Genomic DNA, 57,171 nt, shown 5'->3' on the forward strand with positions numbered 1-57,171 from the left:
CAGTATCGATTTAACCGGCGCTTCGATTTGTCGACCATCTTGACGCGCCTCTTGTACGCTGCTGTCGCCACGGGCAACCGAACCGAAGCGTGGTGTCGGTTAGCTGAAGATCAGCGCTAATCACCTTGCTTTTTGAAACTCTGGTGCGACTCGCGTACGACGTGAGATTGATGATCCCTCTCAGATTTATGCGATTCGGCCCGAGGCTCAGGTTTCTTGCCCATAAATCACCTATGAATCAAGTTGCTGAAATGCTTCAGGTGCCCAATCAGAAATTTTTGAAATTGGGACTCCAACACAATTGAACTCTACGACAATATTTTCAATCTGCCTCGTTTCAGCCAGCATCGGCTTGGGCATTTCGGCCACCCACGAGTACCCGTCCGCGTGTATCGGACAGACATTCATCAATGTAATCGCCCCATTCGACTCTGGCTCTCTGCTGCTGTTGGCATTGTTTACCCGTCCGAGCCAACATGGCGGCACGTCGGCCTGGACAATCAGCTCTCCGTCACTTCTGGTTGCCTGTTGAGGCGCTTTCACCAGCAACGCGACTGATCTGGTTTGCTTTCCTTCAAAATACGCGCTTATACCTCGCAATCTTGGCAATGACCAAAGATTCAGTTCTTTGCGCGTTATAAGGAACTCAATTTTTCCATTGCCGTTTATAAAGTAATTCCACTGATCATTAGTGCAACTGTCGCGCAGGTGGACTACATGAGTGAAACTTTGATCATGCTGGGTTTTCAGAGCGTGCCAATGAATTAACTCTCGCACATAATTCTGAGCAATCGCGACAGAGTCAAGAGCACTGTCGGCGGCTCCGAGCCGGTGACGAATCACACCTCTGCCGAGTAGTTGACTGAGCCCCTTTTGCGCAGCTGAAATGCGGGATAGCGCAGAATTAAAATCCATCATCATCCTCCCCGCTATTATTTCTGTCTCATGACGCGGATCGAGAATATCTCCATTTGTCAGAACATGTTTGCGAGCGTTGTGTTGCACACGCGCGAGCTTGGTCTCCTCCACCCCTCGCATAAGCTCCTCAATTGCGGCCTCTGCCTCCCTTGCACTATTTTCAATACTCACCTTAAACTGCTGCAACGCCGCCGTGGCCCCGGCCTGATCTGCCGTGCCCTGCCATTTACGCACTGGATCAGCCGTATCAGCGAAAAGACGCCAGTTTTCGATTTGGGCTTTAAACTGCGCAATAATTTGGTCAGCATCACGTTTAATTAGCCGATTGCGCTCCGCATTCAAGGCTGCGTAAGCTATCGGCGCTTGCATTGGATCCCCACTTATCTTATACCGTCTCTCCTCGTTTTCGATATGAAGATTCACTGAATCAAATTGGAGCCTCATTTCAAAGTCGGTGGCCAAGAGCCCTAAAAGACTGGCTCGGTCATCATTTGCGCGATCAAGTAAATCTGCCGCACTATTTAGCAATCGTTCAAACTGCCAAAATGAAAATTCAGATTGAGCGCACGTATCTATTAAATTCCACTCCTTCTCAGTTAATGACCTAAATATCGAAGAAACGGTTTCTCCAAAATTTTCGAGCTTCAGCTCCTTAATTTCCGGCTTCATGGCTGCCCATCTCCTTAGTCGCGGCGAAAGGAAAACACTTTTAAAAATCCATTCAATTATGAAATTTCGTTTAGCAAAACCACGAATCGAAACATTCTATTGTGACTCGCCTCAAATTGGAGCCGGGTACGCAGATATTTATCTTGAAGTAATCGATGACGAAAAATACCAGTCTAGGCGGATGAAAAAATAGAATGGGCGACAAACAAGACTGAGCCAAAGCCCCAAGTTATCGTCGTGCTTGCAAGACGATTGTAACTTTTTGAGAGTGACCCTATTTTAATCCAAGCCCGCTCCCGCTTCACGACAGTATGAAGCTGCGTCGATCGACTTTCACAAGAAAATCACTTCGCACCCCATTGTCGATCACAAGTATATTGACATGCCATTTTCCAGCAATATTTATTATATAGCTGCCGCTATCAAATAAACCTAGCAATGCAACCAGGGTGACAATCTTTCGCACGTGGCTTTTAGATCAAGCGGGGATGAGATCTTTCAGTGGCGCTACTATATTGAAAGAGCGGGCCGACTTGCGGGGCCGCACAGTAGGCCGCCTCAAAATCATGGGCGACCGCGCCGCCGTGCTGTACAAAGCGCAGCGCCAGGAGCTGGTGTTGCGGCAGTTGCCTTTCGTGCTACATCAGGCGCCCATGCACCCGATGCTCAGCCGCGTCAGCACCACCGCCAACGACCTGGCGCGCATCAACGCACATTGGGCGGAAGGAGAAAAACGGTAGCCTGCAAGCGCCACGGTGCGCGCTAAGAGGCCAGCGCTCCACCTGTGCGGCGCACTACCGGGCTAGGCCCTCTTTTACGATACCAATAGGATAGATCGCATATACCTGCCGGCCCCAACCCCGACGATATCGAGCAGATACGCGCCTTGTTGCATCGGCACCTGAAGATAGTCGGCAAGTTCGGACAGCAGAAAAGACGGCGCAAATGTCAGTGATGGCCGTCGCCGCAGTCCGGCATCCTGGACCCTGATGCAGTAATTTTCCCCAGGCATTGCATATTCGGCCGAACCTCTATATAATTCGCCGCTCAGACGCGGGGTGGAGCAGTCTGGCAGCTCGTCGGGCTCATAACCCGAAGGTCACAGGTTCAAATCCTGTCCCCGCAACCAAACACATTTTGAACTGAGCCCGACTCTTCACACAGCCGGGCTTTTGTTTTTAGAAAGGGACTTGCTGCCTTCAAGCCAGTCCGCCGCGCTTCCCATGAGAGACAAAAAAGATAACGCGACCTTCGATCTGCCGGGGTTCGGCGCGGCTGCGCCGCTCGTTCATCCCCCTGCCGAAGCGCGCCGCGCCAGCGCGCCGCGCCCGCGCAAAGCGGCCCTGCGCCAGGAACAGCTCGAACTGCTCGACGAAACCGACGCCAGCGGCCTGCCAGTATGGCGGCGCGAAGACAATACCGACCTGACCGGCCTGCCCAACTGGGCTGCCGCGTAATTCCCCGCCATCCGCCCTCTCTCAGCTTGCCTGTTAGACTGGGCCCGTCCCCTTTTTGCCAGAGCACGCCATGAATCCAAACGCCTTCGCCACCCTGCCGCTGACCGCCACGTTCCTGGCCAACCTGGACTCGCTCGGCTACCGCGAGATGACCGACATCCAGACCAAGAGCCTGCCGCACGTGCTCGACGGGCGCGACCTGATCGCCCAGGCCAAGACCGGCAGCGGCAAGACCGCCGCCTTCGGCATCGGCATCCTGCATAAATTGAATCCGGCCTGGTTCGCGGTCCAGGGCCTGGTGCTGTGCCCGACGCGCGAACTGGCCGACCAGGTGGCCAACGAATTGCGCCGCCTGGCGCGCGGCGAAGGCAATATCAAGGTGCTGACCCTGACCGGCGGCGCGCCGATGCGCCCGCAGATCGCCTCGCTCGAACACGGCGCCCACATCGTGGTCGGCACGCCGGGCCGCATCCGCGACCACCTGGGACGCGGCAGCATCGACCTGTCCAAGGTGCAGACCCTGGTGCTGGACGAAGCGGACCGCATGACCGACATGGGCTTCTACGACGAAATCGCCGGCATCGTCAGCGCCTGCCCGTCGCGCCGCCAGACCCTGCTGTTTTCGGCAACCTACCCGGACGATATCCGGCGCGCCACCGAATCGTTCCTGCGCAACCCGGTGGAAGTAGTGGTCGAGGCCCAGCACAGCGGCGACCAGATCGAGCAGCGCTTCTATGAAGTCGGCTTCGACAACCGCGACCAGGCCGTGGGCCGCCTCTTGAAGCACTTCAAACCCGTTTCGGCGCTGGCCTTTTGCAACACCAAGGTGCATTGCCGCGAACTGGCCGACGAATTGCGCGCGCAGGGCTTTTCGGCGCTGGCGCTGTACGGTGAACTGGAGCAGCGCGAGCGCGACGAGATCCTGGTGTTGTTTTCCAACCGCAGTTGCTCGGTGCTGGTGGCCACCGACGTGGCCGCGCGCGGCCTCGACATCGCCAACCTGGGCGCGGTGATCAATGCCGACGTCTCGAAAGACACCGAAGTGCATATCCACCGCGTGGGCCGCACCGGCCGCGCCGGCGAATCGGGCCTGGCGCTGACCTTGTGCGCGCCCAACGAAAAAAAATGGGTCAAGCTGATCGAAGAGTACCAGCACGCGCCGGTCGCCTGGCATCCCTTGAGCGAACTGGCCGACGATGGCGAGCCGGCCGCGCCGGCACCGATGGTGACCCTGGTCATCATGGGCGGCAAGAAAGACAAGCTGCGCCCGGGCGACCTGCTGGGCGCGCTCACCGGCGACGCCGGGCTGACCAAGGAACAGGTCGGCAAGATCAATGTGTTCGAATTCATGACCTATGTGGCGCTCGACCGCCATGTGGCCGAGCACGCTTTCCAGCGCCTCAACGCGGGCAACAAACTGGGCCGCGACTTCGGCAACATCAAGGGCCGCAGCTTCAAGATGCGCTTTATCGACGCCTAGCAGTCTGCCAGGAAACATCTGGTAACGATTCTTTAATGCATTGTGTTGCGCATCCGACAAGCCGGGCTATGCGGCAAGGCACTTATGCAGCTACACTAAACGTGTCGCGCGTCCCGCTGCCCAGAAATGCAGCGCCAGGACGCGCGCATGACGCCAATGATGGCGCTCATGCCGGAAGATGCGGCAAATTGCGTTGTCATGAGGCAAAATGCATAAATTAGGTTCATCCGGGTGATGCGCTTAATCGTTAAATCTGGCATGATTGCTTGAGATAAACATCGACGCTTCCCTGCGGCCCCGCACCCATGAATAATAACGTCGTGCTTGATGACATTGAAACACTGAAGCAGGCTTTCCTGCGTGGCGCCGGCATTCCTGCCGATGCGCTCGGTTCCGGCCTGACGCCGGAGTTAATGGAGCTGATGGGCAAGCTGATGGCCAGCTCGCTGCAAGGGACGATCGACTTGCTGGCCCTGCGCTCGCTGGTCAAGCAAGAGGTCAAGGCCGATGTCACGATGGTGGTGATGCGCAACAACAATCCACTCAAATTCTTCCCGGACAGCCAGACCGTGCTGACCCAGATGCTGCGCAAGAAAATGCCCGGCTTCATGGAGCCGCTCGAGTCGCTCGACGATGCCTACAACGACTTGCGCAGCCACCAAAAAGGCATGGTCGCCGGCACCCGTGCCAGCATGGGCGCCATGATGGCGCGCCTGAAGCCGGAGCTGTTCGAGACCGAAGTGTCGGGCGGCGGCATGATGGGCACCCTGATTCCCTCGCGCCGCCAGGCCGAGAGCTGGAAGACTTACAAGCAGGCTTACCACACCGCCGAGGCGGAAACAAAAGACCAGTTCAAGTCGATTTTCGGGCCGGCTTTCCTGGCCGCCTATGAAAAGGAAGTCGAGCGCGCGAATGCCGGCACCAGCAATGGTTGAGCGCAATCCGATCCGGCTGGCCTGGACCCGCATCAGCGAAATCGGCATGCGCGCCAGTAACCAGGACGCTGTCGGCGAAGCCCAGCATGGCGATATCTCCTGCTTCATCATCGCCGACGGCGCCGGTGGGCATGAGGGCGGCGAAGTGGCCGCTCACATCGTGGTCGACGCCATGCTCGAGAAATTCGCCGCCGCGCCGGCCTTCGGGGCCCATGCCTTGCTGTCGTATACGGCCAACGCGATCGCCAGTGTGGCGAAAAACAAACAAACCCAGCCGCAGAACCACGACATGAGCGCCACCGTGGCCGCCCTGCTGGTCGACCAGGCCAATGCCCACGCTTTATGGGCGCACCTGGGCGACACCCGCGTCTACCTGTTCCGCGACGGCAGGCTGGTCAGCGTCACGCGCGACCACAGCCTGACCCAGCAACTGATCGACGCCGGGTATGCGCGCGCCGAGCAGCTGCGCACCCATCCGCAACGCAACATCCTGTTCGCGGCGGTCGGCGCCGAAGGCGAAACCCCGGTCGCGCTCGGCGACGGCCCGGTCCAGTTGCTCGACGGCGACGCCTTGCTGGTGTGCAGCGACGGCTTGTGGGAATGGGTACACGAAGACGAGATGGAACGCACCCTGGCCGAATCGGGCAACAGTGAGCAATGGCTGAGCGCCATGTGTGCGCTGGCCGAGGCGGCGCTGGAAGGCAGCGACAAGGTACGCGACAATTTCTCTGCGTACGCCATCCGTGTCGAGAGCGAGATCGTATGAACGCCCTCGCCCCCGGCTCCGAAAACTGCCTGCCGATCGGCACCCGGCTGGCCGACTTCGAAATCACCGGCGTGCTCGGTGAAGGCGGCTTCGGCATCGTCTACATGGCGTTCGACCATTCGCTGCAGCGCAGCGTGGCCCTGAAAGAATACATGCCGGGCGTGCTGGCCGCGCGCGCCAGCGACAACAGCATCATGGTGCGTGCCGAACGGCACCAGGAAACCTTCAATGTGGGGCTGAAAAGCTTTATCAACGAAGCGCGCTTCCTGGCCCAGTTCGACCACCCGTCGCTGGTCAAGGTCCACCGTTTCTGGGAACAGAACCGCACCGCCTACACGGCGATGCAGTATTACGATGGCCGCACGATCAAGGATATTGTCACGCATAGCCCGGAACTGGTGACCGAAGCCTGGTGTAAAAAGGTGATGAAGCAGATTCTCGACGCCCTCGAGATGCTGTACACCATGAAAATCCTGCACCGCGACGTTTCGCCGGACAATATCATCGTGCAGGAAAGCGGCGACGCCGTGCTGCTCGACTTCGGCTCGGCGCGCCAGATCATCGGCGACCGCACGCGCGGCCTGACCGTGATCCTGAAACCCGGCTATGCGCCGGTGGAACAGTACGCCGGCGACGCGTCGCTCGACCAGGGCCCGTACACCGATATCTACGCGCTGGCCGCGGTAATGTTTTTCGCCATCATCAAGGAACCGCCCGCGACCTCGATCGCGCGCATGGTGCGCGATCCGGTCAAGCCGCTGGCCGAACGCGGCCTGCCCGGCTACGGCCAGGCGTTTCTGGCAGCCATCGACAAGGGCCTGGCCGTGCTGGCGCAAGACCGCCCGCAAACCATCGACGCTTTCCGCGCCCTGCTGGGCATCGACACCAGCGGCGAAGCGCCGCGCGCCCGCCCCACCGGCCCGGCCCAGCGCTTCGCCACGATCGACCGCCTGCCGGACGCGAGCGCCAGCGCCACGACCGGTCCCGTGCCGGCCACTGGCGCCGAGGGCGCGCCGCCCAAGCCGAACCTGTCGAAGTCGCCCGGCTCGTCGTCGAAACAAGATCCGCTGGCCAAGTCCTCGCGCCGTCCGAAGCCGGAGGTGGCCGAGAAAGCCGCCAAACCGGCCAAGCCGGCCAAAAAGGGCTTGCCGGCCTGGACCGGCATTGCCGCATCCGGCGTGGTAATGGTCGCGGCGATCGGCGTGGGCCTGTATTCGCTGCTGTCCAAGCCGTCCGACACCATCATGGTGGCGCCGGCCCAGCCCCAGCCCGCCATGCCCGCCGCCGTCCTGCCGCCGCCGGCAGCCATCCCGGCGCCGGTGGCTGCGGCGACCCCGCCGGCCGAACCACCTGTGCCGGCCGAAGCCGTTGTCGCCGATGCGACCGTGCCGGCCGACGGTGTCGCCGCCGCCGATGTGCTGGCCGAGCCGGTGCCGGAAGCGGCGCCGGAATCGTTCAATTACAAGCTGTCGATCAAGCCCTGGGGCACCATCTATGTCGATGGCAAGGAAGCGGGCGTGACGCCGCCCCTGAAAAAACTGAGCCTGGCGGCCGGCAAGCACAAAATCCGGATCGCCAATCCCGGTTTCCAGGATTTTTCGGTCAATCTCGACACCAGTAAAAACAAGTCACGCACGATTGAACATGATTTCACAGCGCAGCCTAAATAAACGCATTAAGATCGAGGCATGAACCGATCCCAACACTTTCTGATGTACGCCGCACTGGCCGGCAGCCTCGCGCTGTCCGGCTGCGTCACCCCCGAAGCGCCGAACAAGCCGAGCGCGGCCGCCAAGCCGGGCACCCCGCGCACGCCCACGCCACGCCCGCCGACACCCGTGGTGCCGGCCACCCAGGCGCCCAGCAGCGACCAGGTGGCGCTCGGCGAAGGCATCGAGCTGTATAACCAGGGGGCGTACAACGACGCCATCAAGCGTCTCGGCGCGGCCGATGTGACGGGCGGCTCCAAGGCCAACCAGGTGATCGCGCACAAGTACATTGCGTTTAGCTACTGCGTGACCTCGCGTCCGGCGCCGTGCCGCCAGCATTTCGACAAGGCCTTCAAGCTCGATCCCTCGTTTGCGCTGGCGCCCGGCGAAAGCGGGCATCCGCTGTGGGGGCCGGTGTTCGCCAAGGCCAAAAAAGCCAAGTAAGCACCCGCTACCGACCAAAAAAAACGCTGCCCATGAGGCAGCGTTTCTTTTGGAGCAGCGGCGTGATCAGTTACGGACGACGCGCTTGTACTCGTTGGTGCGGGTGTCGATCTCGATGACGTCGTCGGTGCTGACGAACAGTGGCACCTGGACCGAGTGGCTGTGCGCTTCGATTGCGTTCTCAAGCTTGGCTTCTTTCAGGACGTTGCCCGACGTATTGCCTTTGACTGCTGGCTCGGAGTAAGCAACCTTGCGGGCGATCGTGGTTGGCAGCTCGACCGAGATGGCCTTGCCGTCGTAGAACACGGCTTCGCATTCCATGCCGTCTTTCAGGTAATGCAGCGCATCGCCCAGGTTTTCTTCTTCGATTTCGTACTGGTTGTATTCAGTATCCATGAAGACGAACAGCGGATCGGCGAAGTACGAGTACGTCACTGGCTTTTTGTCCAGCACGACGACGTCGAACTTGTCGTCGCCACGGAAAACGTTTTCCATCGGGCTGTTGTTCAGAAGATTTTTCATCTTCCATTTGTAGGTGAAGCCCGTGCGGCTCGAGCCGTTGACATCGGAACGCAACACGATCATAGGCTTGCTGTCAACCATAATGATGTTGCCAACACGAATTTCTTTTGCAGGTTTCATAAAGAGTGTACGTAAAAAGTGGGTTGCATAAAAATCATCTGTCGCCTGCTGGCATGACGCCGGAAGCTCACGTTTGATCGAGGTAAAAATACGTTAGAAATTAACCGAATATTGTACCTTATCCGGGCCGGGATGAGCTAAGCGAAGAGGCAAAGTTCAGCAAATTACTGGTGAGGTCGCCGTTTGCCAACATCCGGTGCCGCCATTCGCCGGCACGCGCATGCAGTTCGGGCAAAGCGGCGAAAAAGGCCGGCCACAGCGGCGCCGGATCGGGTGCGTCCGGGGTGGCGCCGTTCCAGCACAGCGAGAGCGCGGACAGGCTGTCGAGGCCGTTGGCGTAGCGCCCCAAAAAGGCGCGCAGCTTCTTGTGGTGCAAGTTCTCGTCTTGCGGGTAGATATGCCAGATGAACGGGCGCCCGGCCCATTGCGCCCGCACGAAGGAATCTTCGCCGCGCACGAAGTTCAGGTCGCATGCCCATAGCAGGCGGTCGTAGTCGGGCTGGGCGACAAAAGGCAGCACGCGCACGGTCAGCGCGCCGCGCGTGCGGGACGCGCCGGGGTCGGCAGGCGCTTGCAGAAAACTTTCTACCGCGCCTTTTGCGACGCCGTCGGGCACCAGGACGGTGACCGCTTGCGAGCCGCCCTGCCAGGCCGCGAACAGCTGCGCCAGCGGCGCGTGCGGATAGCAGAACAGCGAGATCCTGGTCGACGCCATTTCTTGCTGGGTGACGCCGAAGCGCGCCAGAAATCCGGCCATCGTGGCGGGATCGTCCTGGAACTGGCGGCGCTCCTCGTCGAGCGTCGCTTCGCGCATCAAGCCGCCGGTTTTGCCGGTGAAGCCAGGGAAGAAGAAGTGTTTTGTCAGCGACAGGCGCGGATGGGACGATGGCAAGGTGTGGCAGCCTTCGACCCACTCCTCGGCCGTCAAGCCTTCCAGGTTGAACCAGACCGGACGCGGTTCGCACTGCGCCATGGCGGTGATGTAAGCAGGCGGGATGTCGCAGGCGAAAAATTCGATGACGATGTCGGCGATGTCGCCAGGGGTGAAGCTGCCCTCCTGGTCGACCCAGTGGCACACTTCCACGCCAGCCACCCGCTGGAGCGCGGCGGCGGGGTCGATCCCGGGGCATATGCGATGAAAACTTTGCAGGTCGTCGACCCACAGGGTGACCGCGATGCCGTGTTCGCGCTGGAGTTGGCGAGCAAGTCGCCAGCAGATGCCGATATCGCCGTAATTGTCGACGACGCGGCAGAACAGGGCGAGGGTGAGTGCGGGTTCGTTGGCGAGAGGCATGTCGGTTGTCGGAATAGTTGGGTAACGCTGCTGCCGGTGGCGCCGTCGTCCCTGCGCGTGTACGACTTGCTTGATGCCGCATCAACGGATCGATCGCAGAATGCAAAAAGCCGCACAAGGCGGCTTCTCACACTGACTGGCGTCCCCAAGGGGATTCGAACCCCTGTACTCACCGTGAAAGGGTGATGTCCTAGGCCTCTAGACGATGGGGACCTGAACTGTTGTCAGGTAGCGGCAACTACCTGCAATGTACGACTACATCAAAACTTGGTGGAGGTAAGCGGGATCGAACCGCTGACCTCTTGCATGCCATGCAAGCGCTCTCCCAGCTGAGCTATACCCCCCATGTAACGCGAACTACTCTGCGCTGGAATAACAAAGAACCGTTTTCACGATCCTCTGGTAAAACTGGCGTCCCCAAGGGGATTCGAACCCCTGTACTCACCGTGAAAGGGTGATGTCCTAGGCCTCTAGACGATGGGGACCCGGTACTGCAATCAGGTAGTGGCATCTACCTGCAACCCATTACTACTGCTTCGATTAGTGGTGGAGGTAAGCGGGATCGAACCGCTGACCTCTTGCATGCCATGCAAGCGCTCTCCCAGCTGAGCTATACCCCCGTCCGTCGAAGAAGCAGAATTATATACTAGGGCTTGCAATATGCAAAGCCCCGGGCAGAACAATTTAAGCGGCAGCGTTCAGGCGCGACAGAACCAGTTCGCGACCGAGCAGCACCAGCACCGCATCGATGGCCGGCGTTTGCAACTGGCCAGTCAGCAAGAGGCGCAGCGGCATCGCCAGGACCGGCATCTTGATTGTATTAGCAGCAAGCACTTCCTTGATCATCGCGGCCAGCGCTTCGCGCGTCCACTCGACCGTGGCGCAACGCTCGGCAAACTGCGCCAGCGCCGGCTTGACCGCATCGCTCAGGTGCTGGGTCATCAGGGCGGCGTCCGGCTGCGGCGTGCGATAGAACAGCATGGCCGCGTCCGCCAGTTCGTTGACGGTATTGCTGCGGTCCTTCATCAGCGCCAGCGCCTCGGCCAGTTCCGGCGCGCCGTCGAACTGGGCGCCCTGCGCTTGCATGCGCGGACGCGCCAGCGCGGCCAGGCGGGTGTTGTCGGCTTGCTTGATATAGTGGTTGTTCAGCCAGGCCAGCTTTTCCAGGTCAAACTGGGCTGGCGACGCCGTCAGGTGATCGGTATTGAACCATTCGCAGAACTGGTCCATCGAAAACACTTCGTCGTCGCCATGACTCCAGCCCAGGCGCGCCAGGTAGTTCAGCAGCGCTTCCGGCAGATAGCCCATGTCGGGATACTCCTTGATGTTAACCGGAATTACTTTCTCGCCCTTATCGCGCTTGGAAATTTTCTTGCCATCCGGCCCGTGGATCATCGGCAAATGCCCGTACTGCGGCAGCGGTGCGCCGATGGCATTGAGGATATTGATCTGGCGTGGGGTGTTATTCACATGGTCGTCGCCGCGCAGCACGTGGGTGATCTGCATGTCCCAGTCATCGACCGCCACGCAGAAGTTATAGGTCGGCACCCCGCCCGGACGGGCGATCACGAGGTCGTCCAGTTCTTTATTGGCAATCGTGATCGGTCCCTTGACCACGTCATTCCACGTGACATCGCCGTCGAGCGGATTCTTGAAGCGCACCACGGGCTCGCGCTCGGCAGGTACCGGCGCCAAGGTCTTGCCCGGTTCCGGGCGCCAGGTGCCGTCGTAGCGCGGCTTTTCGCCGGCGGCCGTGAAGCGTTCGCGCATGGCGTCGACTTCTTCCCTGGAAGAATAGCAGTGGTAGGCGGTACCGGCTTCGAGCATCTGGGCCAGTACTTCGCGGTAACGGTCCATGCGCTGCATCTGGTAGAACGGGCCTTCGTCATGGCTCAAACCGAGCCACTGCATGCCCTCGATGATGGCCTGCACGGCTTCCGGCGTCGAACGCTCGACGTCGGTGTCTTCGATGCGCAGCACGAAGGTGCCGCCGAGATGGCGGGCGTATGCCCAGCTGTAGAGTGCGGTGCGGGCGCCGCCAAGGTGGAGGTAGCCGGTCGGGCTGGGGGCAAAACGGGTGCGGACGACGGTCATGGGATCGGTATGCTGAGATAAAGAGAAGTATTTTACAGCGTCGCCGCCGCGCCGTGCCAGAGAGGGACGACATCGACATCGCCGTGCGCTCGACGCCCTGCAGGCCCTCGCTCGACATTGCGGAAGCTGACACCTGAGCGACACTCGCCCGATGGCGCCGTTGCGCCCGCAAAACAAACTATCCCTCCAACAACATGCACGGCGCGTACGACGGAGCTGGCCCGTTCAGGGCAGCGCATCAACACTGACACCACTGCGGGTTCCCGCCTGAGTCACCGCAACACCCGGCCGGCGGCGGCGGGCTATCGTCCGCACGTATGCCCCTCACCGCAGCCCCCCCCTGCGGGCATCCCCGTGCTTCCCGGCCGGAAGCCATCTCACAGGGAACACACCATGAAACGACGCACCTTCCTGACGATCGGCGGCGCTGCCGCCATCGGCAATGCGCTGACGGCCTGCGGCGGCGGCTCCCACAACCCGCCTCCTTCGCAACCGCCACCGGAGCCGACCCAATCGGGCACGGTTACTGGCTGGAACAAGCAGGCGCTTGAGGCCGTGCGCGCCGTGCGCATGGCGCCGCCCATGGCCGCGCGTGCGGTCGCGATCGTTCACAGCGCCATGTACGAGGCCTGGGCCGCCTATGACGATGCCGCGCTCGGACAGTACCTGGGCGCACAATTGCGCAGGCCGGCTGCGGAGCGCACGACGGCCAACAAAGCGAAGGCCATGAGCTTTGCCGCCTATGCCGCCCTGCTCGATCAGTTTCCTGACCAGCAAGCCGCTTTCACCGCTTACCTTGCCACGCTCGGCAGCCGCCCGATCGACGCCTACAACAACACGGCCCCGGCCCCACGCCTTGGCACCATTGCAGCCCAAGCGGTGCTCGACAAGCGCCGCGACGACGGCGCCAACCAGGGCGGCACAATGGCGCCGGGCGGCAGCCCGTTCGCCGACTACAGCGGCTACGTGGCACGCAATCCTCCTCTGCTGGTCATCCAGCCCACGCCACGCAGCAACATCGTGGCCCCCGACCGCTGGCAACCGCTCTCGTTCAACGATGCCGCCGGCGTACGCCGCACCCAGAGCTTTCTTGCGCCGTTCTGGGGCTCGGTGCGCCCGTTTGCGCTCACCTCGGGCAGCCAGTTCCGCCCACCCCCACCTGCCGCCTTCGGCACCCAGGAATTTGTCGACCAGGCGACCGAGATCGTGCAAATCCAGGCCGTCCTGAGCGAGCGCCAGAAGGTCATGGTCGACTTCTGGGCCGGCGGCCCCAGCGGCGAATTGCCCGGTTCTTACTGGTGCCGCTTTGCCCAGTTGATTTCAGCGCGCAAAAACTACACCGATGACGACGACGTGAAACTGTTTTTCGCACTCACCAACGCGGTACTCGATGCCAGCATTGCCGCCTGGGACGCCAAGCGCGCCTACGATTCCGCGCGCCCGATTAGCGCGATCCGCTACCTGTTCAACGGGCGCACCGTCCAGAGCTATGGCCCCGCAGGCCCGGCCGGCGGACTGCGCCCGGTCCCCGGCGAGGCCTGGATGCCCTTCTATCCGCCGAGCGCGCCGACGCCCGCCTTCCCTGACCATGTTTCCGGACACAGCACCTTCAGCGCGGCCTCGGCCGACGTGCTGCGCCGCTTTACCGGCAGCGACCTGTTCAGGCATGCGGTCACCCTCCAGGCACGCTCCCTGCTGATCGATCCGGGCCTGCCTACTGCGCCCGTCACCCTTGCCTGGGAGACCTTCAGCGACGCCGTCATCGAGGCCAGCGCCTCGCGCGTCTACGCCGGCATTCACTTCAAGCGCGCCAGCGACGACGGCCGCACGCTCGGCACCCAGGTGGGCGCCACCGCGTTCGCACGCGCCCGCGCACTCTGGAGCGGCAACGCCTGACGCGCCGCCACGTACCGCCAGGCCGGAGGCGGCCGGCCTGGCAGCGGACGCTTGACCTGGCCACAGCGGATGCGCCCGCCCGGACGCGACGCGACCTGGCCTGGCGCGGCCCGGCCTGGCGCGGCCCGGCCTGGCGCCTCCAGATTGATGTCAGCCGCTTATCACCACCCCCCCTCCCCCCCTTCTTCACGTCGCCACGTAGCAACACACAGCCGCCCGTCGCCTGGAGCGACATCCCGCAATCGACCACCAGCGCCACGTCCACCGCATCGGGCGCCGGCACGGCTGACCCGCCCAATCGGCAAAAAGGACTTCCCAAAACGGCCACCAACGGTTAACTTACTAACTTTAATCATTTGCCAACGGTCTTTGGCCGCGGGCATTGTCCCTCTCCATGACTTTGAACGCCGATCAAATCCTCGCACTGGCGCCCGATGCGAGTTCCGCCAAAGCCGGCAGCGAGCTGGCCGGACCCGCCAAGTGGGGCAACCTGGGCCGGACCGACAGCGCCGTGTGGGGCGAGTGCCAGGGCAGCGGCAAGGTTCCCTACCGCACCCAGATCGACCTCGGCGAACCGGCCTTCAAGTGCTCCTGCCCGAGTCGCAAGTTTCCCTGCAAGCATGGCATCGGCCTGTACCTGCTACTAGCCGGCAACGGCCCGCTGTTTGCGGCCGCCGCGCCGCCGCAGTGGGTCAGCGACTGGCTCGACAGCCGCCAGCAGCGCACCGAGAAAAAACTCCAGGGCGCCGCCGACAAAGCCGCCGCCACCACGCCCGAGCAAGCCGCCACGCAAGCGGCCGCCGCGCAAAAGCGCGAGGAAAAGCGCGACAACAAGGTCGCAGCCGGCATCGTCGAGCTGCAAACCTGGCTGGAAGACCTGGCGCGCGAGGGCTTGTCGACCCTGCGCGCGCGCGGCCCGTCGTTCTGGAACGACATTGCCGCCCGCATGGTCGACGCCCAGGCCGGCGGCCTGGCTGCGCGCCTGCGCCGCGCCAGCGGCATGTGCTTCGATACCAATCTGCCCGACTGGGAAACCCGGCTGGCGCGCGAACTGGCGTCGATCTACCTGCTCGGCAGCGCCTGGCGTCGCCTGCCGGAACTGGCGCCGGCACTGCAAAGCGACGTGCGCGCCCTGGTCGGCTGGAACGTCAGCCAGGACGACGTACTGGCCCAGGCCGGCGTACAGGACCGCTGGCAGGTGCTGGCCCAGCACACCAGCGACAACGACCGCGTGCATGCACGCACAAGCTGGCTGCGCGGGCAAGCAAGCGGGCGCTGGGCGATGATCTTGCAATACGCCGCCGGCAGCGCGGGCTACGACAAGGTGCTCGCACCCGGCACCCAGTTCGACGGCGAACTGTGTTTCTACCATAGCGCTTACCCGCTGCGCGCCCTGATCAAGCAGCAGGATGCCTTTGGCACGCTCGACACAACGCTGGCGAGCGCCCCCACCCTGGACGCCTCGCTGGCCGCCTGTGCCGACGCCCTGGCGCGCAACCCCTTCCTCGAGCGCTTTCCATTGTTGCTCGACGCCGTGGTGCCGCACGCGGGCCAGGCGCCCCATCTTGCGTGCGCCGATGGCCGCATTCTGCCGCTGCACGCGCTGTTTCGCCACCTGTGGCCGCTGCTCGCGCTCAGCGGCGGCCACCCGGTCACGGTGATGGGCGAGTGGGACGGCTACGGCATCGTCCCGCTTGCCGTCTTCGCCGAAGGCCGCTTGCATCATTTTGACAACGAGACCGTAGCATGAGTTCCCCGCTCCCGATAAAAATCCATCAAACCCTGCAGATCGGCACCTCGCGCGCCGCCCCCGGTTTCGACGAGGACTTGCCGCTGGCCCTGCGCGACAGCGTGTACGGCCGTCCCGGCGCGAACGCCGCGCCGAAAGAGGAAAACCTGTGGCTCTCGCTGGCCGCGCATGCCCTGTGGCAGCGTGCCGGCTACCAGCCCGACAGCGCCGGGCCAGGCGCGCCGCTGACGCCGTCGGGCGACAGCGATGCCTTGCGGCCCTGCCCGGCGCAAGCCGAAAAGGCACTGGCGCTGTTGCTGCTCGATGAATATCCGCAAGTGCGCCCCGAATGGCTGCGCCTGGCCAACGCCCACCGCTGCCGCCTGCCGCCGCGCTTGCTGCCGGGCGTGCTGGACCTGGGCACCTCGCAGCGCCCCCTGCGCACGCCGATCGAAGGCGTGCTGGGCGCCCGCGGGCACTGGCTGGCGCAGCAGAATCCCGACTGGAACTGGGTCGGCGCCGACTCCAGTGATGTTCAGGCATTGTGGGAAAACGGCAATATCGAACAGCGCGCGCAGGCCCTGCGCGACATGCGTGTAAGCGAAGCCGGCGCCGCCCTGCTGGCCCTGCAAGCAACCTGGACCAGCGAAACCCCGGAGCACCGCGCCACCCTGCTCGGCTGCCTGTCGGTCGGCCTGAGCCTGGCCGATGAAACTTTCCTGGAAAGCGCGCTCGACGACAAGCGCAAGGAAGTGCGCACCGTGGCGCAGCGCCTGCTGGCCGGCCTGCCCGGCGCGCAACTGGCAAGGCGCATGCGCGAGCGCGCCATGCCGCTGCTGCGCGTCGAACGCAACGGCGGCACGCCCCACCTGCTGGTCGAGGTGCCGCAAGAGCGCGACAAAAGCATGCAGCGCGACGGCGTCGGCGCCGGCCTGTATCCCGCCATGGGTGAAAAATCGGGCTGGCTGGTCGATATCCTGGCCGCCGTGCCGCCGACGCACTGGTCGAACACCTTCGATGCCTCGCCACGCACCTGCCTGGCACTGGCCATGGCCAGCGAGTTCAAACATACTTTGCTGCTGGGCTGGTCGAGCGCGCTGCAGCGCAGCCTGCAAGCCGGCTACGATGCCGGCCTGCACGCATGGTTCACCGCCTTCCTCGACCTGTACCTGAAATCGACCGGCATCCATACCCACATGCCGCGCGACTTCTTCAGCCTGTTCGGCGCCCTGCCGCCGGACGCCGCCGACGACTTGCTGCGCACCCTGGTCGAGGCCACCCCGGCCGCCTGGATGCGCGCCCATTCGAGCCTGATCGACCTGCTCGACGATGCCGCCAAGAATGCCAATCGCAACTGGCCGCTGGCCTTGTCCAAGGCGGTGGTCGGCCGCATCCAGGCCGGTTGCGCGGCCAACACGCTGCAAAGCTGGTCGCTCAGCTACACCATGGCCACGCTGGCGCTGGTACTCGACCCGCTTGGCATCGAGGACTACGAAAACGGCTGGCCGAAAGACATCCCCGAATTTGCGCAGTGGGAAGAGACGGTCGACAAATTCCTGCGCACCCTGCGTTTCCGACACGATATGTACTTACCTTTTCAGGAGCACTCTGCATGACCGCCATTTCTACCATCCTGCGCCAGCACGCCGAAACGCAGTACGCCGAGGAACTCGCAGCGCTGGCTGCGGCCGATACGCGCCAGCGCCCGCCGCGCTGGAAGCTGTCGCCCTGGGCCGTGTCCAAGTACTTGCTGGGCGGCACACTCGAGAATGGCGTGGAAATCAGCGCTAAATATATCGGTAATGCGCGCATCATCGAGATCGCCGTCGCCACCCTGGCGACCGACCGCGCCCTGCTGCTGCTCGGCGTGCCGGGCACGGCCAAGTCGTGGGTGTCGGAACACCTCGCTGCCGCCATCAGCGGCGATTCGACCATGATCGTGCAGGGAACCGCCGGCACCAGCGAGGAAGCGGTGCGATTCGGCTGGAACTACGCGCAGTTGCTGGCCAAGGGGCCGTCGATGGAAGCGGTGGTGCCGAGCCCGATCATGCGCGCCATGCGCGACGGCAAAATCGCCCGGGTGGAAGAATTGACCCGCATCCCGAGCGAAGTGCAGGACAGCCTGATCACCATCCTGTCGGAAAAAATGCTGCCGATCGCCGAACTCGACGACGAAGTGCTGGCGCAAAAAGGCTTCAATATCATCGCCACCGCGAACGACCGCGACCGTGGCGTGAATGAACTGTCGAGTGCGCTCAAGCGCCGCTTCAACACCGTGGTGCTGCCGCCCCCGGCCACCGCCGACGAGGAAGTGCGCATCGTCGAAACCCGCGTGGCCAGCCTCGGCCGCGCGCTGGAGTTGCCGGGCGAAGTGCCGGCGCTGGAAGAAATCCGCCGCGTCGTCACGGTGTTTCGCGAATTGCGCGCCGGCCTCACCACGGACGGCAAGCGCAAGATCAAGGCGCCCAGCGCCAGCATGAGCACGGCCGAAGCGATTTCGGTCATTACCAACGGCATGTCGCTGGCCGCCCACTTCGGCGACGGCACCATGCGCGGCGCCGACGTGGCCGCCGGCATGATCGGCGCCATCGTCAAGGACCCGGTCCAGGACCGCGTGGTCATGCTGGAATACCTCGAAACCGTGGTCAAGGAACGCGAAGGCTGGAAAGACCTGTACCGGGCCTGCCGCGACGTGATGAATTGACTGGCCGATGAGCGTTCATTTATTCGGCATCCGCCACCACGGTCCGGGCTGCGCGCGCAGCCTGGCGCAAGCCCTGCAGGCGCTGCAACCGGACTGCATCCTGATCGAAGGCCCGCCCGAGGCCGACGAGCTGATCGCCTTTGCCGCCGATCCGGCCCTCAAGCCGCCGGTCGCGCTGCTGGTCTACGTGCCGGCCACGCCGCAGCGCGCCGTGTTTTACCCGTTCGCCGAGTTCTCGCCGGAATGGCAAGCCATGCGCTACGCCACCGCCAACGGCGTGCCGGTGCGCTTTTGCGACTTGCCGCAGACGCATCGTCTGGCCGAAGAGGAAGTTGCCGAGGCTGCTCCAGCCGGGACCGGCGAGGATGAGGACAAGGACGAGGGCGCGGACCAGGACGCCGCCGTGCAAGCGCCGCCCGGGACCGGGACCGACACCGAGGCGCTGCACCAGGACCCGCTGCACTGGCTCGCCCACGCCGCCGGTTTCTCGGACACCGACACCTGGTGGGAGCACCTGGTCGAGCAGCGCGCCGACAGCCTCGACCTGTTCGCCGCCATCGCCGAAATGATGAGCACGGTGCGTACCGACATCGCCGCCCCTCCCGATCTGCGCGAGCAGCAGCGCGAAGCATGGATGCGCAACGCCATCCGCCTGGCCGAAAAACAAGGTCACCAGCGCATCGCCGTGGTCTGCGGCGCCTACCACGTGCCGGCCCTGGCCAGCATGCCGTCCGCCAAGAGCGACAACGACTTGCTCAAGGGCTTGCCCAAGGTAAAACTGGCCGCGACCTGGACCCCGTGGAGCTACGGCCGCCTGGCGTTTCGCAGCGGCTACGGAGCGGGGGTCAGCGCGCCCGGCTGGTACCATCATCTGTGGAATCACCCGGCCCAGGCCAGCCTGTACTGGCTGACCGACGTCGCCATGTTGCTGCGCAAGCACGACCTTGATGCATCCTCGGCCAGCATCATCGAAGCGGTGCGCCTGGCCGACACGCTGGCGGCGATGCGCGAACGGCCCCGTGCGGGCCTGAGCGAATTGCAGGAAGCGGTACGCGCCGTATTTTGCTACGACAGCGACGCCCCGCTGCGCCTGATCCACGACGCCCTGCTGATCAACGACCGTCTCGGCGAGGTGCCCGAAGGCGTGCCGACCCTGCCGCTGTCGCAGGATGTGCAGACCCAGCAAAAACGGCTGCGCCTGCCGGTCAAGGCCGATCACAGCCAGCTCGAACTCGACCTGCGCCAGCCGGCGCACCTGGAAAAAAGCGTGTTGCTGCACCGCCTGGCGCTGCTCGGAGTCGAATGGGGCCGCGCCGAAAGGGTAACCGGCAAGTCCGGCACCTTCCACGAATGGTGGCGCCTGGCGTGGGAGCCGGAATTTGCAATTCGCCTGATCGAAGCGAACGTCTGGGGCGGCACCGTGGAAGCGGCCGCCACCGGCAAGGCGGTCAGCCAGGCCAATGAAGCGACCACCCTGCCCGAGCTGACCGCCCTGATCGAACAGGTGCTGCTGGCCGACCTGCCGCGCGCGGTCGACTTGCTGATGCGGCGCATCCAGGAAGTGGGCGCGTTGACGCCCGATGTCGGCTTCATGCTGGCGGCCTTGCCGCCGCTGGCCGGCGTACTGCGCTACGGCAGCGTGCGCGGCACCGATACCAGCGCCATCGGCCAGGTGGTGGACGGCCTCGTCACGCGCGCCTGCATCGCCCTGCCCTTCGGCGTGCTGGGCATGGCCGACGAGCCGGCGGCGGTGCTGGTCAAGCAGCTCATCGCCGCCGATCGCGCGATCCGCCTGATCCAGGACAACGCACTGCTGGAGGCATGGTTCGACGCGCTCGACCAGGTGGCGGGCAATGAACTGTCGCATCCGCTGATCAGCGGGCGCTGCGCCCGCATCTTGTCGGAGCAAGGGCACTGGGACCAGGAGCGCACCGCGCGCGCCCTGGCCTTGCGCTGCTCGCACGCCAGCGCGCCGCTGGCCAGCGGCAACTGGCTGGAAGGCTTTTTGCAGGGCAGCGCGGCCTTGCTGCTGCACAACGACAGCCTGTGGACCCTGGTCAATACCTGGATCAACGGCCTCGATGCGGACAGCTTCGTCGAACTGCTGCCGCTGCTGCGCCGCACCTTTGGCGCGTTCGAGGCGCCGGAACGGCGTCAACTGAGCGAACGCGCCGGCAGCGCCGGGGGCGCGGTCGGCATCGCCGCATCAGGCGGCAACATCGATGAAGCGCGCGCCAGGCTGGTGCTGCCCGTGCTCGGGATGATCCTCGGCGCCAGCGCAGTGACACCGGCATCGACAACGCAGGCCCATCATGGCGCATGACATCACCCCGCAGGAACAAACGCGCCGCTGGCGCATGGTATTGGGCAGCGAGCCGGGCCAGCCGGAAGTCTCGCTCGGCGTGGACGACCTGGCCATGGACCGGGCGCTGTCGGCCCTGTACAACCCGCCATCGGGACGCGGCGCCGGGCTCGGCGCGTCGGCGCCGAACGTATCGCGCTGGCTGGGCGACATCCGCCAGTATTTTCCATCGAGCGTGGTGCAGGTGATGCAGAAAGACGCGCTGGAGCGGCTGGGACTGGAGCAAATGCTGCTGGAACCCGAGATGCTCAAGGCGGTCGAGCCGGACGTACACCTGGTCGCCACCCTGCTCAGTTTGAACAAGGTGATGCCGAACAAGACCAAGGAAACGGCGCGCATGGTGGTGCGGCAAGTGGTGGAAAAACTCGAACGCAGGCTGGCCAGTCCGTTCCGGCAAGCGGTGACGGGGAGTTTGAACCGGGCCACGCGCAACCGCCGCCCGCGCCATCACGAAATCGACTGGCTGCGCACGATCCGCGCCAATTTGCGGCATTACCAGCCCGAGTACCGGACCATTATTCCGGAAACGCGGATCGGGTTCGGGCGCAAGGGGCAATCGCTGCGCGATATCGTGCTGTGCATCGACCAGAGCGGATCGATGGCGCCGTCGGTGGTGTACGCCAGCGTGTTCGCGGCGGTGCTGGCCACGATCAAGGCGGTCAGTACGCAGGTGGTGGTGTTCGATACGGCGGTGATCGACCTGACGCCGCTGCTGGCCGATCCGGTCGATGTGCTGTTCGGTACGCAGTTGGGCGGCGGGACGGATATCAATCGGGCGCTCGGGTATTGCCAGGGTTTGATCTCACGGCCGACCGATACCATTTTCGTGCTGATCAGCGATTTGTACGAGGGCGGGAATAACAACGAAATGCGCAGGCGCGCGGCGGCGCTGGTGGCGGCCGGGGTGCAGGTCATTGTGCTGCTGGCGCTCGACGATAACGGGGCGCCCAGTTATGACCACGCGAATGCGGCGTATTTTGCCGCGCTGGGTGCGCCGTGTTTTGCGTGTACGCCCGATTTGTTCCCGGAGTTGATGGCGGCGGCGATCAAGCGCAGCGATCTGGGACAGTGGGCGGCGGAAGTGGGGATTGTGGGAGTGAAGCCGTAATCGTCGTTCCCGCGCAGGCGGGAACGACGGATTGATAGCTAACAAAAGAACGACGGAGCGCGGGTTGGCGTCTACGGCGCGATCGAATTCGCCTCATACGCCCCGATATCGAGCGCGCCGGTTACCGGGCGGCCGATCCAGAACGCCACATGCTTGTACTGCGCCACTGGTTTTAGCACATACCCAGTGGCCGACACGCCCGGATCGGTTCCCGCATTGACCACCAGCGGCGATGGCGTCGGCCGCAAATCATACGTGGCGCGGTTCACAAACCCCGGCGCCACCGAGCGGTAATTGGTCTTGGCCACCGTACTGACCTGCGAGCTCAAGGTCCCGATCCCCGAAAAGATATTATTCTGCAGCAGAACCGGCTTGGTCACGCCCCCGCCCACCATCACGAACACGCCGCGCGCGGTATCGTCGTTGAGGAAGGTGTTATTGACCACATACAGATCATGTCCGGCGTTCGACGCCCCCTCTTCCCCATACGCCAGCATGGCCCCGTTTTGATTGGCCGCCGGCTGCTCGATCACATTCCCGATCACGTACGAGGTACCGGCATTCGGCAAGTCGATCTCGTAACTCGGCTGGCCGGCCGCGGTCGAACCGGTTTCGCCCGGGCGCAAGCTGGAAAAGCGGTTATACAGGATATAGTTGGTCAGCGCGCGCGACTTGAGGTTATGCCCGACGTTGGCGTCATGCGAAAAATTGCGGCGGAACATCAGGCTGCGTACCGTGCCGATATACAGATTGTGGGTCTGTCCCGTGCCGTAACCATTGCGCCCGAATTCGGTGCCTTCGATAACGACATCGCTGGCCGCATTCGCGCCGCTGAGAATGCCATTCTCGTTATCGTGCAGGAAGCTGTTGAGCAAGGTGAAGCCGGCGCCCTCCAGGCGCAAGGCTGCGCCATTGCGGTCAGGCACCTTGGCCCCATACATTTCCACGTTGGCGATCAGCACGTTGTTGCCGACCACCACCCAGATTGCTTTCCCCATCGCATTCTTGCCTGCGGCATCGATTTTCGGACGACCATGTACGCCCCGGATGGTGAAGTTGCTGGCATAAATGCCGCACACGTCGCCACTGTAGACCACGCCACCTTCGATCTCGACGGTGTCGCCATTCTTCGCTGCGGCAATCGCGGCGCAGGGTTTGGCGTAGGTCTTGCCCGGCCCGACCGACAGCAGCGCCGCCGAGGCGCACGCCTGCACGCCGAATACCGCCACCGCCGACACGCAAGCAGTGCGCAGAATAGTTTTGCTCATCATTTTTTTGTCTCCTGGGAGCAGGTGGACGCACCAAGGCATCTCCTGCGAAAAATCAACTGGGAATATGACCGTTGTCAATGCGTCATGCGGCGTATGGTAACCGCAAGCCGTCGATTCTACGAGGATATGAGCGGGGCGAGCGCGCCCCAGCGCCGCTCAGGGCACCTGGACGTTGTAGCGCTTGCCGAGCTTGCGCAGTTCGCCGCTGTCGACATAGGCATTGAAGGCGCGGTCGAAGCGACCACGCATGACGTCGTATTCGGGACGCTTGGGGAAGGCAAAGAAGCCGCGCTGCAGGGAAATGGTGCGCCCGACCGGCAACACTTTGCCTTCCAGCGCCAGCAGTGGAATGACCGGCTCGGTATTGCGCACATTGCTGGCGAATAAATCCACGCGCCCGTGCGAGAGCATGGTCAGCGCCGACTCGACCGAATTGGTCACGCTGACCGTCAATTGCTCTCGCGCGGCATTGAATTCATCCCCGTAAGCCCAGCCGTTGATGATCACGATGCGCTTCTCGCGCAAGGAGGCGTAGCTGCCGTCCCAGGCAAACGGCGCATTGCTGCGCGAGAAGAACACCATCTGGTCCTGGTAAAACGGACGTTCGGAAAACGCAAACGCGGCCAGGCGTTCAGGCGATTTGTAGGGGCCGACGAGAATATCGGCCTGGCCCTGCGCCACCATCGACTGCGCGCGCGCCCACGGGTACAGCTCGAAATACACCGGTTGCCCGAGTTCGCCGGCAATGGCGCGGATGATCTCCACCGCCATGCCCGAGAATTCGCCGTTGGCGCGCTCGTACACGCGCGCGAAATGGGCGCCGACGACCAGCAACTCGCGCGGACCGGAACGGGCGGTGGCGACCGGCATGGCGAGCGCCGCCGCCGCACCAAGCATCAGGGCGCGCCGGACAAGATCGACAGGGGAATCGGAGCGTTTCATGGCAGCCATTGTGTAGACGATAAAACAATTGTACTGCCGCCAACGCTCCCGGGGGAATTACTTGACGGTCACTTTAATCGACTTGCTCATCGGCGTGCCGTAGGACTGGTGCGCACCGTTGGCGAACTGCATGGTCAGGGTGTATTCGCCGGGCGCCAGCTTGACCTCGGTCTCGGTCTGCCCTTTGCCGAAGTGCAAGTGCTTGTCGTCGAAGGGAATCGACTCGCCTTCCTTGATGGCGCCGCCGTTGATGACCAGGTGGTGGTGGCCGGAATTGGCGACAGGGGCGCCGGCCGGCTTGACATCCATGCCATCGACGGCGAACTTGACCTTGAACGGGCTTTTGACGGTCGCGCCGTCCGCCGGCTCGACGAAGGAGACCGATTGCGCCGACGCGGCGGCGGCGACCAGCAGGGAGGCGGAAAAGACGAGGTGCTTGATGAACGATTTCAAGTGGATTCCTTTGCGGTTGGTAAGAGGCTTGTTGGCGTGGCGCAGGCCGATACTTGCCTATTCTGCACGACAGCGCCACGAAAGCGCCACACCCTGGTGCCTATCTCAACAGATAGGCCTAGTCGTTTTTAATGACGATGTTGGGGAACTTGCTGCTCATGTCTTTCGCCTTCTCGGCGATCTTGATGGCAACCTTGCGCGCGATCTCCTTGTAGATCTGGGCCACCGGGCCATTCGGCTCGGCCACCACGGTCGGGCGGCCCGAATCGGTCTGCTCGCGGATCGACATGGTCAGCGGCAATGCGCCCAGGAACTCCACCCCGAAGTCGGCGCACATTTTGGCGCCGCCGCCGTGACCGAAAATGGCTTCCGTGTGGCCACAGTTCGAGCAGATGTGCGTGCTCATGTTTTCCACCACGCCAAGGATCGGAATGCCGACTTTTTCGAACATTTTCAAGCCCTTGCGCGCGTCGAGCAAGGCGATATCCTGCGGCGTGGTGACAATCACCGCGCCCGTGACCGGCACTTTTTGCGACAGGGTCAGCTGGATGTCGCCGGTGCCTGGCGGCATGTCGACGATCAGGTAATCGAGGTCGCGCCAGTTGGTTTGCTCAAGCAACTGTTGCAAGGCTTGCGTGACCATCGGGCCGCGCCACACCATCGGCTCGTCCGGATCGATCATGAAGCCGATCGACGACACCTGCAAGCCGTGGTTCTCCAGCGGCTCCATGGTCTTGCCGTCCGAGGTTTCCGGGCGGCCGCTGATGCCGAGCATCATCGGTTGCGAGGGGCCATAAATGTCCGCATCGAGCACGCCCACGCTGGCGCCCTCGGCCGCCAGGGCCAGTGCCAGGTTGACCGCCGTGGTCGACTTGCCCACGCCGCCCTTGCCGGACGCCACCGCGATGATGTTCTTCACGTTCGGCATGATTTTCAGGCCTCGCTGCACCGTGTGCGAAATAATCTTGACATACACGTTCGGATTGACCCGTCCCGCGCCCGGCAGCGCCTGCAAGGCGGCCACTATGGCGCTGCGGATGCCGTCGATCTGGCTTTTGGCCGGATAGCCGAGTTCAACGTCGAGCGCGATGTCGTTGCCGTCGAGCTTGATATTCTTGATCGCCTTGGAAGAAACGAAATCTTTCTGCGTGTTCGGATCGATAACCGCCGTCAGTGCCTGCTTGACGTCTTCTACTGTGATGCTCATGTAAATCTCCAAGGAATATGATGCCGAAACATGCAGAAGTTTAGCGCAATTCGCCCTGCCCGGCCTTGCCTGAATGGCAAATCCGGGCAAAGCCCCGTGCGCAGTCGGGTCATCCGCTGGTAAAATGCTCCTCTGTATTTCCTAATAAACTTATTAAAAAGCGCATCTTAACCATGACTCGCAAGCTGTTCGTCACCACCGCCCTGCCTTACGCCAACGGAGCTTTTCATATCGGCCACATGATGGAATACATCCAGGCCGATATCTGGGTACGCTTCCAGCGAATGCAACGCGACGCCGACGGCCAGCGTGGCGACGCCCGGCGCGAAGTTCACTTCGTCTGCGCCGACGACACCCACGGCACGCCGATCATGATCGCGGCCGAAAAGGAAGGCATTACGCCCCAGGAATTCGTGGCCAGGATCGCCGCCGACCGCCCGCAATACCTGGACGGCTTCCACATTGCATTCGATAACTGGTACTCGACCGATTCGCCGGAAAACGTGGAGCTGTCGCAAGGCATCTATCGCAAACTGCGCGATACCGGCCTGATCGTCACCAAGACGGTCGACCGCTTCTTCGACCCGGTCAAGGGCATGTTCCTGGCCGACCGCAACATCAAGGGCGAATGCCCGAAATGCGGCGCCAAGGACCAATACGGCGACAATTGCGAAGTGTGCGGCGTGGCTTACCAGCCGACCGAACTGGTGAACCCGTTCTCGGTGTTTACTGGCTCGACCCCGATCCTGAAACCGTCGGAACAGTATTTCTTCGCCCTGTCCGACCCGCGCTGCTACACCTTCCTCAAGGAATGGCTGAACACGCCTGGCCGTTTGCAGCCGGAAATGGTCAATAAAGTGTCCGAGTGGCTCGGCGAAGCCGGCGAGAAGCTGGCGGACTGGGATATTTCGCGCGACGCGCCCTACTTCGGTATCCCGATTCCCGATGCGCCGGGCAAGTTTTTCTATGTCTGGCTGGACGCGCCGGTCGGCTACCTGGCCAGCCTGAAAAACTACTGCAGCAAGAAAGGGATCGATTTCGACGCCTTGCTCAATGATCCGGACACCGAGCAAGTCCACTTCATCGGCAAGGATATCGTGTCCTTCCACCTGCTGTTCTGGCCCGCGATGCTCAACTTCGCCGGGCACCCGGTGATCGACAAGCTCAAGGTCAACGTACACGGCCACCTGACCCTGAACGGCGAAAAGATGGCCAAGTCGCGCGGCACCGGCATTTCGCCGCTGCGCTACCTGGACCTGAAGATGAACCCGGAATGGCTGCGCTACTACATCGCCTGCAAGCTCAATGCCAAGGTAGAAGACCTCGACTTCAACGGCGACGATTTCATGGCCCGCGTGAATAGCGACCTGATCGGTAAATACGTCAACATCGCCAGCCGCTGCGCCGGCTTCATCACCAAGCACTTCGACGGCAAGCTGGTGTCCACCTTGTCGCCCGATGCACAGCAATTGATCGGACGCGCGCTGACGGTCGACGGCAAGGAACGCCAGGCGAGCATCGCCGCCAACTTCGAAAACCGCGAATACGGCAAGGCGCTGCGCGAAATCATGGAAATCGCGGCCATCACCAACCAGTACATCGACGACAACAAGCCATGGCTGCTGGCCAAGGATCCGGAAAAAATGGCGCAGCTGCATGATGTGTGCAGCACGTCCCTGATCCTGTTCCGCCAGATTACGATCATGCTCGCGCCGGTGCTGCCGCAGGTGGCCGCCAAGGTCGCCGCCTACTTGCGCGACGATCAATGGAGCTGGAGCGATACGACGGGCGCCGCCGTGTACGAAACCATGCTCGGCCGTGAAATCGGCGTGTACGACCACCTGATGACCCGCATCGACCCGAAAATGGTGGAAGCGCTGATCGACAAGCCGCCCGTGGCGGCTGCCCCCGCAGCGGCGCCAGTTGCGGTTGCGCCAGTGCTGGAAGCGCCCGTCGCCGGCGACATCGACGCCATCGCACCGACGATCGAGTTCGACGATTTTGTAAAAATCGACATGCGCATCGCCAGAATCGTCCACTGCGAAGCGGTGGACGGCTCCGAGCGGCTGCTGCGCCTGACCCTGGACGTGGGCGAAGGCCGCCATCGCAACGTGCTGTCCGGCATCAAGTCGGCCTACACGCCCGAGCAACTGATCGGCAAGCTGACGGTGATGGTGGCCAACCTGGCACCGCGCAAGATCGGCAAGTTCGGCAGTTCCGAAGGCATGGTCCTGTGCGCCTCGGCAGCCGACGAGAAAGCCAACCCTGGCTTATACGTCCTGGAACCATTTCCGGGCGCGCAGCCGGGCATGCGCATCGGCTAAGGACGCGCATGAACCTGGTGGTGCGCCCGGCGGACGACGACGACGCCCAACTGATCGCCGACCTGACCCGGGCTTCCTGGGCCGGGACGGTGACGGTGACCTCGAGCGGCCACCGCGAAACCGCCCAGCGCGTGACCGAACAGCTGCGCGCCGGCGGCGCCTTCATCCTGCTGCAGGACGACGCCCCGGTCGGCTCGGTGCGCTGGGCGCCGCACGAGTTCGAACCGGACGTGTGGGAAATCCGGCGCATGGGCGTGCTGCCGCGCTGCCGCGGCGCCAACCTGTCGCAACACCTGCTCGAAGCGGTCATCCACCAGGGCCTGGCCAGTGGCGTGCAGGAACTGCGGCTGGCCGTGCGCGACGACCAGCCCAGGCTGCTCGACCTGTACGCCGCTTACGCATTCGAACTGGCCGACGAACTCGACTATTCGCACGCCAACGCGGCCGAACCGCCGCCGCGCGTGATGCGGCGCGTGCTGCGCCACTAAAAATCCATCCTTGCAACGAATGAGCGCGTCAATACCGGAACGCCGAGCGCCAGCGCCCCAAGCGGGAGACTATAATGTCGCGCTTGACGAGAAAAACAACATGCCTCGCGAATTGGCCGCCAGCACCACGGCGCCGGAGCGGGGTGGTGGGCCAGGCGCCCGAACCTTCTTACTTTTGAGTGGTATCTATGAGCGAATTGACTTCCTTGAGGCACATCCCGCACGCCAACCTGTTCCGCAAAGGCGACGTGTTCGTACTGTTCGGCGAGCTGTTCGGCCGCGGCTATGCTAACGGCCTGATCGATGAGGCACGCAAGGCCGGCATGACCATCGTCGGCATCACCGTCGGCCGGCGCGACGAAAACAACGCGCTGCGCGCACTCAACGAAGAAGAACTGGCCGAAGCCGAAGCCAAGCTGGGCGGGCGCATCATCAACGTGCCGCTGATGGCCGGCTTCGACCTCGACGCACCCGAAGGCGAACAGAACCCGACCGAGATGCTGGCCGGCATCACCCTCAAGGGTTGGCAGGAAGAAAAACTGGACTGGGCCGCGGTCGAACGCTGCCGCGACGTCGGCGTGCGCCGCTTCGCCAGCTCCGCCGCGCAAGCCATGGCCGAGATCGACAAGCTGATCCCGGACGGCAGCAATGTCTTCTTCGCCCACACCATGGCCGGCGGGATTCCCAAGATCAAGGCTTTCCTGGCGATCGCCAACCGCATCTACAAGGGCCGCGGCGAGCGCTTCATGTCCTCGCGAGAACTGCTCGACAGCGACCTCGGCAAGCTGATCTTGATGAACTTCGACGAAGTCACCGCCAACACCCTGCAACACCTGATTACCGCCAGCGCCGCTATCCGCGAGCGCATCACCGCCAAGGGCGGCCAGGTGCGCTACACGGCGTACGGCTACCACGGCAGCGAAATCCTGATCGACGCCACATACCAGTGGCAAACCTACACCAATTACACCCAGGGCTACGCCAAAATGCGCCTGGAGAGCGTGGCGCAGGCTGCCTGGGCGCAAGGGATCGCCGCAACGGTGTTCAACTGCCCTGAAATCCGTACCAATTCATCCGATATTTTTGCCGGCGTCGAGCTGTCGCTGTTCCCCTTGCTGAGCGCGCTCAAACGCGAAGGCGGCGCCGCCTGGGTCGAACAGCAATGGGCCGTCTGCCAGGAGTTGCTCAACGACGGCGTCTCGCTGCAAAACCTGATCGACCAGATCGAGGCCTACAACAACGACCCGGTCAGCGCCAGCTTCCGCAACTTCGACGCCTGGCCGATGGACAACACCCCGGCCCTGGCCGAGGTGATGATCGGCACCTCGGACGCGATGACCAAGCTGCACAGGGACCGCAAGGCCCTGATCACCGACCACCTGAGCGCGCTGGTGCTGGAAAGCGCCGGCCCGCTGATGTTTTACGGCGCCGCCGAGAAAATCGCCCCGGTGGTGTGGCTCAATCACGACATCATCGCCAAGCAACTGAACGCACTGCACCCGTAAGCGTCCGCAACGCCCGGTCGTCGGGCTGCCAGTGGCGCCCGACGAATTCCCCCTGCCGCCTTGCTCGCGGTAAAATAGCATTGTCGCTACCCATGTCGCTACCCGCGTACCATTATGAAACTGACCAAACAATTCCAGCTCTACGAATCCGACCACACCAAGTTCATCCGCGAGCTCAAGGCCAAGCATCCCGAGATGGAAGCCGGCCAGATCGCCGGCCGCGCGCTGCTGTGGGACAAGGCGCCGATCACCCTGGCCGACCAGGATAAAACCAAGGAATCGCGCGTCCAGCAGCAAGCTTACGTGTACCAGAATAAACTCTGACGGTTCAGGGCGAGACCATGTTGCCAGAAGAGGCGGCGACGGAAGAACTCGCCACCGAGCCGGATGGCTCGCTCAGCGACGCGCCCGCCGCCCCGGCCGAACTGCCGGCGGTACTTGAGACGCCGCCCGAGATGCCCGCGTTTGCCCGCCTGTACGGCGAACCGCTGCTGCGCATGCCGACCGACCTGTTCATCCCGCCGGACGCGCTCGAGATCTTCCTGGACGCCTTCGAAGGTCCGCTCGACCTGCTGCTCTACCTGATCCGCAAGCAAAACTTCAACATCCTCGATATTCCGATGGCGCAGGTCACCCTGCAATACCTGAAATATGTCGACCAGATCCGCCTGCACAACCTGGAACTGGCCGCCGAATACTTGCTGATGGCCGCCATGCTGATCGAAATCAAGTCGCGCATGCTGCTGCCGCAGCGGGTCGCCGACGACGACCTGCTCGACACCTACGACCCGCGCGCCGACCTGGTGCGGCGCCTGCTCGACTACGAGCAGATCAAGCTGGCAGCGTACGAAATCAACGCCATACCCCAGCTCGACCGCGACTTCACCCGGCCCTCCCTGTTCGTCGAACAAAGCAACATTCCGACCTGGCCCGAGGTGGACCCGCTCGACCTGCAGCGCGCCTGGCTGGACGTGCTCAAGCGCGCCAAGCTGACCCAGCACCACCGCATCAGCCGCCAGGAACTGTCGGTGCGCGAGCACATGACCTCGATCCTGCGGCAACTGCAAACGGCCCGCTTCGTCGAGTTCGCCGACTTGTTCCAGGGCCAGGGCGGCGTGCCGATCGTGGTCGTCCACTTCGTGGCCATGCTGGAACTGGCCAAGGAAACCCTGATCGAAATTACCCAGGCCGAGCCGTTCGCGCCGATCTACGTGCGCCTCGCCTACTCCCCGGCATAAGCCGATTCATTTGATACCCGTTTGAGGAAAGCCCCATGAAAATCATCTCTTCCGTTGAAGAACTGCGCGACCAGCTCAGCGGCCAGCTGCGCACGGCCTTCGTGCCGACAATGGGCAACCTGCACGAAGGGCATCTCTCGCTGATGCGCCTTGCGCGCAAGCATGGCGACCCGGTGGTGGCCTCGATCTTCGTGAACCGCCTGCAATTCGGCCCGAACGAAGACTTCGACAAATACCCGCGCACTTTCCAGGCGGATGTGGAAAAACTGGAAAAGGAAGGCGTCTACGTGCTGTTTGCGCCGACCGAAAAGGACTTGTACCCGGAGCCGCAGGAATTTCGGGTCAGCCCGCCGCAAGACCTCGGCAACACCCTGGAAGGGGAATTCCGCCCGGGGTTTTTCACTGGCGTGACCACCATCGTGCTGAAACTGTTTTCGTGCGTGCAACCGAAGGTCGCCGTCTTCGGCAAAAAGGATTACCAGCAGCTCATGATGGTGCGCAACATGAGTCGTCAATTCGCCTTGCCGACGCAAATCATCGCCGCCGAGACCTGGCGTGCGGACGACGGCCTGGCGCTATCGTCGCGCAATATGTACCTGTCGGCGGCGGAGCGGGCTGAAGCGCCGGCGCTGTACCAGAGCCTCAATGCCGTGGCAAACGAAGTCCGATCGGGCCACCTGGACATCTTCCAGCTCGAACATAAAGCGATGGAAGAACTGGCGCGGCGCGGCTGGAAGCCGGACTACATCTCGATCCGCAAGCAAAACGACCTGCAACCGCCGAGCGCCGGCGACCTGGCGCAAGGCGCGCCGCTGGTGGTGCTGGCGGCGGCCAAGCTCGGCACCACCCGCCTGATCGACAACCTCGAAATCTGACCCATTGCAAAACCGGCGGCCGGCGCACCACCGGGGTCAGCGCTCTGACTCTCAATTTTGTTAAATTTCGCCACACTTAGCTAATGCCGACACCTTTTGTCGGCATTAGCTAAGTCAGTCCACGATATCGTCGCGTCGTCGCCACATCCGCCAACCGGGGTCAGAGCTTTAATGAGAAATCTTTCTAATTAAAGCTCTGACCCCGGTTGGCGAACTGGTTCATGATGGAACACCGAGCGGGTTCAGAACCTGCCCTTGAACTTGCAGTTGCCGACGCCGCGCTTGCGCGACTGGCAGCGCACCACGCGGACCTTGCCGTTGGCGTCGCTGGCAATGTCCACCGCGAACAGGCGTCCGTCCACACAGCGCGCACTCCACTGCGCCGTGCCGCCCTCGTCACTACCCTGGTAGATCGCGCGCTTGATGCCGATGCATCGGATACCCGCTTGCTTGACCATCTCGCCCAAGGCCGCCTGGCGCTTGCTTTGGGTCATCTTGGCAATGCTGAGGTGGACCGGATTGGCACAGGCTGCGCCAGACAGCGCAGCGATCAGGACGCCCGCAAGCAAGCGCGATATCAGTTGTTTTCCCACAAAACTTCCTTCATGCGTCGCGCACACAATCAGGCGCCCCCACGTAAGCAAAAGACAGTTGTTTCATATGATTGCCGCAGGAGAGACATGCGGATTCACATTAATTGCCCTAATTATATCTTTTGGAAAGTAACATTGGGCAAAATAATCAGCGGGCAACTCAATGATGAACGGGGGCGATCAGAACGCCTGCGGCCAGGCGTGAAATCCGCCTTTCCCCAACAACACTTGCTTCACGCGCCCCCGCGCCGGCCGGCATACGCGTCGATGGCGCGGATACCCGCCTCCATCTTGATGCGCGCCGAGGCGTTGGCCGAATGCACCCGCATCGACGGCGGCTGAAAACCGGCCGTCATGACCTTTTCTTCGATCCACAGCACCACGTCGTAACCCGTGCCGCGCGCGTCATCGCCCAGATCATGGTCCAGGCTGATGTGCGTGACCGTCCCGGCCGCCAACAAGGCAATTGCCTCGTCCGGCCAGTACACGCGCACCCAGCCGTCGGGCGTGGCGCGCTCATCGTCCAGATAGACCTTCATGCACCCTCCGCCTCGGGCATTGTCCCTGCCGATCAAGACAACGCAAAATGGTAGGACGTGCCGATCCACACCTTCACCGGCACGCCTTGCAGCGTGGCAGGCCCAAACCAGCACTTGAGCAGCGCGCGGATGGCAGCCTGGTCCAAGGCAGCGAATCCACTCGACTTCATGACTCTTGCGTCGATCACCTGGCCCGTTTCCGCAATCAGAAACGACGCCTTGACCACGCCTTCTTCGTTGTTGCGCAATGAACTCTTCGGATACTCAGGCCCGGCGCAATGTTGGAACGGTGACCAGTTCTGCACAATCGGAAGCTGCGGCTGATCGGGAGCGACACGCCATACAGGCAGCTTGCCGCTTGCCGGCGCGACCGCTTTCTCGGCCTCCCAGCCGGTCGCCTCCTGCCCCTGCGCAGCGGCGCACCAGGCCAGCAAAGCCGCGAGCAGCACGGGGCGTGCGAGCCGGGTGGGAAATCGGGATGTTGTGGTATTCATGCGTGTGCTTTAGCAATGAAACCGGGCTCGGATTTCTAATCAGGAATATTTCTGATCAGAACTCCGAGCCCGGTGGGGAGAGGAAGAAAGCCAGCGGCGGACTCAGGTGGTCAGGTTCTGGGCCCAGGCCAGCGCCGACAAATGGGCCTTGTTGACATCCACCGGCGCAATGTTGATCGACTTGGCCAGCGAGGCCACCAGCTGCGAGTTGAGCTCGCACGCTTCGGCCAGCGCCAGGTACGGTCCGTAGGCGCCGCCACGGGTGAGCAAGGCGCGCACCACTTCATCGGGCAGCTGGATGGTCTCGAGCACTTCTTTCATCGATAAACCAAGCAGGCGATCGAGCAAGGAGAACATGCCGGCCATGAACAGGTTTTCGCTCTCGCTGCGTGGCAAGCCCTTGTTGCCGAGCAGTTCGGTCAGGCGGCCGCGCACCACGGCCGTTTCCATCAGCACCGGCGAGTAGCCGCTGGTGCTGGCGGTGGCCAGCAGCAGCGTCAGCCAGCGGTACATCGGCGAATAGCCAAGCATGGTGATGGCCTGGCGCAAGGATTGAATCTCGCGCCCGACCCCGAAACCAGCCGAGTTGATGAAACGCAGCAGTTTGTAGGAGAGTGCCGGATCGCGCTTGAGCACGCTTTCGATCTTGGGAATGTCTTCGTTCTTTTGCACCATCTGCATCAGTTGCAGGATGATGGTCTGGGCCGGGTTCATGCCCTTGACCGGAATCCCGGGACGCGGGGTCAGGTGCAGCTTGCCGACAAAGGCGTCCAGGCCGAGCGCGGCGCAGGCGTCGAAGTCGGCCCAGGTGGTGACCGGGCGGCCGACCATGCGCACCGACGATTGCTTGGCGGCGGCGTAGGTACGGGCCTGGGCCGCCACGTCGGCGCCCGAAAAGCGCACTTCGATGTAGGAGGCGCTCATGCCGAGGTTCTTGCCCAGGTGGGCCAGGTCGCCGTCGCGCACCGAAATGCCGACGCCGCCGGCGCGCAAGCCCTGCACCGCCGCCAGGGTGTCGGGGTCGGCCAGGTCGGACGCCTTCATGGTCAGCACGGTGCGCTCGGGCGGCATGGCGAACAGGGCGTCGGTCGAGAGCATGTCCGGGACCGCGTCGAGGAACAGGATCTTGTCCTTGAGCAGCCAGCCGTGCTCTTCGTCGTTGACGTTCTCGGCGACGAAGCCGATCAGGGCTTCGAGCTCCTCGTCGGTGACGGCTTGCCCCTCATGGTGCTGCCAGGATAGTTCATAACCGATCACGCGCTGCTTGGGATCGAGCAGGGGTTCGCGGACGATAAAGTTTGATTCGTGCATTGTATGGGTCGTGTAGGTGATGCCATGCGAAAGCGGGGCAATGCGCCCCGCCGCAGGCTGAAATTCTCAGCCCGCTTAAAAGCCCAGACTGTCCAGCAGATCGTCGACCTGGCCCTGGTTCGAGACCACGTCGTGCCGGGTCGGGTCGATCTGCGGGCCATTGAGCAGCCCGTTGTCGTATTCGCGCTTGACCTCGGCCGGCGCAAAATCGACCAGCATCTGCACCAGTTGCTGTTCCAGGTTGCGGGTAATGGTGGTCACCTTGGTGATCACTTGCCCGGTCAGGTCCTGGAAATCCTGGGCCATCATGATGTCCATCAGGTAGCCCTTGGTGGCGCTGCTGGCCGTGCGCGCCTGGCTCATGGCCGCCACGCTGCGCTCGGCCAGCGCGCGCCATTCGGCGTCGCTGGTGGCGGGCGCGTCGAGCAGCGCTTGCCACGAGGCGCCCAGGGCGCTGGCGCCGCTGTCGATCTGGTCCTGCAGCGGGCCGGCCGCTTCGGTTGCGTTGAGTACCTTTTGCGCAGCCTGTTCCGACAGGCGCGCCACATAGTCGAGGCGGTCGCGCGCGTCAGGAATGTCGCTGGCGGCTTTTTCGATCAGCTTGTCCAGGCCCAGGCCGCGCAGGCTGTCGTGCAGCGCGCGCGTCATGTGTCCGATCCGGCTGAGGAACTCGTCATGCACGCCCGGCTCGTCCGACTGGCCTGCGCCTGCGCCTGCGCTGAGGTGCTCGCTCATGGTCACGCTCCGCTTTTTTCGAGCTTCTCGAAAATCTTGTTCAGCTTTTCATCGAGCGTGGCCGCCGTGAACGGCTTGACCACGTAGCCGTTCGCGCCCGCCTGGGCGGCGGCGATGATGTTCTCTTTTTTGGCTTCGGCCGTGACCATCAGCACCGGCAGCTTGGCCAGCGCCGGGTCGGCGCGGATGTTCTGCAGCATGGTCAGGCCATCCATATTCGGCATGTTCCAGTCCGAGACCACGAAGTCGAATGTTTCGCTACGCAGCTTGGCCAGCGCCATGACGCCGTCTTCCGCCTCGTCGACGTTGGCATAACCCAGTTCTTTCAACAGATTACGCACAATGCGACGCATCGTGGAGAAATCGTCAACAACTAAAAAACGCATCTTTGGATCGGCCATTAAATTACTCCGTTGATTCTCTTACTCTGGTTATTGACAGACTTCCCCACCTGCGGAAGCAGACTAAAGGATAGCAGTTTTGTTGCTGTGAAGCGAATAAACGAGCAGCAAAAAGACAGTAATTCGGCTCAAATCGGATCAAACGCGCAACGCGCGGCTGCCATGCGTTGCCAGATAGCCAAGGACCATGCCCGGCAGCGCGTTCAAGGGGCCCACTTCGTGGGTTCCGCCCATCGCGATCGCTTCGCGCGGCATGCCGAAAACCACGCACGATGCCTCGTCCTGGGCGAAATTGTAGGCGCCCGCCGTTTTCATTTCGAGCATGCCGGCCGCGCCATCCTTGCCCATGCCGGTCAGGATCACGCCGACCGCGTTTTTACCGGCCGCCTGGGCCGCCGAGCGGAACAGCACGTCGACCGAGGGCCGGTGCCGGTTAACCGGGTCGGTCTGCTCGATGCGGGTGACGTAGTTGGCGCCCGAACGCACCAGCAGCAGGTGCGAGTGGCCGGGGGCGATGTAGGCGTGCCCGGGCAGCACGCGCTCGTCGCCCGCCGCTTCGCGCACGCTGATCTTGCACAGGGTGTCGAGGCGGCGCGCGAACGAGGTGGTGAACCCTTCCGGCATATGCTGGGCGATCAGGATGCCGGGGCAGTCGGACGGCATCTGCATCAGGAATTCGCGGATCGCTTCGGTGCCGCCGGTGGAGGCGCCGATGATGATCAGCTTTTCCGACGAGGTGAGCGGATTGCGCAGGGCCGGCAGCGCGCCGCTCGGCTTTTCGGCGGTGACGGTGCGCGGCTTGATGCGCGCCTTGGAGGCCGCGCGGATCTTGTCCGAGATCAGTTCCGTGTATTCGCGCATGCCGCTCTGGATCGAGATCTTCGGCTTGGTCACGAAATCGACCGCGCCCAGTTCCAGCGCGCGCATCGTGATCTCCGAGCCGCGCTCGGTCAGCGAGGACACCATCACCACCGGCATCGGGCGCAGGCGCATGAGTTTTTCGAGGAAGTCGAGGCCGTCCATCTTGGGCATCTCGACGTCGAGCGTGAGCACGTCCGGGTTGGTCTGCTTGATCAGCTCACGCGCCACCAGCGGATCGGGGGCCACGCCCACCACTTCCATGTCGGGCTGGCTCGAGATAATCTCGCTCATGACGCTGCGGATCAGCGCCGAGTCGTCCACGATCAGTACTTTGATCTTCATAGAGTGCTTTCAGTGTGTCGGTCAGGACGGTCAGAACAGGTCGATTTCGCCGCCGACCGGCTGCACCTTGAGGCGGCTGGCGTAATCGAGTTCGCGCCGCGCCAGGGTATCGTTATGGGTTTGCATCAGCTTCTTGACCAGCACCTTGCCGGTCCGCGGGAAAAAGTACACCTTGCGCGGCCAGATATCGTTCAGGTCTTCGGCCACCACGCGCATTTTTTCGGTCTTGAGAAAGCTCATCACGAACGCCGCGTTGCGCTCGCCGACGTTGATCGCGGTAAAACCGCGCAGCACCGCGCCGCCGCCGAACACTTTCGCTTCCATGTTCTCGCGCCGCGCGCCGGCCTTGAGCAGGTCGTTGATCAGCACCTCCATCGCGTACGTCCCGTAGCGCATCGAGGCCGAGATCGGGCTGTTCGGATCACTGCCGCCGTCCGGCAGCATGAAGTGGTTCATGCCGCCCAGGCCGGTGACCTTGTCGCGGATGCAGGCCGACACGCAGGAACCGAGCACCGTCACGATCAACATGTCCTTGGGCGTGTAGTAGTACTCGCCCGGCAGGATCTTGGCCGCGTCGCAGTCGAAAGTGCGGTCGTAATACACGTTGGTTGCGAATTGTTCTTTGATTTCGATAGCCATGTTCAATTCTCAGTTCGGTGCGGGTCGCATCAAGGCCGGCGACCATCGAGTTCGTACACGGTTTTGCCACGCAGTTTGAGCGACTCCGACACATACAGGAAATTCTCGGAGTGGCCGGCAAACAGCAGTGCATCGGGCTTCATCAAGGGCACGAAGCGCGCCAAGATCTTGCGCTGGGTCGCCTTGTCGAAGTAGATCATCACGTTACGGCAAAAAATCACATCGAACGGGCCTTTCAAGGGCCAGCCATCGCCCAGCAAATTGAGCTGCTTGAAGGTGATCAGCTGGCGCAGTTCGGGGCGCACCCGCACCATGCCTTCCTGCTCGCCCTTGCCGCGCAAGAAAAAGCGCCTGGCCCGCTCGGGCTCCAGTTTTTCGATGCGGTCGATTCCGTACACCCCTTGCGCCCCGGTGGCCAGCACATTGGTGTCGATGTCGGTGGCGATGATCTGCACCGGCGGCGTGAGCGTGTTGAACGCTTCGCACACGGTCATGGCGATCGAATACGGCTCTTCGCCGGTGGACGCCGCCGAGCACCAGATCTGGATCGGATGGTCGCGCAGCTTCTTCACATGCTCGGCCAGCAGCGGGAAGTGGTGCGCCTCGCGGAAAAACGAGGTCAGGTTGGTGGTCAGGGCGTTGGTGAACGACTCCCACTCCTCGCCCAGGCGCCCCGCTTCCAGGTCGTCCAGGTAGCGCCCGAACGACACAATGCCGGTGGCGCGCAGGCGCCGCGCCAGGCGGCTGTAGACCATTTCCTGCTTGCTGTCGGCCAGCGAGATGCCGGCGCGCTGGTAAATCAGCGCGCGCACGCGCTCAAAATCACTTTTGGTGAAGTTGAATTCCTTGACGGTGTCGGTTTTCGTTTGCGTCACTGCTTCACCCTGTTTTCGTGTTCACTGCGCGTGCTGCCAAGTGGCCGGACCGTTCAAAATTCTTCCCAGTCGTCGCCCGGGGTCGCGGCGGCCAGCTTGCGCGGCTTGGCCGCCGGCGCCGGACGCGCCACCGTCGCTACCGCGCGCGCGACCGGCCGGGCGCTCGCCGGGGCCGCGCGCAGCGGCGCCGCCGTCACGGCCTTGCGATCGTCGCCATTGAGCTTGAAGATGCTCACGGCGGCGGCCAGCAACTGGGCCTGTTCCTGCATGCTTTCGGCGGCGGCGGCGGCTTCCTCGACCAGGGCCGCGTTCTGCTGCGTCATTTCGTCCATCTGGGTGATGGCCTGGTTGACTTCTTCGATGCCGTTGCTCTGTTCCTGGGTGGCCGCGGTGATCTCGCCCATGATGTCGGCCACCTGCTTGATCGAGGTCACGATCAGGTCCATGGTCTGCCCCGCTTCGTCCACCAACTTGCTGCCGGCATCGACCTTGTCGACCGAATCGCCGATCAGCGCCTTGATTTCCTTGGCCGCACCGGCCGAGCGCTGCGCCAGGTTGCGCACTTCGGACGCCACCACCGCGAAACCGCGTCCCTGTTCGCCGGCGCGCGCCGCTTCCACCGCAGCGTTGAGCGCCAGGATATTGGTCTGGAACGCGATGCCGTCGATGACGCCGATGATGTCGACGATCTTGCGCGAGCTTTCCTTGATCGAGCCCATGGTGTCGACTACCTGCGACACCACGGCGCCGCCCTTGACCGCGACCGACGACGCCGACACGGCCAACTGGTTGGCCTGGCGCGCATTGTCGGCATTTTGCTTGACGGTGGAGGTCAGTTCTTCCATCGAACTGGCGGTTTCTTCGAGCGAGCTCGCTTGCGACTCGGTGCGCGAGGACAGGTCGGCGTTACCGGAAGCGATTTCCTGCGAAGCGACCGTGATCATCTCGGTCCCGGAGCGCACGTCGCCCACGGTTTTCGACAGGCTGTCGTTCATGTCCTTGAGCGCCTGCAGCAGTTCGCTCGTCTCGTCCTTGCCCGCGACCCGGATTTCCGAAGTCAGTTCGCCGGCGGCGACCTTCTTGGCCACGCGCACGGCGCCCAGCAGGGGCAAGGCGATCGAACGGGTGGTGACCAGTGCGCACACCACGCCCAGCGCCACGGCCAGCGCGCACACCACGAACATGATCATGCCCACGCGCTGGTCGGCTTCCACCGATTTTTTCAGGAAGTCGTCGGCTTCGACCTGCTGCTTGTCGACCAGTTTGTTCAGCACTTCCAGGGTCTTCTGGTTAAGCGGGTCGATGCGCGTGGCGATCACCTTGGCCGCGCCCTCGCTGTTAAACGCCAGCACCTGGCCGATGGCTTCCTTGAAGGCGGCGTCGACTTCCTTGTCGAGCGCGGCGACATCGGCCAGCAGCTTGGTTTCGGCTTCGTCCAGGCCGGTGGCCTGCAGGCGCGTGCGCGCCTCTTCGTAGCGCTTGCTCTGGACCTTGACCTTGTCCTGTTCCTTCTGCATCAGCGCAACGTCGGACTGCAGGCCGATATTGCGCATGGCGATGCCGGTTTCCAGCATCGCGCTCTTCATGCTGGCCGCATGCAGGTTCTGGGCGCTGGAACTGGCCAGGCCCGTCATCAGGCTGTTCTTGTTGCGCGAGTTAAGTACGCTCGCCATCAACGCCATCGCGACCAGGATCAGCAAAATACTGCCGAATCCGAACGCCAGGCGCGTACCAATCTTATAATCGCGCAGATTCATGTTTTCTCTCCTCGATACGTCGTGTGGACAGGGACGGCGGCTTCTGGCGAGCCGCTCGCTCCGGCGTTGCTGTCAATGCGTCAATGGCCGTCGTCTTACGCGGCCAGTTTTTCGATCAGACCCATTTCGCCCGACGACATCAGCTTGTCGATGTCGATCAGGATCAGCATGCGCTGGTCCACGGTGCCCAGGCCGACCAGGTAATCGGAGCCGAAGGCGGTGCCCATTTCCGGGGCCGGCTTGATCTGCTCGGGAGTGAGCGTGGTCACGTCGGAGACGCTGTCGACCACCACGCCCATGATGCGGCCACCGATGTTGAGGATGATGACGACCGTGAACTGGTCATACACCGGGGTGCCCAGGTTGAACTTGATGCGCATGTCCACCACCGGGATGATGATGCCGCGCAGGTTGATCACGCCCTTGATGAAGTCGGGCGCGTTGGCGATCCGGGTGACCGCTTCGTAGCCGCGGATTTCCTGCACTTTCAGGATGTCGATCCCGTATTCTTCCGAGCCGAGCGTAAAGGCCAGGAATTCGCTGCCTGCGCCGTCTTTGGCTTCGCCGTTCTTGGAGGAGGTTGAGGTCATGGACATGATAAATTCCTATCTGGTTTGTTGTACGTTAAGAGAAGATGGCGTCGTCGGCAAGCTGGCGCGAGGAGCGCATCAGGGCCGTGACGTCGAGGATCAGCGACACGCCGCCATCGCCGAGGATGGTGGCGCCGGAAATCCCGGTCACCTTGCGATAATTCGATTCGAGGTTCTTGACCACGACCTGCTGCTGGCCGACCAGGTCGTCGACGAACAGGCCGGCCTTGCGCCCGTCCGACTCGAGGATCACGACGATGCCTTCGCACGGATTGGTAAAGCGCGGCGTGATGTCGAACATCTGGTGCAGCGGAATCAGGGGCAGGTATTCGCCGCGCACCTTGATCACCGGGCCGCGGCCCGAGATTTCCTTGATGTCTTCCGGGGACGGTTGCAGCGATTCGACCACGAAGCCGAGCGGCAGGATATACACTTCCTCGCCGCAGCGGATCGACATGCCGTCCAAAATGGCCAGCGTCAGCGGCAGCGAGATCGAGATCGTGGTGCCGAATCCCTTGGCCGAGCGGATGTCGACCGAGCCGCCCATGGCCATGATGTTGCGCTTGACGACATCCATGCCCACGCCGCGCCCGGACACGTCGGTCACCGTTTCGGCGGTCGAGAAGCCCGGCGCGAAGATGAGCTGCCAGACATCGGCGTCGCTCATGCTGTCATTGACCGGCAGTCCGTTCTGGGCCGCCTTGGCCAGGATCCGTTCGCGGTTCAAACCACCGCCGTCGTCGGACACTTCGATCACGATATTGCCGCCCTGGTGGCCGGCCGAGAGGAACAGGCGCCCCGCTTCGGTCTTGCCGGCGGCGGCGCGCGCTTCCGGCATTTCGATGCCGTGGTCGATACTGTTGCGCACCAGGTGGGTGAGCGGATCGACGATGCGTTCGATCAGGCCCTTGTCCAATTCGGTGGCGGCGCCGTGGGTGATGAAATCGACCTTCTTGCCCAGTTTCGCGGCCAGGTCGCGCACCATGCGCGGAAAGCGCGAGAACACGAAATCCATCGGCATCATGCGGATCGACATAACCGCTTCCTGCAGGTCGCGCGTGTTGCGCGTGAGCTGGCTGACGCTGTTCAAGAGCCGTTCGTGCAGCATCGGGTCGAGCGCGTCGCTGCGCTGCTCGATCATGGCCTGGGTGATCACCAGTTCGCCGATCAGGTTGATCAACTGGTCGACCTTTTCGATCGACACGCGGATCGACGACGATTCGGCGGCGGCGTGCTTGTCGTCTTTTTTGGCGACGGCTTTTTTCTCGGCCGGCTCGCCGATCTCGAGCGGCTCGGCGCGCGCGCCCGGCGGCGTTGCGGCGCTGGCCGCGCTGTTGCCCGCCGGAGCGGCAATGCCGGCCGTGGCGCGGATATGCTCGATCGGCTGGAAAAAGCCGTAACCGCGTTCCTCGTCGGTCTGGGCCTGGGTCGGGGCGTCGATCGGGTCGAAAAAGCCGTAACCCATGTCGTCTTCGATCTTGGCCCGTTCGCGGTCTTCGATGATCTGCTGCTCGGGCGTGAGCGCCGGCGCCTCGAAAATTTTCAGGTCGTCGGGGTTGAGCACGAACGAGCAGATCGCAATGATGTCTTCCAGCGACTCGTGCGTGGTGACGGTGATCGCATGCCGGTCGTCCGGCAGCGGCATGACCGACACGCGCCCGAGCAGGCCCAGTTCGGCCGTGAGCGCATTCACATCGCGCTGCTCCACATGCGGCATCTCGATGCGAAAGCGGCGCCCGCCGGTGCTCACGTTGGCCTTGATCGAACTCTGGATGAACGAGGGCGCCGGCGGCGCGGCCACCGGCACCACGTCCTGCGAGAGCTCCTGCAGCATCATGCGCACATTGGCCACGGCGTCCTGGTCGACGTGGGCGCCGTTGCGATGGCCGTCGAGCTGCATCTTGAGGATGTCCTTGGCCGCGAGGAAGGCGTCGACGTGTTCGGCGGTGAGCGCCATTTCGCCTTTGCGGATGCGGTCGAGCAGCGACTCCAGGAAATGGGTCACTTCGGTCATGTCGTTCAGGCCGAACGTCGACGAACCGCCCTTGATCGAGTGGGCGGTGCGGAAAATGGCGTTCAGGTCTTCCGGATCCGGCGACGCGATGTCGACGGCCAGCAGCAGACGCTCTTTTTCGGCCAGCAGTTCTTCGGCTTCATCGAAGAAGACCTGGAAAAACTGGCTTATGTCGATGGTCATGGTCAGACTCCGTGAATTTCGCGATGCATCATGGCGCGTGCTCCCACCCGGTTCATCAACCGATGACTTTTTTGACGACTTCGATCAGGCGCTGCGGGTCGAACGGCTTGACCAGCCAGCCATTGGCGCCGGCGGCACGTCCCTTGGTCTTCATTTCGTCGGACGATTCGGTGGTCAGCATCAGGATCGGCACCTTCTGGTACGCGGGCAGGCCGCGCAACAGCTTGATCAGGGACAGGCCGTCCATGCGCGGCATGTTCTGGTCGGTCAGCACCAGGTCGACCGTTTGCTGCTTGGCTTTTTCGAGCCCGTCCTGGCCGTCGACCGCTTCCACCACGAGGTAGCCCGCGGCCTTGAGACTGAATGCCACCATCTGGCGCAGCGAACTGGAATCGTCGACTGCGAGTATTGTTTTAGCCATTTTTGCTCCTGCTTTTTTTAAATCGGGGGCACTGCGCCCATAATCATCGAGAGTGAACCTTAGAACAGTTCTATGTCGCCACTTTCCAGATGCTGCTGATTGACTGCTTTTCTTAGTACACTGCGTAATTCGAGCGACTGGATCGCCAGCGCCATGCTGACCTTGCCGAGCAGTTCGACGATTTCTTCGCTGCCCGTCTCGGGCACGATGTCGGCGCCGTGCGCACCGAGGGTGCCGAGGAACTCGCGCAGGCCGGTCACCCGTTTCAGGGTGCGGTCGATCAGCTGGCTCGTCATGTCCTGGAACTGCATGCTGGTGATCGCCGTATTCACGTGCGCGCCGATCTCGCCCGACATGGCGCCCAGGCGCGCGCGCTCTTCCGGGCTCGGCGTGCCGCCGGACAGCAGCAGGTCGATGGTGTCCTGCTGGGCGCCGACAGCGGTATGGATGGCCATGAAACTGCTGGTGAGCTTGTCGATGGCTTCCTGCAGCAGCAGATGGGTCTGGAGCAGATCGGTCTCGACTTCCGTCAGGTGCTTCTTGCCGTGATCCGACACGCCCGACAGCAAGCGCTTCACGTGCGAGCCCAGTATTTTCTTTCTTGTCATTCGCCCTCTCCCGTAACTTCCCTGGCCATCATGGCGCCGCCTTCGTTGCCGCCGGCGCCACTGCTGGCGCCTGTCCCGCCGCCGGCGTAGCGACGCCCGGCGTAGCGACGCCCGACTGTTCCGGCACCTCCATCGAGGCGCCGTCGCGCATGACCGCTTCTTCCGTGCGCTTGTTCATGACAATGATGCTGATGCGCCGGTTCGCCGCACTGAACGGATCCTGGCGGTCCAGCGGCGCCGCCGCGGCCAGCCCCACCACGCGCAGGATCTTGGCGTCGTTCATGCCGCCGATGACCAGTTCGCGCCGCGACGCGTTCGCGCGGTCGGCCGACAATTCCCAGTTGCTGTAACCGGTGTCGCTCATGTACGGGGTCGAATCGGTGTGGCCCGACAGGCCGATCCGGTTCGGTACTTCATTCAATACGATCCCGATCACGTGCAGGATGTCGCGCGTGTACGGCTGCAGTTCGGCCTTGGCCAGGTTGAACATCGGCCGGTTCAATTCGTCCACGATCTGGATGCGCAAGCCTTCGCTGGTGATATCGAGCAGCAGCTGGTTCTTGTATTTTTTCAGCAGCGGATTGGCCTCGATGGTCGCTTCCAGTTTGGCCTTGAGCGTCTTGAGGCGGTCCGCCTCGGCCGCTTCCAGCGCCGCCTTGGCCGCCTTCAGGTCGAACGACTTCTTGTCCGGGTTCTCGCCGCGCTTGACCTGGCCGGTGCGGCGCGACAAATCCTGGCCGCCGCCCTGCAGGATCGAGGAACTGTCGCCGCTGCCCGAGCCGCCCGCCAGCGCCACCTTCAGCGGGGTCTGGAAAAATTCGGAAATGCCGTTCAAGTCACCCTTGCTGGTCGACCCCAGGAGCCACATCAGCAGGAAAAACGCCATCATCGCCGTCACGAAGTCAGCGTAGGCGATCTTCCAGGCGCCGCCGTGGTGGCCGCCGGCGGTCTTCTTGATGCGCTTGACGATAATCGGCCGCAGGCCTTCATCGGACATATGCGCTCCGTCTGGTCGGCATCATGCAAGGGGCAAAGTGGCTGGGCATGATGGGCTTATTTGGCCTTCGATTTCTTGATGTGCTCTTCCAGCTCGGCGAAGGTGGGCCGCTCGGTCGAGTACAGCACCTTGCGCCCGAATTCCACCGCCAGCGCCGGGGCGTAGCCGTTCAGGCTCGCCAGCAGGGTCACTTTAACGCACTGGAACATCTTGGTCGACTCTTCCAGCTTCTGTTCGAGCAGGCTGGCCAGCGGGCCGACGAAGCCGTACGCCAGCAAAATTCCGAGGAAGGTGCCGACCAGCGCCTTGGCGATCAGGATGCCCAGTTCGGCCGGCGGAATGCCGACCGACTCCATCGTGTGTACCACGCCCATCACCGCCGCCACGATGCCGAACGCCGGCAAGCCATCGCCCAGCTTGGCGATGCAATGGGCCGGAACCGCGCCTTCGTGGTGGTGCGTTTCAATTTCGTTATCCATCAGGTTTTCAATCTGGAAGGCGTCCATATTTCCCGACACCATCAAACGCAGATAATCAGTCATGAATTCGACAATATGGTGGTCCGCCAGCACGCCGGGATATTTGGAAAACACCGGGCTTTGTTCCGGGTTTTCGATATCGCCTTCAATCGACATCAAGCCTTCCTTGCGCACTTTGGAAAGGACGTCGAACAGCAGCGACATCATTTCCATGTACAGGTCCTTGGTATAGCGCGAGCCCTTGAACAGGCCGGGAACGGCCTTGAGCGTGGCCTTGATCGATTTGCTGTTATTGCCGACAAAAAAAGCGCCGAAAGCCGCACCGCCGATCATCACCAGTTCGAGCGGCTGGAACAGCGACCCGAGGTGGCCGCCACTGGCGGCAAAGCCGCCGAAGACGGAACCGCAAACGATGATGTATCCGAGTATGACTAACAAGTGCGCTGACTCCCAGGTTGGAAAGAGCTCGGGCAGCGCCCGACGTTTTAAAGAAAACAACGCCAATATATGAATGGCAATGAATGCTGTCGTTTCTTTAAATTGCTCGATTCATTTAATTTACATACGGAACTACAATAGCGTGAGACGGCCCGAGCGGCAAGGAAAACCCTGCCGTCTGTCTCCTAAAAGTGCCATCCGTAGAGAGGCGCGCCACGCCCTGTAGGCATAAGAATAATATCCGGCGTTTTTTCCGTTATCAGAAACTCATAACTGAGCAAAATGCTACCGGGAAGCATCTCTTTTGAGGCCTTGTTCCATAATGCACTCATTGGCGCCGGCGACAGATAAGCGAACACCGCATCGTAGTTACTTAAATCAAGATTGTCGTAATCGCCACGTACAAAACGCGCGCGACTTCCAGTCAGCCGGGCGCGCAAGAAGCTCAGCAGCCAGGGCAGCGGCGCCAGCTCGATGCCCACAAAATGCGACTCGGGCCGGCGGCGCGCCATCTCCATCGTAAAACCGCCCAGCCCGCTGCCGATATCGATCACCAGCAAGGGCTTGTCTTTGGGCAGCAGCTTGTCGACTTCATTCCAGACCCACTTGCCGGACGGGTAGTACGGCACCTGGGTGCGGAAGGTGGACCAGTACAGCGCCAGCAGGAACAGGAACAGGCCCAGGAACAGCAGCGGTGGCATGTCAAGCTTGAGGGTCCCCATCAGCGCCAGCGGAAACACCAACTCGATCCCGAGCCACCACACGGCCAGGCCGCGCAGGCGCGTCATGGTGCAGGCGACCAGGCCCTGCACCAGGGCGCAATCGGCATACGACAAGGTCGCGCCGCTGCGCGCCAGCAGGAACACGATGAGCAGGGTCAGCGGAAAAGCCAGGCATTGCAGCAGCAGCGCCTGCACCGCGGGGGCGCGCCAGATGCGGCGAAGGGCAAGGCTTGCGCCCTGCCCTTCGGAGGATGTGCGGGAAGGTTTGCCGGTCACGCGTTCAGCGGCGCCGTGGCGGCGGCGTGCGCGTCCCTGGCCTCTTTGGCGTCGCTGGCGTCCCTGGCGTCGCTCGCATCCTTGGCGTCCTTGGCATCCTTGGCATCCTTGACCTTCCTGGTCTTGCCGGCGCGCGAAGGCATGTTGCACAGGCCGCACTGATAGGCGTGGTTCAGGTCGAGGCAATCGACCACGAACTTGCCCTGGCACTTGTCGCACGGGGCCATGGCCAGCATTTTGCTCTGGAAAAAGCGCACCAGGGTCCACGCGCGCGTGAGCGAGAGCAGCGCTTCCACACCCGGCTCGGGCGGCATTTGTTCGAGGTACAGCTTGTAGGCCTTCATGACCGCTTCGATGCCGGTGGCGCCGGCATGCTCGACCAGGAATTTATGGATATTGATGAACAGCGAGGCGTGGATGTTCGGCTGCCAGGTGAGGAACCAGTCGGTCGAGAAAGGCAGCATGCCCTTCGGCGGCGAGACGCCCTTGAGTTCCTTGTACAGCTTGAGCAAGCGTTCGCGCGAGAGCGACACTTCGGTCTCGAGCAACTGCAGGCGGGCGCCCAGTTTGATCAGCTCCATGGCCAGGCCGATTTCCTGGGCTTCCGATACGACGCTTTTCTTGGCCATGAGCTCTCCCGGGGTTGCTGTTGTTGGCCGCGAGCGCGGCAAACCAGGCAACGCTTAAACGATTTCTTCGACTGCCTGGCCGGCCATCAGGATGGCGGCGTGGGACTGGGCGAGGACGCGGTCTTTGCTGTTGCTGGTCAACATCGACAGGATAGCACCATCGTCGAAGCGGAAGCGCGCCAGCATCATATTGCCGCCAGCCAACTTCAGGATCTGGGAATTGCTCATGTTTTCGATCAGTTCAGCGATGTCCGCCGAAATCCCGAGACGGAAGATCGCGGTCACTTTGTCGGCGCGAATCATCTGCTGGGCGAGCATCAGGTAGCTCAGGTTCGCATCACGAATTTCAGCCATCATGTCGTTCGCAGTCATTTTCCGTCTCCTTCAATCCGTTGAAATCTGGCGCTGTGTTCGTATTGCCAGTGAGATAGATTCTGACTGTACAGCAACAATACGAGAATAGGCGCGCGCCTGTATTTTGGGTGAGGTACAGATGAGGCAAGTCCGTAGGTGTTCGTCCTACGAACCCTGCCGGATCATGGTCGCGCCCTATGAGAACGGGGCGGAAAAGCTGATTGTGGGGCGCTGTGTCACTGACCCGTCGACGCGGTTTTTCTGTCGTCTTGTACCGGTTACGTCAAACTGTTGGAGAACTTGAGGGTCTTTTCAAAATAAATTCAAGAAACCTGAAAATAGTTTGAAACTCCCGCGTGTCTGACTCGGTAACGGCGGTTGGGCGGGGAACTTGAGGGTCTCCGGCATCTTTTTTCAAAAATTGTGTGGCAGCTTTGGAAATGTGTCGCGGATACAACTGATCCGCGACACAACCCGGCAGAGGCGGACCCCGGGTCCGCCTCCCGAGGGCTTATTTCGCTGTGGCGCCCAGCTTGGCGGCAGCCGGCGCGGCCGCCATGGCCCGTGCCGCCCCCAGGTTCCGCGCCGACGTGTACAAATCGAGCCGCGGCGTGGTCACGCCATTGCGGGCGTCATACATCGTCGAGCCGGTGTCGGTCAGGTAAGCGATGGTCTGATCGTAGCCGGGACGGGAAATACCGCGCAGCACCGCAACAGCGCCGGCGACATGGGGGGCCGCGTACGAGGTACCCGAATGGACGTATGGCGAGCCGATGCCCGGGCCGATGTAGATACTCGTTCCAGGCGCGTAGATCGTCACGTCGCGCCCGCCGTTGGCGAAACACGCCGGGGTATTGACAACCCTGCTGTATGACCCGCAAAGTCCATCCGACAAGGGTCCGCTTTCCGTGTAGGTCGCGCTGACGACGACCGCGCCGGCTCGTTTCGCCGCACAGGCGACGTAGCCGACCCGGTTGGCATCATAATCATTGCCAGAGGCGACGACGGGAATGATGCCAGCTTCACGGGCCCGGCTGAAGGCCGCATGCAGCGCGTCGGAAGGGCCGATGTTGCAAGGGCCGGTGGGAGGCGAACCATAGCTGAGGTTGATTGCAGCCACGTTCATCCGGGTCCCCGCCCAGATCGACCAATCGATCCCCGCGATGATGGTGGCAACGTCGGCCTCGACTTCGTTTTTCGCGTTACGCGTGGCGATATCGAGCAGGGCCAGCATGGCGCCCGGCGCAACGGCGGCGACAATCCCGGCCACGGCGGTGCCATGACTATCCTTGTTCTTCTGGTAAGCACCGCCCACCATCGAAATCGCGTCGGTCACCTTGCATCGTTCAGTACCTGGTGCGCAGCCGCCCAATTCGGGCGCCATGTAATCGGCATTGTCGTCCAGCACGACGACGACGGTGCCGTCGCCGAGCGGCGCCGACGTCACCACTTGCGTTTGACCGATCGCCGGCAAGCTCTGGGCCAATGCCGGCTTGACCCGGATATTTTCCGTCACGCTGGCGACCTTGGGATCATTGAGCAGCTTGACCAGCGTCGCGCGGCTACGCGTGCGCACCAGCGCCATCGGCATCGTGGTGTATTCGCGCACAAACTCCACTTCGCCCTTGGCAAAACCGGCGCGCACGCTCTGGCGCGTTGCATTGAAGGCGTTTTGCTGCAGCGTCAGGCGCTGCGCGCCGACCACGCTGGCGGCCATGCGGGCCGGCGCTTCTTCCTTGAACAAGACGATGAACTCGTTCGATTCCTGCGCCAGCAGGCTGTCCAAGTGGCGCGCATTGGTTTTGCCGACGGCGGCCGGGGCCAGCGCCGCGCGCGCCTGCATCATGCTTGGGCCGGCCGCCGCAGCGCTGCTGTCAGCCGCGCCAAATGGCGAGGAGCGCGTGGTATCGGGCGACTGGGCATAGGCGAGGGACATCGCCATGGAGAGCGCCAGGACGGGGAGCTGCGTAATTAATGTCATCTTCACTTTTCTCACATTGATAAAAACCAACCATTGAATGAATTGCCGTATGCAAGCGGGTCGAACAAGCCCACGGATGACTCCGCATTGATGCCACACAGCACATTAATCATATACAACTATTGCAATCATGACGATTTTTAAAGTTTGATTTTTGAATATTTTTTTGGCAAAAACGAAGCCATCTTGCGCCGAATTCTTGCTACACTCGCGCGTTGGCCTGAATTAGATGAAGCCTAAAGTATTTCCGAGGTGAATGATGAACCGTAACGACTGCCTTGCCCTCGACGCCGGCGATGCCCTGGCCCCCCTGCGCCAGCAATTCGACCTGCCCGACGGCCTGATCTACCTCGACGGCAACTCGCTGGGCGCCCGCCCGCGCGCCGCCCTGGCCCGCGCCCAGGACGTCATCGCGCGCGAATGGGGCCGCGACCTGATCACCAGCTGGAACACGGCCGGCTGGTTCGACCTGCCCAAACGCCTCGGCGACCGCCTGGCCCCGCTGATCGGCGCGCGCGCCGGCGAGGTCGTCGTCAACGACACCACCTCGCTCAACCTGTTCAAGGCGCTGGCCGCGGCCCTGCACATGCAGTCGGGCTCGCCCGAGCGCAAGCTCATCGTCACCGAACGCAGCAACTTTCCCACCGACCTGTACATGGCCCAGGGCCTGACCGGCTGGCTCGACCGCGGCTACGCCGTGCGCCTGGTCGACTCGGTCGCGGAGCTTCCCGGCGCTGTCGGGCCAGACTGCGCCGTCGTCATGCTCACGCACGTGAACTACCGCACCGGCTACCAGCACGACATGGCCGCCATGAGCCGCCACGCGCACGAACAGGGCGCGCTGATCCTGTGGGACCTGGCCCACTCGGCCGGCGCCGTGCCGCTCGACCTGCACGGCGACGGCGCCGACCTGGCCGTCGGCTGTACATATAAGTACCTCAACGGCGGCCCCGGCGCGCCGGCCTTTATCTGGGTGCCCGAGCGCCACCAGGCGGCCTTCACCCAGCCGCTGTCGGGCTGGTGGGGCCACGCCCGGCCGTTTGCCATGGCGCCCGAATTCGAGCCGACCGCCGGCATCGGACGCGCGCTGTGCGGCACCCAGCCGATCGTCTCGCTCGCCCTGGTCGAATGCGGGCTCGCAATCTTCGAACAAACCGCCATGCACGCCATCCGCGCCAAGTCGCTGGCCCTGACCGATATGTTCATCGCCCTGGTCGAAGAGCGCTGCGCCAGCCATCCGCTGGGCCTTGCCACCCCGCGCGAGCATGCGCGGCGCGGCAGCCAGGTGAGCTTTACCCACCCGCACGGCTACGCGGTGATGCAAGCCCTGATCGCGCGCGGCGTCATCGGCGACTACCGCGAGCCGGCCATCATGCGCTTCGGCTTTACGCCGCTGTACACCAGCTTTGCCGACGTCTGGGACGCGGTCGAGATCCTGCGCCAGATTCTGGACGACCGAGCCTACGATATTGCCGCCAGCCGCGGCGCAGTAACCTGACCGAACAGCCTGAGAGCGAATCATGTCCGAAGAAGCAAAATGCCCGGCCCAATGGCACGGCGCCAAGATGGATTTCAGCGAAGCGATGAGCTACGGCGACTACCTGGGACTCGACCAGATCCTGGGCGCCCAGCATCCACGCTCGCCCAACCACAATGAAATGCTGTTCATCGTGCAGCACCAGACCAGCGAATTGTGGCTCAAGCTGATGCTGCACGAATTGCACGCGGTGCGCGCCAACCTGCGCGCCGGCGAACTGGCGCCGGCCTTCAAGATGCTGGCGCGGGTGGCGCGCATCATGGACCAGCTGGTACACGCCTGGGACGTGCTGGCGACCATGACGCCGACCGAATACACCGCCATCCGCCCGTTCCTGGGCGCGTCGTCGGGCTTCCAGTCGCACCAGTACCGCGAACTCGAGTTCCTGCTCGGGAACAAGAACGCGGCGCTGTTGAATGTACACGACACCGCGCCGGCGGCGCACGCGCTGCTCGAGCGCGAACTGCGCGCGCCCTCGGTCTACGACGAAGCGGTGATGCTGCTCGCGCGCAGCGGCTTTGCCATCGCGCCCGAACGCCTGAACGCCGACTGGACCCTGCCGACCCGCGCCGACGACTCGGTCAAGGCGGCCTGGCTGACCGTGTACCAGGACCCGTCGCAGCACTGGGCCTTGTACGAACTGGCCGAAAAGCTGGTGGACATGGAGACCGCCTTTCGCTTCTGGCGCTTCCGCCACGTGACGACGGTCGAACGCATCATCGGTTTCAAAACCGGCACCGGCGGCACGGCCGGGGTGAGCTACCTGCGCAAGATGCTCGATGTGGTGCTGTTCCCGGAGTTGTTCGCGCTGCGCACGGCCCTGTAAGCGGGGCAAGCGCGCGCCCGCCCTCACACGACTATTTGAGGCTGAGCCAGCCGTACAAATTGCCGCGTACCGCCCTGCCGGCCACGGTGGCTGGCGTGAAGCGGCACGATTCGATGAAAGCGCTCGCCGCGCTGACGCGAGCAGGGTCGCTCTCCTCGAATTTGATGCCGAACGGCTTGCCCGCTTCATCGAGCAAAAAGCGCACGAGCATGGCGTCGTCGCGCGCAATCACCTTGCGGGTGAAGGGAGTGAAGCCGCCGAACAAGGCCGACGCCTGGCAACTGCCCTCCACCAGCGCGGCGGGCGAAGGCGCCTGCCCATTGTCGCGCAGGGCCCAGTCGTGGGCCTTCCTCAATCGGGCAGGCACCGCTTGCGGCCCGGCCGGCACCTCGTAGCGGCAACTTGACAGCGTGCGGATCGACATCTGATCGACGATTTTCCAGCCGCTGCTGCGCGCAATGCGAATCGATGCCGGCCGCCCGCGATCGTCGACCTCGTAACTGAGGACGGTGCTTCCTTCGAGTTCATAGCGCATCGCTTCCGGCACCCACTGGGGTGTCTGGCAGCCGATCAGGCTCGGTTCATACAGCTCACCCGCGGCCTCCTGGGCCCGGCCAGTGACGGCGGCAAGCAAGGTCACAAGCACTGCGGCGACCCGGTAGATTGATTTGATCACGCTCACGCTTTCCATTGATTGATATCGGCCCCATGCCGGACCCCGGAATGTTAAGCGATTCACCGGTACTTGCAGTAAATCAGTGTTTCTTCCACGCCGCACGGCGGAAAGGTTTCCATTGACTTGCAGGAGAGCGTGATGTCAAATGTTCCACAGTGACCTGAAAACGATTTCAAAACTATTCGGGGACCACAGGCGCCAGCGCGCGCCGCATGCAGAACCGAGATGGCAGCAAGCCCGATCCCGCCACTGGCGCGTCGCCCCTCGGTCACCGACATCCCTTCAGGAGACAATAGCGATGAGCATGACCCTCAAGAACGCAGCAGCATCCCGCACTTTGACCCGCCTTGCCGGCGTCCTCGCGCTGTCGCTGTGCGCCGGCGCCGCGCTGGCCGATGTGCCGGCGCTGTCGGTGGCCGGCAACCAGGTGCTGGTCGGCGGCAAGCCGGGCAGCATCAGCGGCAGCAGCCTGTACTGGTCCAACAACGGCTGGCCCGGCGCGCGCTTCTACAACGCCGGCGCGGTCGGCTGGCTCAAGGACGACTGGAAGGCCAAGCTGGTGCGCGCCGCCATGGGCGTGGAAGAAGACGGCGGCTACATCCAGTTCCCGGCCGATAACAAGGCGCGCGTCAAGGCCGTGGTGGACGCCGCCATCGCCAAGGACATGTACGTCATCATCGACTGGCACTCGCACTACGCCTTCCGCCATCAAAACGAAGCGATCGCGTTCTTCCAGGAGATGGCGCGCACCTACGGCAACCACAAGCACGTCATCTACGAGATCTACAACGAACCGAAGGACGACGTCACCTGGGACGCCAACGTCAAGCCGTACGCGCAAGCGGTGATCGCCGCGATCCGGGCAATCGATCCCGACAACCTGATCATCGTCGGCTCGCCGCACTGGTCGCAGGACGCCGACATCGCCTCGCGCAATCCGATCACGGGCCACAGCAACATCGCCTACACCCTGCACTTCTACGCCGGCACCCACACCCAATACCTGCGCGACAAGGCCGCCACCGCCATGAACAACGGCCTGGCCCTGTTCGTGACCGAATGGGGTTCGGTCAACGCCGACGGCAACGGCGGCGTGAACTACCCCGAAACCAACGCCTGGATCGACTTCATGAAGAAGCACAACATCAGCAACGCCAACTGGGCGCTCGATGATGCCAGGGAAGGCTCGGCCAGCCTGGTGCCGGGCGCCAGTTCCAATGGTGGCTGGGCCAACTGGGACCTGAGCGAATCGGGCAAGCAGGCGCGCGAGACGGTGCGCAACTGGCCGTCGACGCCGGACGCCGGCTGCGCCACCGCCAGCGTGCCATCGACCATCCAGGCCGAAGCCTGGTGCCAGATGAGCGGCGTGCAGCTGGAAGCGACCAGCGACGCCGGCGGCGGCCAGAACGTCGGCTACATCGACAGCGGCGACTGGATGAACTACACGGTCGACGTGCCGTCCGCCGGGCTGTACACGGTCTCGTACCGCGTGGCCAGCGCCAATGGCGGCGGCAGCATCAGCCTGGAACGGGCTGGCGGCAGCCCGGTGTTCGGCACCAAGGCGGTGGGCGCGACCGGCGGCTGGCAAAGCTGGAGCACCATCTCGCACGACGTGCAGCTCCCCGCCGGCAAGCAGTCGATCGGGATCGCGGCCAAGGCCGGCGGCTTTAACCTGAACTGGATCGGCATCGCCGCCGCCGGATCGGGCGGGCAGATCGCGCTGATCCAGGCCGAAGACCATGCCAGCATGAGCGGCGTGGAGTCGGAACCGACCACCGACGCCGGCGGCGGCAGGAACGCCAGCCATATCGACACCGGCGACTGGATGTCGTACACCAACGCGCCCGTGCTCATTCCCGAAACGGGCGCCTACACGATCGAATTCCGGGTGGCCAGTCCGGGCGGCGGCGAACTGAGTTTCGAGGAAGCCGGCGGCAAGCCGAACTACGCCACGGTAGCGCTGCCGGCCACCGGTGGCTGGCAGAACTGGGCCTCGGTCAACAAGACCGTCACGCTCAATGCGGGCAGCCATTCCTTCGGGGTGTATGCGAAACAGGGCGGCTGGAACCTGAACTGGATCAAGGTGAGCAAGGCCGCGCGCTAAGCCGGACAGGCGTCGCGCCAGGCTGGCGGCGGCGCTGTCGCGGTCTGCGCCGCCGCCCGCCAGCTGGGTTATCATGCAGGTCACAATCACTTTGTCGATGCGGCGGCTGCGGCCGCCCATCGCACCTGAGACGATGCAACTGATAGCGGAAAAACTCGGCAAATCGGACAAACTCGACCGCCTGCGCTACCTGCGCGACGACGGCAGCAGTACCCAGACGGCGATGCCGCGCCAGGGCATCCTGCCGCACGACCTGGTTCACTACGTGGTCGAATCGGGGCTGGGACTGCGCAACGGCTTCACCGGACTGGTTGCCCGCGGCGCCGAGGCCAGCTTCGCCATGGAGATCGCCCACGACCCGGCCGGCCGGCAGGTGGAAACCGAGGCAATCCAGGTCGAAGCAGTGGTCGAAGCGCTCCAGACCCAGCTCTGGAGCGGCCGCTTCGACGAGGCCGACTTCGCCGAAGCGGTGCGCACGGCGTGCATTGCGCGCGAGCGCGCGCCCTTCGACCTGGCTGGGATCGATGCGCACGAACTGCTGTACGAAGGTGCGCTGGCGTTGACGGCGCGCTGGGCGTCCGTGCCCTTTCATGGATCGCTGACCCTGTCCTTCTAAGCGCGCAGCCGCACGCCTGTGACGCGGCCGGTGTGGTGTTTAGCCGTACAACCGGTGCTATCGACTCACTTACGACGGAGGGCTAATGGATTGCGATGTACTGACTTTGGCGGGGATCTGGAATTCGGGGCCGTCGCACTGGCAAACGCACTGGGAACAGCGCAACCCCGCATGGAAGCGGGTCGCACACCGCGACTGGAACAATCCCGATTGCCACGAATGGGTCGATGAACTCGATGCGGCTGTTGCGATGAGCGAAGGGCCGCCGATCCTGGTGGCGCACAGCCTGGCGTGCGGCCTGGTGGCGCACTGGGCGCGTTCGGAATCAACGCTCGGTATCAGCGGGGCCTTGCTGGTGGCGCCGGCCGATGCGGAAGGACTGTCGTTTCCGGCCGAAGCGCTGGGTTTTGCGCCGATGCGGCTGCAAAAGCTGCCGTTTCCGAGCATCGTGGTGGCCAGCACCAACGACCCGTATGTATCGATCGAACGCGCACGCGCGTTTGCCGAGGCGTGGGGCAGCCGCTGCGTCGAGATTGGCGACGCCGGGCATGTCAATGGGGAGAGCGGATACGGCGACTGGCCGGAGGGGGAGAAGCTGTTGCGGGAGCTGTGCAAGCGGGTGTCGGCCTGAGCCCGCGCTATTTCCGAGACCGCAGAATGAAG

Annotated in this window: 53 protein-coding genes, 5 tRNA genes and 1 pseudogene; 26 read left to right on the forward strand and 33 right to left on the reverse strand. The window is 62.9% G+C overall.

What is annotated here, in order from left to right; translation table 11 throughout:
- Positions 1–120: pseudogene (locus F1735_RS10240) on the forward strand (IS1595 family transposase); the annotation flags it as partial.
- Between the two features lie 111 nt (positions 121–231).
- Here F1735_RS10240 and F1735_RS10245 read toward each other — a convergent pair.
- Positions 232–1,587, reverse strand: coding sequence for a hypothetical protein (locus tag F1735_RS10245; RefSeq protein WP_167236839.1), 1,356 nt, complete (start codon positions 1,585–1,587; stop codon positions 232–234).
- Positions 1,588–2,153: 566 nt separating this feature from the next.
- On the opposite strand from F1735_RS10245, the gene F1735_RS10250 reads away from it, so the two are divergent.
- From F1735_RS10250 to F1735_RS10285, 8 genes are all read left to right on the forward strand, one after another.
- A complete protein-coding gene (locus F1735_RS10250; RefSeq protein WP_167236840.1) occupies positions 2,154–2,327 on the forward strand; it encodes a hypothetical protein in 174 nt (57 codons plus the stop codon).
- A 312-nt stretch (positions 2,328–2,639) separates the two neighbouring features.
- Positions 2,640–2,716 (forward strand) — tRNA-Met (locus F1735_RS10255).
- Between the two features lie 94 nt (positions 2,717–2,810).
- Positions 2,811–3,044: a hypothetical protein gene (locus F1735_RS10260; protein ID WP_167236841.1), complete on the forward strand. Its 234-nt coding sequence runs from the start codon at positions 2,811–2,813 to the stop codon at positions 3,042–3,044.
- 70 nt (positions 3,045–3,114) lie between these two features.
- Positions 3,115–4,524, forward strand: a complete 1,410-nt coding sequence (dbpA, locus tag F1735_RS10265; protein ID WP_167236842.1) for an ATP-dependent RNA helicase DbpA — start codon at positions 3,115–3,117, stop codon at positions 4,522–4,524.
- A 320-nt stretch (positions 4,525–4,844) separates the two neighbouring features.
- Complete coding sequence (gene tagH / locus F1735_RS10270; protein ID WP_373888495.1) at positions 4,845–5,459, forward strand: type VI secretion system-associated FHA domain protein TagH; 615 nt, start codon at positions 4,845–4,847, stop codon at positions 5,457–5,459.
- Positions 5,437–6,225, forward strand: a complete 789-nt coding sequence (locus F1735_RS10275; RefSeq protein ID WP_222852970.1) for a PP2C family protein-serine/threonine phosphatase — start codon at positions 5,437–5,439, stop codon at positions 6,223–6,225. The genes tagH and F1735_RS10275 overlap by 23 nt, the downstream gene beginning before the upstream one ends.
- Positions 6,222–7,895: a serine/threonine-protein kinase gene (locus F1735_RS10280; protein WP_229505703.1), complete on the forward strand. Its 1,674-nt coding sequence runs from the start codon at positions 6,222–6,224 to the stop codon at positions 7,893–7,895. Before F1735_RS10275 ends, F1735_RS10280 begins: the two co-directional genes overlap by 4 nt.
- 18 nt (positions 7,896–7,913) lie before the next feature.
- Positions 7,914–8,378, forward strand: coding sequence for a TssQ family T6SS-associated lipoprotein (locus tag F1735_RS10285; RefSeq protein WP_167236846.1), 465 nt, complete (start codon positions 7,914–7,916; stop codon positions 8,376–8,378).
- A 66-nt stretch (positions 8,379–8,444) separates the two neighbouring features.
- Here the strand turns inward: F1735_RS10285 and F1735_RS10290 are convergent, their stop codons facing one another.
- The 7 genes from F1735_RS10290 to gltX all read right to left on the reverse strand — a co-directional run bounded on the left by F1735_RS10290 (position 8,445) and on the right by gltX (position 12,408).
- Positions 8,445–9,020: an elongation factor P gene (locus F1735_RS10290; protein ID WP_054267202.1), complete on the reverse strand. Its 576-nt coding sequence runs from the start codon at positions 9,018–9,020 to the stop codon at positions 8,445–8,447.
- A gap of 118 nt (positions 9,021–9,138) precedes the next feature.
- Positions 9,139–10,314 carry an elongation factor P maturation arginine rhamnosyltransferase EarP gene (gene earP / locus F1735_RS10295; RefSeq protein WP_167236847.1) on the reverse strand — a complete coding sequence of 392 codons (1,176 nt, stop codon included), beginning with the start codon at positions 10,312–10,314 and terminating at the stop codon, positions 9,139–9,141.
- A 137-nt stretch (positions 10,315–10,451) separates the two neighbouring features.
- Positions 10,452–10,527, reverse strand: a tRNA-Glu gene (locus F1735_RS10300).
- A 55-nt stretch (positions 10,528–10,582) separates the two neighbouring features.
- A tRNA-Ala gene (locus tag F1735_RS10305) sits at positions 10,583–10,658 on the reverse strand.
- A gap of 65 nt (positions 10,659–10,723) precedes the next feature.
- A tRNA-Glu gene (locus F1735_RS10310) sits at positions 10,724–10,799 on the reverse strand.
- 59 nt (positions 10,800–10,858) lie between these two features.
- Positions 10,859–10,934, reverse strand: a tRNA-Ala gene (locus tag F1735_RS10315).
- Between the two features lie 64 nt (positions 10,935–10,998).
- Entirely contained in the window at positions 10,999–12,408 is a 1,410-nt protein-coding gene (gene gltX, locus F1735_RS10320; RefSeq protein ID WP_167236848.1) for a glutamate--tRNA ligase, read from the reverse strand.
- Between the two features lie 393 nt (positions 12,409–12,801).
- Here gltX and F1735_RS10325 point away from each other — a divergent pair, with 393 nt between their 5' ends.
- The 6 genes from F1735_RS10325 to F1735_RS10350 all read left to right on the forward strand — a co-directional run bounded on the left by F1735_RS10325 (position 12,802) and on the right by F1735_RS10350 (position 22,207).
- On the forward strand, positions 12,802–14,304 hold the full coding sequence (locus F1735_RS10325; RefSeq protein ID WP_167236849.1) for a vanadium-dependent haloperoxidase: 1,503 nt from the start codon (positions 12,802–12,804) through the stop codon (positions 14,302–14,304).
- A gap of 400 nt (positions 14,305–14,704) precedes the next feature.
- Complete coding sequence (locus F1735_RS10330) at positions 14,705–16,054, forward strand: SWIM zinc finger family protein (protein WP_167236850.1); 1,350 nt, start codon at positions 14,705–14,707, stop codon at positions 16,052–16,054.
- Positions 16,051–17,649: a DUF5691 domain-containing protein gene (locus tag F1735_RS10335; protein ID WP_167236851.1), complete on the forward strand. Its 1,599-nt coding sequence runs from the start codon at positions 16,051–16,053 to the stop codon at positions 17,647–17,649. Before F1735_RS10330 ends, F1735_RS10335 begins: the two co-directional genes overlap by 4 nt.
- 5 nt (positions 17,650–17,654) lie before the next feature.
- Positions 17,655–18,737, forward strand: coding sequence for an AAA family ATPase (locus F1735_RS10340; protein WP_373888498.1), 1,083 nt, complete (start codon positions 17,655–17,657; stop codon positions 18,735–18,737).
- Positions 18,738–18,744: 7 nt separating this feature from the next.
- Positions 18,745–21,060: a DUF5682 family protein gene (locus F1735_RS10345; protein WP_167236853.1), complete on the forward strand. Its 2,316-nt coding sequence runs from the start codon at positions 18,745–18,747 to the stop codon at positions 21,058–21,060.
- Positions 21,050–22,207 (forward strand): VWA domain-containing protein, encoded by a 1,158-nt coding sequence (locus tag F1735_RS10350; protein ID WP_167236854.1) that lies wholly within the window; start codon positions 21,050–21,052, stop codon positions 22,205–22,207. Before F1735_RS10345 ends, F1735_RS10350 begins: the two co-directional genes overlap by 11 nt.
- 71 nt (positions 22,208–22,278) lie before the next feature.
- Here F1735_RS10350 and F1735_RS10355 read toward each other — a convergent pair whose 3' ends face one another.
- The 4 genes from F1735_RS10355 to apbC form a co-directional block, all read right to left on the reverse strand.
- On the reverse strand, positions 22,279–23,475 hold the full coding sequence (locus tag F1735_RS10355; protein ID WP_187364211.1) for a hypothetical protein: 1,197 nt from the start codon (positions 23,473–23,475) through the stop codon (positions 22,279–22,281).
- A gap of 159 nt (positions 23,476–23,634) precedes the next feature.
- Complete coding sequence (locus F1735_RS10360) at positions 23,635–24,420, reverse strand: substrate-binding periplasmic protein (RefSeq protein WP_229505704.1); 786 nt, start codon at positions 24,418–24,420, stop codon at positions 23,635–23,637.
- Positions 24,421–24,477: 57 nt separating this feature from the next.
- Positions 24,478–24,879, reverse strand: coding sequence for a DUF4399 domain-containing protein (locus F1735_RS10365; RefSeq protein ID WP_370664093.1), 402 nt, complete (start codon positions 24,877–24,879; stop codon positions 24,478–24,480).
- Positions 24,880–24,991: 112 nt separating this feature from the next.
- Positions 24,992–26,080, reverse strand: coding sequence for an iron-sulfur cluster carrier protein ApbC (gene apbC, locus F1735_RS10370; RefSeq protein WP_167236855.1), 1,089 nt, complete (start codon positions 26,078–26,080; stop codon positions 24,992–24,994).
- A gap of 173 nt (positions 26,081–26,253) precedes the next feature.
- Here apbC and metG point away from each other — a divergent pair, with 173 nt between their 5' ends.
- From metG to panC, 6 genes are all read left to right on the forward strand, one after another.
- A complete protein-coding gene (gene metG / locus F1735_RS10375; protein ID WP_167236856.1) occupies positions 26,254–28,404 on the forward strand; it encodes a methionine--tRNA ligase in 2,151 nt (716 codons plus the stop codon).
- An 8-nt stretch (positions 28,405–28,412) separates the two neighbouring features.
- Positions 28,413–28,892 carry a GNAT family N-acetyltransferase gene (locus F1735_RS10380; protein ID WP_166886896.1) on the forward strand — a complete coding sequence of 160 codons (480 nt, stop codon included), beginning with the start codon at positions 28,413–28,415 and terminating at the stop codon, positions 28,890–28,892.
- 188 nt (positions 28,893–29,080) lie between these two features.
- A complete protein-coding gene (locus tag F1735_RS10385) occupies positions 29,081–30,397 on the forward strand; it encodes an enoyl ACP reductase FabMG family protein (protein ID WP_167236857.1) in 1,317 nt (438 codons plus the stop codon).
- A 114-nt stretch (positions 30,398–30,511) separates the two neighbouring features.
- Positions 30,512–30,721: a DUF3460 family protein gene (locus F1735_RS10390; RefSeq protein WP_167236858.1), complete on the forward strand. Its 210-nt coding sequence runs from the start codon at positions 30,512–30,514 to the stop codon at positions 30,719–30,721.
- Positions 30,722–30,738: 17 nt separating this feature from the next.
- A complete protein-coding gene (locus tag F1735_RS10395; protein WP_167236859.1) occupies positions 30,739–31,635 on the forward strand; it encodes a segregation and condensation protein A in 897 nt (298 codons plus the stop codon).
- Positions 31,636–31,670: 35 nt separating this feature from the next.
- The gene (gene panC / locus F1735_RS10400; RefSeq protein WP_166886888.1) at positions 31,671–32,510 is read left to right on the forward strand and encodes a pantoate--beta-alanine ligase; all 840 of its coding nucleotides are present in this window, start codon (positions 31,671–31,673) and stop codon (positions 32,508–32,510) included.
- A 242-nt stretch (positions 32,511–32,752) separates the two neighbouring features.
- Here panC and F1735_RS10405 read toward each other — a convergent pair whose 3' ends face one another.
- The 20 genes from F1735_RS10405 to F1735_RS10500 form a co-directional block, all read right to left on the reverse strand.
- Positions 32,753–33,103, reverse strand: coding sequence for a hypothetical protein (locus F1735_RS10405; protein ID WP_167236860.1), 351 nt, complete (start codon positions 33,101–33,103; stop codon positions 32,753–32,755).
- A 233-nt stretch (positions 33,104–33,336) separates the two neighbouring features.
- Positions 33,337–33,642: a cyclic-phosphate processing receiver domain-containing protein gene (locus tag F1735_RS10410; RefSeq protein WP_167236861.1), complete on the reverse strand. Its 306-nt coding sequence runs from the start codon at positions 33,640–33,642 to the stop codon at positions 33,337–33,339.
- Positions 33,643–33,674: 32 nt separating this feature from the next.
- Positions 33,675–34,136, reverse strand: a complete 462-nt coding sequence (locus F1735_RS10415) for an energy transducer TonB (protein ID WP_167236862.1) — start codon at positions 34,134–34,136, stop codon at positions 33,675–33,677.
- A 102-nt stretch (positions 34,137–34,238) separates the two neighbouring features.
- The gene (locus tag F1735_RS10420; protein ID WP_166886871.1) at positions 34,239–35,447 is read right to left on the reverse strand and encodes an EAL and HDOD domain-containing protein; all 1,209 of its coding nucleotides are present in this window, start codon (positions 35,445–35,447) and stop codon (positions 34,239–34,241) included.
- A 75-nt stretch (positions 35,448–35,522) separates the two neighbouring features.
- Entirely contained in the window at positions 35,523–36,182 is a 660-nt protein-coding gene (cheZ, locus tag F1735_RS10425; protein ID WP_167236863.1) for a protein phosphatase CheZ, read from the reverse strand.
- A 2-nt stretch (positions 36,183–36,184) separates the two neighbouring features.
- Positions 36,185–36,583 (reverse strand): chemotaxis response regulator CheY, encoded by a 399-nt coding sequence (cheY, locus tag F1735_RS10430; protein ID WP_054267179.1) that lies wholly within the window; start codon positions 36,581–36,583, stop codon positions 36,185–36,187.
- A 138-nt stretch (positions 36,584–36,721) separates the two neighbouring features.
- Complete coding sequence (locus F1735_RS10435) at positions 36,722–37,786, reverse strand: protein-glutamate methylesterase/protein-glutamine glutaminase (protein WP_167236864.1); 1,065 nt, start codon at positions 37,784–37,786, stop codon at positions 36,722–36,724.
- Between the two features lie 30 nt (positions 37,787–37,816).
- Positions 37,817–38,425 carry a chemoreceptor glutamine deamidase CheD gene (cheD, locus tag F1735_RS10440; protein WP_187362689.1) on the reverse strand — a complete coding sequence of 203 codons (609 nt, stop codon included), beginning with the start codon at positions 38,423–38,425 and terminating at the stop codon, positions 37,817–37,819.
- Positions 38,426–38,454: 29 nt separating this feature from the next.
- Positions 38,455–39,300, reverse strand: a complete 846-nt coding sequence (locus tag F1735_RS10445) for a CheR family methyltransferase (RefSeq protein WP_167236865.1) — start codon at positions 39,298–39,300, stop codon at positions 38,455–38,457.
- A gap of 53 nt (positions 39,301–39,353) precedes the next feature.
- Complete coding sequence (locus tag F1735_RS10450; RefSeq protein WP_167236866.1) at positions 39,354–41,057, reverse strand: methyl-accepting chemotaxis protein; 1,704 nt, start codon at positions 41,055–41,057, stop codon at positions 39,354–39,356.
- 95 nt (positions 41,058–41,152) lie between these two features.
- A complete protein-coding gene (locus F1735_RS10455) occupies positions 41,153–41,647 on the reverse strand; it encodes a chemotaxis protein CheW (protein WP_166886972.1) in 495 nt (164 codons plus the stop codon).
- Between the two features lie 34 nt (positions 41,648–41,681).
- Positions 41,682–43,844, reverse strand: a complete 2,163-nt coding sequence (gene cheA, locus F1735_RS10460; protein ID WP_167236867.1) for a chemotaxis protein CheA — start codon at positions 43,842–43,844, stop codon at positions 41,682–41,684.
- A 55-nt stretch (positions 43,845–43,899) separates the two neighbouring features.
- On the reverse strand, positions 43,900–44,265 hold the full coding sequence (locus F1735_RS10465) for a response regulator (RefSeq protein ID WP_054267173.1): 366 nt from the start codon (positions 44,263–44,265) through the stop codon (positions 43,900–43,902).
- A gap of 59 nt (positions 44,266–44,324) precedes the next feature.
- Positions 44,325–44,873: a chemotaxis protein gene (locus F1735_RS10470; protein ID WP_167236868.1), complete on the reverse strand. Its 549-nt coding sequence runs from the start codon at positions 44,871–44,873 to the stop codon at positions 44,325–44,327.
- Positions 44,874–44,901: 28 nt separating this feature from the next.
- Entirely contained in the window at positions 44,902–45,870 is a 969-nt protein-coding gene (gene motB / locus F1735_RS10475) for a flagellar motor protein MotB (RefSeq protein ID WP_167236869.1), read from the reverse strand.
- A gap of 56 nt (positions 45,871–45,926) precedes the next feature.
- Positions 45,927–46,787, reverse strand: a complete 861-nt coding sequence (gene motA, locus F1735_RS10480; protein ID WP_167236870.1) for a flagellar motor stator protein MotA — start codon at positions 46,785–46,787, stop codon at positions 45,927–45,929.
- A gap of 185 nt (positions 46,788–46,972) precedes the next feature.
- Positions 46,973–47,785 carry a class I SAM-dependent methyltransferase gene (locus F1735_RS10485; protein WP_167236871.1) on the reverse strand — a complete coding sequence of 271 codons (813 nt, stop codon included), beginning with the start codon at positions 47,783–47,785 and terminating at the stop codon, positions 46,973–46,975.
- Positions 47,782–48,414 carry a flagellar transcriptional regulator FlhC gene (gene flhC / locus F1735_RS10490; RefSeq protein WP_167236872.1) on the reverse strand — a complete coding sequence of 211 codons (633 nt, stop codon included), beginning with the start codon at positions 48,412–48,414 and terminating at the stop codon, positions 47,782–47,784. The genes F1735_RS10485 and flhC overlap by 4 nt, the downstream gene beginning before the upstream one ends.
- 54 nt (positions 48,415–48,468) lie before the next feature.
- Positions 48,469–48,786, reverse strand: coding sequence for a flagellar transcriptional regulator FlhD (flhD, locus tag F1735_RS10495; RefSeq protein WP_166886849.1), 318 nt, complete (start codon positions 48,784–48,786; stop codon positions 48,469–48,471).
- A 493-nt stretch (positions 48,787–49,279) separates the two neighbouring features.
- Positions 49,280–50,710, reverse strand: a complete 1,431-nt coding sequence (locus F1735_RS10500; RefSeq protein WP_167236873.1) for a S8 family peptidase — start codon at positions 50,708–50,710, stop codon at positions 49,280–49,282.
- 295 nt (positions 50,711–51,005) lie between these two features.
- On the opposite strand from F1735_RS10500, the gene kynU reads away from it, so the two are divergent.
- Both kynU and kynA read left to right on the forward strand, forming a co-directional pair.
- On the forward strand, positions 51,006–52,247 hold the full coding sequence (kynU, locus tag F1735_RS10505) for a kynureninase (RefSeq protein ID WP_167236874.1): 1,242 nt from the start codon (positions 51,006–51,008) through the stop codon (positions 52,245–52,247).
- A gap of 22 nt (positions 52,248–52,269) precedes the next feature.
- On the forward strand, positions 52,270–53,112 hold the full coding sequence (kynA, locus tag F1735_RS10510; protein WP_167236875.1) for a tryptophan 2,3-dioxygenase: 843 nt from the start codon (positions 52,270–52,272) through the stop codon (positions 53,110–53,112).
- Positions 53,113–53,143: 31 nt separating this feature from the next.
- Here kynA and F1735_RS10515 read toward each other — a convergent pair whose 3' ends face one another.
- Positions 53,144–53,788 carry an energy transducer TonB gene (locus tag F1735_RS10515; protein WP_167236876.1) on the reverse strand — a complete coding sequence of 215 codons (645 nt, stop codon included), beginning with the start codon at positions 53,786–53,788 and terminating at the stop codon, positions 53,144–53,146.
- 298 nt (positions 53,789–54,086) lie between these two features.
- Between F1735_RS10515 and F1735_RS10520 the strand changes: the two genes are divergently transcribed.
- The 3 genes from F1735_RS10520 to F1735_RS10530 all read left to right on the forward strand — a co-directional run bounded on the left by F1735_RS10520 (position 54,087) and on the right by F1735_RS10530 (position 57,139).
- Entirely contained in the window at positions 54,087–55,892 is a 1,806-nt protein-coding gene (locus F1735_RS10520) for a cellulase family glycosylhydrolase (protein WP_167236877.1), read from the forward strand.
- Positions 55,893–56,025: 133 nt separating this feature from the next.
- Positions 56,026–56,508, forward strand: coding sequence for a hypothetical protein (locus tag F1735_RS10525; protein WP_167236878.1), 483 nt, complete (start codon positions 56,026–56,028; stop codon positions 56,506–56,508).
- 85 nt (positions 56,509–56,593) lie between these two features.
- Positions 56,594–57,139, forward strand: coding sequence for an RBBP9/YdeN family alpha/beta hydrolase (locus F1735_RS10530; protein WP_167236879.1), 546 nt, complete (start codon positions 56,594–56,596; stop codon positions 57,137–57,139).
- Positions 57,140–57,171 lie beyond the last annotated feature (32 nt).

This window comes from Massilia genomosp. 1 (genome assembly GCF_011682185.1).
GTDB lineage: Bacteria > Pseudomonadota > Gammaproteobacteria > Burkholderiales > Burkholderiaceae_D > Telluria_A > Telluria_A rubra.

Bases quoted from the DNA above. Each gene is read 5' to 3' on its own strand.
- kynA (WP_167236875.1), top strand. From the start codon at position 52,270: ATGTCCGAAGAAGCAAAATGCCCGGCCCAATGGCACGGCGCCAAGATG.
- F1735_RS10245 (WP_167236839.1), bottom strand. From the start codon at position 1,587: ATGAAGCCGGAAATTAAGGAGCTGAAGCTCGAAAATTTTGGAGAAACC.
- F1735_RS10415 (WP_167236862.1), bottom strand. From the start codon at position 34,136: ATGAATACCACAACATCCCGATTTCCCACCCGGCTCGCACGCCCCGTG.
- F1735_RS10325 (WP_167236849.1), top strand. From the start codon at position 12,802: ATGAAACGACGCACCTTCCTGACGATCGGCGGCGCTGCCGCCATCGGC.
- earP (WP_167236847.1), bottom strand. From the start codon at position 10,314: ATGCCTCTCGCCAACGAACCCGCACTCACCCTCGCCCTGTTCTGCCGC.
- F1735_RS10260 (WP_167236841.1), top strand. From the start codon at position 2,811: ATGAGAGACAAAAAAGATAACGCGACCTTCGATCTGCCGGGGTTCGGC.
- kynU (WP_167236874.1), top strand. From the start codon at position 51,006: ATGATGAACCGTAACGACTGCCTTGCCCTCGACGCCGGCGATGCCCTG.
- F1735_RS10250 (WP_167236840.1), top strand. From the start codon at position 2,154: ATGGGCGACCGCGCCGCCGTGCTGTACAAAGCGCAGCGCCAGGAGCTG.
- panC (WP_166886888.1), top strand. From the start codon at position 31,671: ATGAAAATCATCTCTTCCGTTGAAGAACTGCGCGACCAGCTCAGCGGC.
- F1735_RS10450 (WP_167236866.1), bottom strand. From the start codon at position 41,057: ATGAATCTGCGCGATTATAAGATTGGTACGCGCCTGGCGTTCGGATTC.
- F1735_RS10385 (WP_167236857.1), top strand. From the start codon at position 29,081: ATGAGCGAATTGACTTCCTTGAGGCACATCCCGCACGCCAACCTGTTC.
- cheY (WP_054267179.1), bottom strand. From the start codon at position 36,583: ATGGCCGATCCAAAGATGCGTTTTTTAGTTGTTGACGATTTCTCCACG.
- cheD (WP_187362689.1), bottom strand. From the start codon at position 38,425: ATGGCTATCGAAATCAAAGAACAATTCGCAACCAACGTGTATTACGAC.
- F1735_RS10290 (WP_054267202.1), bottom strand. From the start codon at position 9,020: ATGAAACCTGCAAAAGAAATTCGTGTTGGCAACATCATTATGGTTGAC.
- apbC (WP_167236855.1), bottom strand. From the start codon at position 26,080: ATGAGCATCACAGTAGAAGACGTCAAGCAGGCACTGACGGCGGTTATC.
- cheZ (WP_167236863.1), bottom strand. From the start codon at position 36,182: ATGAGCGAGCACCTCAGCGCAGGCGCAGGCGCAGGCCAGTCGGACGAG.
- F1735_RS10420 (WP_166886871.1), bottom strand. From the start codon at position 35,447: ATGCACGAATCAAACTTTATCGTCCGCGAACCCCTGCTCGATCCCAAG.
- F1735_RS10380 (WP_166886896.1), top strand. From the start codon at position 28,413: ATGAACCTGGTGGTGCGCCCGGCGGACGACGACGACGCCCAACTGATC.
- F1735_RS10360 (WP_229505704.1), bottom strand. From the start codon at position 24,420: ATGAAACGCTCCGATTCCCCTGTCGATCTTGTCCGGCGCGCCCTGATG.
- F1735_RS10520 (WP_167236877.1), top strand. From the start codon at position 54,087: ATGAGCATGACCCTCAAGAACGCAGCAGCATCCCGCACTTTGACCCGC.
- F1735_RS10470 (WP_167236868.1), bottom strand. From the start codon at position 44,873: ATGACAAGAAAGAAAATACTGGGCTCGCACGTGAAGCGCTTGCTGTCG.
- F1735_RS10525 (WP_167236878.1), top strand. From the start codon at position 56,026: ATGCAACTGATAGCGGAAAAACTCGGCAAATCGGACAAACTCGACCGC.
- flhC (WP_167236872.1), bottom strand. From the start codon at position 48,414: ATGGCCAAGAAAAGCGTCGTATCGGAAGCCCAGGAAATCGGCCTGGCC.
- F1735_RS10285 (WP_167236846.1), top strand. From the start codon at position 7,914: ATGAACCGATCCCAACACTTTCTGATGTACGCCGCACTGGCCGGCAGC.
- F1735_RS10345 (WP_167236853.1), top strand. From the start codon at position 18,745: ATGAGCGTTCATTTATTCGGCATCCGCCACCACGGTCCGGGCTGCGCG.
- cheA (WP_167236867.1), bottom strand. From the start codon at position 43,844: ATGACCATCGACATAAGCCAGTTTTTCCAGGTCTTCTTCGATGAAGCC.
- F1735_RS10465 (WP_054267173.1), bottom strand. From the start codon at position 44,265: ATGGCTAAAACAATACTCGCAGTCGACGATTCCAGTTCGCTGCGCCAG.
- F1735_RS10435 (WP_167236864.1), bottom strand. From the start codon at position 37,786: ATGAAGATCAAAGTACTGATCGTGGACGACTCGGCGCTGATCCGCAGC.
- gltX (WP_167236848.1), bottom strand. From the start codon at position 12,408: ATGACCGTCGTCCGCACCCGTTTTGCCCCCAGCCCGACCGGCTACCTC.
- flhD (WP_166886849.1), bottom strand. From the start codon at position 48,786: ATGACTGCGAACGACATGATGGCTGAAATTCGTGATGCGAACCTGAGC.
- F1735_RS10275 (WP_222852970.1), top strand. From the start codon at position 5,437: ATGCCGGCACCAGCAATGGTTGAGCGCAATCCGATCCGGCTGGCCTGG.
- F1735_RS10410 (WP_167236861.1), bottom strand. From the start codon at position 33,642: ATGAAGGTCTATCTGGACGATGAGCGCGCCACGCCCGACGGCTGGGTG.
- motB (WP_167236869.1), bottom strand. From the start codon at position 45,870: ATGTCCGATGAAGGCCTGCGGCCGATTATCGTCAAGCGCATCAAGAAG.
- F1735_RS10350 (WP_167236854.1), top strand. From the start codon at position 21,050: ATGGCGCATGACATCACCCCGCAGGAACAAACGCGCCGCTGGCGCATG.
- F1735_RS10335 (WP_167236851.1), top strand. From the start codon at position 16,051: ATGAGTTCCCCGCTCCCGATAAAAATCCATCAAACCCTGCAGATCGGC.
- F1735_RS10395 (WP_167236859.1), top strand. From the start codon at position 30,739: ATGTTGCCAGAAGAGGCGGCGACGGAAGAACTCGCCACCGAGCCGGAT.
- F1735_RS10355 (WP_187364211.1), bottom strand. From the start codon at position 23,475: ATGAGCAAAACTATTCTGCGCACTGCTTGCGTGTCGGCGGTGGCGGTA.
- F1735_RS10390 (WP_167236858.1), top strand. From the start codon at position 30,512: ATGAAACTGACCAAACAATTCCAGCTCTACGAATCCGACCACACCAAG.
- F1735_RS10530 (WP_167236879.1), top strand. From the start codon at position 56,594: ATGGATTGCGATGTACTGACTTTGGCGGGGATCTGGAATTCGGGGCCG.
- metG (WP_167236856.1), top strand. From the start codon at position 26,254: ATGACTCGCAAGCTGTTCGTCACCACCGCCCTGCCTTACGCCAACGGA.
- F1735_RS10500 (WP_167236873.1), bottom strand. From the start codon at position 50,710: ATGGCGATGTCCCTCGCCTATGCCCAGTCGCCCGATACCACGCGCTCC.
- F1735_RS10455 (WP_166886972.1), bottom strand. From the start codon at position 41,647: ATGACCTCAACCTCCTCCAAGAACGGCGAAGCCAAAGACGGCGCAGGC.
- F1735_RS10280 (WP_229505703.1), top strand. From the start codon at position 6,222: ATGAACGCCCTCGCCCCCGGCTCCGAAAACTGCCTGCCGATCGGCACC.
- dbpA (WP_167236842.1), top strand. From the start codon at position 3,115: ATGAATCCAAACGCCTTCGCCACCCTGCCGCTGACCGCCACGTTCCTG.